55 protein-coding genes (2 of these 55 running past the window's edge) are annotated in these 55,546 nt (G+C 73.8%); 30 read left to right on the plus strand and 25 right to left on the minus strand.

Going from position 1 to position 55,546, the window contains the following annotated elements:
* On the plus strand, positions 1-218 hold the end of the coding sequence (locus ACFPGP_RS10040) for a DEAD/DEAH box helicase (RefSeq protein ID WP_378590116.1). It extends 2,521 nt beyond the left edge of the window; the window shows 218 of its 2,739 coding nt (coding positions 2,522-2,739); its start codon lies off the left edge, out of view; its stop codon occupies positions 216-218.
* Positions 219-331: 113 nt separating this feature from the next.
* Here ACFPGP_RS10040 and ACFPGP_RS10045 read toward each other — a convergent pair whose 3' ends face one another.
* Complete coding sequence (locus ACFPGP_RS10045) at positions 332-997, minus strand: SDR family oxidoreductase (protein WP_378589720.1); 666 nt, start codon at positions 995-997, stop codon at positions 332-334.
* 24 nt (positions 998-1,021) lie between these two features.
* Positions 1,022-1,939: a 5'-3' exonuclease gene (locus ACFPGP_RS10050; RefSeq protein ID WP_378590118.1), complete on the minus strand. Its 918-nt coding sequence runs from the start codon at positions 1,937-1,939 to the stop codon at positions 1,022-1,024.
* Between the two features lie 89 nt (positions 1,940-2,028).
* On the opposite strand from ACFPGP_RS10050, the gene ACFPGP_RS10055 reads away from it, so the two are divergent.
* Positions 2,029-2,487, plus strand: a complete 459-nt coding sequence (locus ACFPGP_RS10055) for an Lrp/AsnC family transcriptional regulator (protein ID WP_465263258.1) — start codon at positions 2,029-2,031, stop codon at positions 2,485-2,487.
* Here ACFPGP_RS10055 and ACFPGP_RS10060 read toward each other — a convergent pair.
* The 6 genes from ACFPGP_RS10060 to ACFPGP_RS10085 all read right to left on the minus strand — a co-directional run bounded on the left by ACFPGP_RS10060 (position 2,474) and on the right by ACFPGP_RS10085 (position 7,653).
* Positions 2,474-2,782, minus strand: coding sequence for a hypothetical protein (locus tag ACFPGP_RS10060; RefSeq protein ID WP_378589722.1), 309 nt, complete (start codon positions 2,780-2,782; stop codon positions 2,474-2,476). The two genes, ACFPGP_RS10055 and ACFPGP_RS10060, sit on opposite strands and share 14 nt — an antisense overlap.
* A complete protein-coding gene (locus ACFPGP_RS10065; RefSeq protein ID WP_378589724.1) occupies positions 2,742-2,951 on the minus strand; it encodes a hypothetical protein in 210 nt (69 codons plus the stop codon). Before ACFPGP_RS10065 ends, ACFPGP_RS10060 begins: the two co-directional genes overlap by 41 nt.
* A complete protein-coding gene (locus tag ACFPGP_RS10070; RefSeq protein ID WP_378589726.1) occupies positions 2,948-3,118 on the minus strand; it encodes a hypothetical protein in 171 nt (56 codons plus the stop codon). The genes ACFPGP_RS10065 and ACFPGP_RS10070 overlap by 4 nt, the downstream gene beginning before the upstream one ends.
* A gap of 14 nt (positions 3,119-3,132) precedes the next feature.
* Positions 3,133-4,020: a coiled-coil domain-containing protein gene (locus tag ACFPGP_RS10075; protein ID WP_378589727.1), complete on the minus strand. Its 888-nt coding sequence runs from the start codon at positions 4,018-4,020 to the stop codon at positions 3,133-3,135.
* A gap of 126 nt (positions 4,021-4,146) precedes the next feature.
* The gene (locus tag ACFPGP_RS10080; RefSeq protein ID WP_378589729.1) at positions 4,147-6,093 is read right to left on the minus strand and encodes an LTA synthase family protein; all 1,947 of its coding nucleotides are present in this window, start codon (positions 6,091-6,093) and stop codon (positions 4,147-4,149) included.
* Between the two features lie 81 nt (positions 6,094-6,174).
* A complete protein-coding gene (locus ACFPGP_RS10085; protein WP_378589730.1) occupies positions 6,175-7,653 on the minus strand; it encodes a KamA family radical SAM protein in 1,479 nt (492 codons plus the stop codon).
* A gap of 169 nt (positions 7,654-7,822) precedes the next feature.
* Here ACFPGP_RS10085 and kdd point away from each other — a divergent pair, with 169 nt between their 5' ends.
* The 8 genes from kdd (at position 7,823) to ACFPGP_RS10125 (ending at position 16,400) form a co-directional block, all read left to right on the plus strand.
* Positions 7,823-8,869 carry an L-erythro-3,5-diaminohexanoate dehydrogenase gene (kdd, locus tag ACFPGP_RS10090; protein ID WP_378589731.1) on the plus strand — a complete coding sequence of 349 codons (1,047 nt, stop codon included), beginning with the start codon at positions 7,823-7,825 and terminating at the stop codon, positions 8,867-8,869.
* Entirely contained in the window at positions 8,869-10,431 is a 1,563-nt protein-coding gene (locus ACFPGP_RS10095) for an amidohydrolase (protein ID WP_378589733.1), read from the plus strand. Before kdd ends, ACFPGP_RS10095 begins: the two co-directional genes overlap by 1 nt.
* Positions 10,428-12,047, plus strand: coding sequence for a lysine 5,6-aminomutase subunit alpha (gene kamD, locus ACFPGP_RS10100; RefSeq protein WP_378589735.1), 1,620 nt, complete (start codon positions 10,428-10,430; stop codon positions 12,045-12,047). The genes ACFPGP_RS10095 and kamD overlap by 4 nt, the downstream gene beginning before the upstream one ends.
* A complete protein-coding gene (kamE, locus tag ACFPGP_RS10105; protein WP_378589736.1) occupies positions 12,044-12,829 on the plus strand; it encodes a lysine 5,6-aminomutase subunit beta in 786 nt (261 codons plus the stop codon). Before kamD ends, kamE begins: the two co-directional genes overlap by 4 nt.
* Positions 12,829-13,239, plus strand: coding sequence for a 3-aminobutyryl-CoA ammonia lyase (gene kal, locus ACFPGP_RS10110; RefSeq protein ID WP_378589738.1), 411 nt, complete (start codon positions 12,829-12,831; stop codon positions 13,237-13,239). The genes kamE and kal overlap by 1 nt, the downstream gene beginning before the upstream one ends.
* 428 nt (positions 13,240-13,667) lie before the next feature.
* Positions 13,668-15,161, plus strand: a complete 1,494-nt coding sequence (gene lnt / locus ACFPGP_RS10115) for an apolipoprotein N-acyltransferase (RefSeq protein ID WP_378589739.1) — start codon at positions 13,668-13,670, stop codon at positions 15,159-15,161.
* A 37-nt stretch (positions 15,162-15,198) separates the two neighbouring features.
* On the plus strand, positions 15,199-15,921 hold the full coding sequence (locus ACFPGP_RS10120; protein ID WP_378590121.1) for a polyprenol monophosphomannose synthase: 723 nt from the start codon (positions 15,199-15,201) through the stop codon (positions 15,919-15,921).
* On the plus strand, positions 15,918-16,400 hold the full coding sequence (locus ACFPGP_RS10125; RefSeq protein ID WP_378589741.1) for an FxsA family protein: 483 nt from the start codon (positions 15,918-15,920) through the stop codon (positions 16,398-16,400). Before ACFPGP_RS10120 ends, ACFPGP_RS10125 begins: the two co-directional genes overlap by 4 nt.
* A 22-nt stretch (positions 16,401-16,422) precedes the next feature.
* Here ACFPGP_RS10125 and ACFPGP_RS10130 read toward each other — a convergent pair whose 3' ends face one another.
* From ACFPGP_RS10130 to ACFPGP_RS10140, 3 genes are all read right to left on the minus strand, one after another.
* Complete coding sequence (locus tag ACFPGP_RS10130; RefSeq protein ID WP_378589743.1) at positions 16,423-16,809, minus strand: RNA polymerase-binding protein RbpA; 387 nt, start codon at positions 16,807-16,809, stop codon at positions 16,423-16,425.
* A 196-nt stretch (positions 16,810-17,005) separates the two neighbouring features.
* Positions 17,006-18,379 (minus strand): MFS transporter, encoded by a 1,374-nt coding sequence (locus ACFPGP_RS10135; RefSeq protein ID WP_378589745.1) that lies wholly within the window; start codon positions 18,377-18,379, stop codon positions 17,006-17,008.
* Entirely contained in the window at positions 18,376-19,188 is an 813-nt protein-coding gene (locus tag ACFPGP_RS10140; protein ID WP_378589746.1) for a glycerophosphodiester phosphodiesterase family protein, read from the minus strand. Before ACFPGP_RS10140 ends, ACFPGP_RS10135 begins: the two co-directional genes overlap by 4 nt.
* Positions 19,189-19,245: 57 nt before the next feature.
* On the opposite strand from ACFPGP_RS10140, the gene ACFPGP_RS10145 reads away from it, so the two are divergent.
* Entirely contained in the window at positions 19,246-19,506 is a 261-nt protein-coding gene (locus ACFPGP_RS10145) for a TFIIB-type zinc ribbon-containing protein (protein ID WP_378589748.1), read from the plus strand.
* 22 nt (positions 19,507-19,528) lie between these two features.
* Here the strand turns inward: ACFPGP_RS10145 and ACFPGP_RS10150 are convergent, their stop codons facing one another.
* Positions 19,529-21,058, minus strand: a complete 1,530-nt coding sequence (locus ACFPGP_RS10150; protein WP_378589750.1) for a helix-turn-helix domain-containing protein — start codon at positions 21,056-21,058, stop codon at positions 19,529-19,531.
* A 123-nt stretch (positions 21,059-21,181) separates the two neighbouring features.
* Here ACFPGP_RS10150 and ACFPGP_RS10155 point away from each other — a divergent pair, with 123 nt between their 5' ends.
* Positions 21,182-22,198 carry a zinc-dependent alcohol dehydrogenase family protein gene (locus tag ACFPGP_RS10155; RefSeq protein WP_378589752.1) on the plus strand — a complete coding sequence of 339 codons (1,017 nt, stop codon included), beginning with the start codon at positions 21,182-21,184 and terminating at the stop codon, positions 22,196-22,198.
* 120 nt (positions 22,199-22,318) lie between these two features.
* On the opposite strand, the gene ACFPGP_RS10160 is transcribed toward ACFPGP_RS10155, so the two are convergent.
* Positions 22,319-22,474 carry a hypothetical protein gene (locus ACFPGP_RS10160; protein WP_378589754.1) on the minus strand — a complete coding sequence of 52 codons (156 nt, stop codon included), beginning with the start codon at positions 22,472-22,474 and terminating at the stop codon, positions 22,319-22,321.
* Positions 22,475-22,728: 254 nt separating this feature from the next.
* On the opposite strand from ACFPGP_RS10160, the gene ACFPGP_RS10165 reads away from it, so the two are divergent.
* The 4 genes from ACFPGP_RS10165 to ACFPGP_RS10180 are packed head-to-tail and all read left to right on the plus strand — an operon-like array spanning position 22,729 to position 26,743.
* Positions 22,729-23,220, plus strand: coding sequence for a helix-turn-helix transcriptional regulator (locus ACFPGP_RS10165; protein WP_378589755.1), 492 nt, complete (start codon positions 22,729-22,731; stop codon positions 23,218-23,220).
* Positions 23,221-23,229: 9 nt separating this feature from the next.
* Positions 23,230-23,640: a VOC family protein gene (locus tag ACFPGP_RS10170; protein WP_378589757.1), complete on the plus strand. Its 411-nt coding sequence runs from the start codon at positions 23,230-23,232 to the stop codon at positions 23,638-23,640.
* Between the two features lie 41 nt (positions 23,641-23,681).
* Positions 23,682-26,039 (plus strand): ATP-binding cassette domain-containing protein, encoded by a 2,358-nt coding sequence (locus tag ACFPGP_RS10175; RefSeq protein WP_378589759.1) that lies wholly within the window; start codon positions 23,682-23,684, stop codon positions 26,037-26,039.
* On the plus strand, positions 26,036-26,743 hold the full coding sequence (locus ACFPGP_RS10180; protein ID WP_378589761.1) for a hypothetical protein: 708 nt from the start codon (positions 26,036-26,038) through the stop codon (positions 26,741-26,743). The genes ACFPGP_RS10175 and ACFPGP_RS10180 overlap by 4 nt, the downstream gene beginning before the upstream one ends.
* Before the next feature lie 170 nt (positions 26,744-26,913).
* Here the strand turns inward: ACFPGP_RS10180 and ACFPGP_RS10185 are convergent, their stop codons facing one another.
* From ACFPGP_RS10185 to ACFPGP_RS10200, 4 genes are all read right to left on the minus strand, one after another.
* On the minus strand, positions 26,914-27,360 hold the full coding sequence (locus tag ACFPGP_RS10185) for an SRPBCC family protein (protein WP_378589763.1): 447 nt from the start codon (positions 27,358-27,360) through the stop codon (positions 26,914-26,916).
* Between the two features lie 27 nt (positions 27,361-27,387).
* Positions 27,388-27,714 carry an ArsR/SmtB family transcription factor gene (locus tag ACFPGP_RS10190; RefSeq protein WP_378589765.1) on the minus strand — a complete coding sequence of 109 codons (327 nt, stop codon included), beginning with the start codon at positions 27,712-27,714 and terminating at the stop codon, positions 27,388-27,390.
* A gap of 17 nt (positions 27,715-27,731) precedes the next feature.
* Entirely contained in the window at positions 27,732-28,199 is a 468-nt protein-coding gene (locus ACFPGP_RS10195; protein ID WP_378589767.1) for an SRPBCC family protein, read from the minus strand.
* A gap of 165 nt (positions 28,200-28,364) precedes the next feature.
* Positions 28,365-29,192 carry a hypothetical protein gene (locus ACFPGP_RS10200; RefSeq protein WP_378589768.1) on the minus strand — a complete coding sequence of 276 codons (828 nt, stop codon included), beginning with the start codon at positions 29,190-29,192 and terminating at the stop codon, positions 28,365-28,367.
* Positions 29,193-29,349: 157 nt separating this feature from the next.
* Between ACFPGP_RS10200 and ACFPGP_RS10205 the strand changes: the two genes are divergently transcribed.
* Genes ACFPGP_RS10205 through ACFPGP_RS10225 form a run of 5 tightly spaced genes read left to right on the plus strand, consistent with a single transcriptional unit; the run spans position 29,350 to position 34,010 of the window.
* A complete protein-coding gene (locus ACFPGP_RS10205) occupies positions 29,350-31,437 on the plus strand; it encodes a PAS domain-containing sensor histidine kinase (protein WP_378589769.1) in 2,088 nt (695 codons plus the stop codon).
* Positions 31,434-31,670: a hypothetical protein gene (locus tag ACFPGP_RS10210; RefSeq protein WP_378589771.1), complete on the plus strand. Its 237-nt coding sequence runs from the start codon at positions 31,434-31,436 to the stop codon at positions 31,668-31,670. The genes ACFPGP_RS10205 and ACFPGP_RS10210 overlap by 4 nt, the downstream gene beginning before the upstream one ends.
* A 7-nt stretch (positions 31,671-31,677) precedes the next feature.
* Entirely contained in the window at positions 31,678-32,130 is a 453-nt protein-coding gene (locus tag ACFPGP_RS10215; RefSeq protein ID WP_378589772.1) for a hypothetical protein, read from the plus strand.
* 21 nt (positions 32,131-32,151) lie between these two features.
* Positions 32,152-33,225, plus strand: coding sequence for an alanine racemase (locus ACFPGP_RS10220; protein WP_378589777.1), 1,074 nt, complete (start codon positions 32,152-32,154; stop codon positions 33,223-33,225).
* A 56-nt stretch (positions 33,226-33,281) separates the two neighbouring features.
* Positions 33,282-34,010 carry a peptidylprolyl isomerase gene (locus ACFPGP_RS10225; RefSeq protein WP_378589778.1) on the plus strand — a complete coding sequence of 243 codons (729 nt, stop codon included), beginning with the start codon at positions 33,282-33,284 and terminating at the stop codon, positions 34,008-34,010.
* Positions 34,011-34,036: 26 nt separating this feature from the next.
* Here ACFPGP_RS10225 and ACFPGP_RS10230 read toward each other — a convergent pair whose 3' ends face one another.
* The 3 genes from ACFPGP_RS10230 to ACFPGP_RS10240 all read right to left on the minus strand — a co-directional run bounded on the left by ACFPGP_RS10230 (position 34,037) and on the right by ACFPGP_RS10240 (position 37,213).
* On the minus strand, positions 34,037-34,942 hold the full coding sequence (locus tag ACFPGP_RS10230; protein ID WP_378589780.1) for an SDR family NAD(P)-dependent oxidoreductase: 906 nt from the start codon (positions 34,940-34,942) through the stop codon (positions 34,037-34,039).
* Positions 34,942-35,361 carry an OsmC family protein gene (locus ACFPGP_RS10235; RefSeq protein WP_378589782.1) on the minus strand — a complete coding sequence of 140 codons (420 nt, stop codon included), beginning with the start codon at positions 35,359-35,361 and terminating at the stop codon, positions 34,942-34,944. Before ACFPGP_RS10235 ends, ACFPGP_RS10230 begins: the two co-directional genes overlap by 1 nt.
* A 94-nt stretch (positions 35,362-35,455) precedes the next feature.
* Positions 35,456-37,213, minus strand: coding sequence for a hypothetical protein (locus ACFPGP_RS10240; protein WP_378589784.1), 1,758 nt, complete (start codon positions 37,211-37,213; stop codon positions 35,456-35,458).
* Between the two features lie 172 nt (positions 37,214-37,385).
* Here ACFPGP_RS10240 and ACFPGP_RS10245 point away from each other — a divergent pair, with 172 nt between their 5' ends.
* The 7 genes from ACFPGP_RS10245 to ACFPGP_RS10275 all read left to right on the plus strand — a co-directional run bounded on the left by ACFPGP_RS10245 (position 37,386) and on the right by ACFPGP_RS10275 (position 47,810).
* Positions 37,386-38,960 carry a gamma-glutamyltransferase gene (locus ACFPGP_RS10245; RefSeq protein WP_378589786.1) on the plus strand — a complete coding sequence of 525 codons (1,575 nt, stop codon included), beginning with the start codon at positions 37,386-37,388 and terminating at the stop codon, positions 38,958-38,960.
* A 39-nt stretch (positions 38,961-38,999) separates the two neighbouring features.
* On the plus strand, positions 39,000-41,465 hold the full coding sequence (gene pepN / locus ACFPGP_RS10250) for an aminopeptidase N (RefSeq protein ID WP_378589787.1): 2,466 nt from the start codon (positions 39,000-39,002) through the stop codon (positions 41,463-41,465).
* On the plus strand, positions 41,462-42,313 hold the full coding sequence (locus ACFPGP_RS10255; protein WP_378589789.1) for a formate dehydrogenase accessory sulfurtransferase FdhD: 852 nt from the start codon (positions 41,462-41,464) through the stop codon (positions 42,311-42,313). The genes pepN and ACFPGP_RS10255 overlap by 4 nt, the downstream gene beginning before the upstream one ends.
* A gap of 58 nt (positions 42,314-42,371) precedes the next feature.
* On the plus strand, positions 42,372-42,656 hold the full coding sequence (locus tag ACFPGP_RS10260) for a Fe-S cluster assembly protein HesB (RefSeq protein WP_378589791.1): 285 nt from the start codon (positions 42,372-42,374) through the stop codon (positions 42,654-42,656).
* Positions 42,657-42,828: 172 nt separating this feature from the next.
* A complete protein-coding gene (locus tag ACFPGP_RS10265; RefSeq protein WP_378589793.1) occupies positions 42,829-44,010 on the plus strand; it encodes an exonuclease SbcCD subunit D in 1,182 nt (393 codons plus the stop codon).
* The gene (locus tag ACFPGP_RS10270; protein WP_378589795.1) at positions 44,007-47,003 is read left to right on the plus strand and encodes an AAA family ATPase; all 2,997 of its coding nucleotides are present in this window, start codon (positions 44,007-44,009) and stop codon (positions 47,001-47,003) included. The genes ACFPGP_RS10265 and ACFPGP_RS10270 overlap by 4 nt, the downstream gene beginning before the upstream one ends.
* Positions 47,004-47,045: 42 nt before the next feature.
* On the plus strand, positions 47,046-47,810 hold the full coding sequence (locus ACFPGP_RS10275; protein WP_378589796.1) for a class I SAM-dependent methyltransferase: 765 nt from the start codon (positions 47,046-47,048) through the stop codon (positions 47,808-47,810).
* Positions 47,811-47,890: 80 nt separating this feature from the next.
* On the opposite strand, the gene ACFPGP_RS10280 is transcribed toward ACFPGP_RS10275, so the two are convergent.
* On the minus strand, positions 47,891-48,394 hold the full coding sequence (locus tag ACFPGP_RS10280) for a hypothetical protein (RefSeq protein WP_378589798.1): 504 nt from the start codon (positions 48,392-48,394) through the stop codon (positions 47,891-47,893).
* 253 nt (positions 48,395-48,647) lie between these two features.
* Here ACFPGP_RS10280 and ACFPGP_RS10285 point away from each other — a divergent pair, with 253 nt between their 5' ends.
* Complete coding sequence (locus tag ACFPGP_RS10285; protein ID WP_378589799.1) at positions 48,648-50,174, plus strand: TldD/PmbA family protein; 1,527 nt, start codon at positions 48,648-48,650, stop codon at positions 50,172-50,174.
* On the plus strand, positions 50,174-51,565 hold the full coding sequence (locus tag ACFPGP_RS10290; RefSeq protein ID WP_378589801.1) for a metallopeptidase TldD-related protein: 1,392 nt from the start codon (positions 50,174-50,176) through the stop codon (positions 51,563-51,565). Before ACFPGP_RS10285 ends, ACFPGP_RS10290 begins: the two co-directional genes overlap by 1 nt.
* A gap of 281 nt (positions 51,566-51,846) precedes the next feature.
* Here the strand turns inward: ACFPGP_RS10290 and ACFPGP_RS10295 are convergent, their stop codons facing one another.
* From ACFPGP_RS10295 to gcvP, 4 genes are all read right to left on the minus strand, one after another.
* Entirely contained in the window at positions 51,847-52,206 is a 360-nt protein-coding gene (locus tag ACFPGP_RS10295) for a hypothetical protein (protein ID WP_378589802.1), read from the minus strand.
* 77 nt (positions 52,207-52,283) lie between these two features.
* On the minus strand, positions 52,284-53,183 hold the full coding sequence (locus ACFPGP_RS10300) for a CHAD domain-containing protein (RefSeq protein WP_378589803.1): 900 nt from the start codon (positions 53,181-53,183) through the stop codon (positions 52,284-52,286).
* Positions 53,180-54,469 (minus strand): serine hydrolase domain-containing protein, encoded by a 1,290-nt coding sequence (locus tag ACFPGP_RS10305; protein ID WP_378589804.1) that lies wholly within the window; start codon positions 54,467-54,469, stop codon positions 53,180-53,182. Before ACFPGP_RS10305 ends, ACFPGP_RS10300 begins: the two co-directional genes overlap by 4 nt.
* Before the next feature lie 10 nt (positions 54,470-54,479).
* Positions 54,480-55,546, minus strand: partial view of an aminomethyl-transferring glycine dehydrogenase gene (gcvP, locus tag ACFPGP_RS10310; RefSeq protein WP_378589806.1) — the 3' end only. It continues 1,807 nt past the right edge of the window; only the last 1,067 of its 2,874 coding nucleotides appear in the window; its start codon lies off the right edge, out of view — the gene reads right to left on this strand; the stop codon is at positions 54,480-54,482.

Here is a 55,546-nt window from a genome sequence, read left to right on the forward strand (position 1 = left end):
GGGCGGCGTACCGCTGGGCCGAGGGCGACGACCTCGACACCGTCCTCAACGTCACCGACCTCGCGGCCGGGGACTTCGTGCGCTGGACCAAGCAGCTGCTCGACCTGACCGGCCAGGTCGCCGACGCGGCCGGCCCCGGTCCGCTTCGCGAGACCGCGCGTGAGGCCGTACGGCGCCTGAAGCGGGGCGTCGTGGCGTACTCCGGCCTGGCGGAGTGAGGGAGCCGGAGAATTGCGGTTGGTGACCAAACCGCAGGACCGGGCGCAGGCACCCTGCGGTTGGTGACCAAACGGCAGCGACCGGAGCCGCCCCGACGAGCGGCGACCCGGGCTCAGGCGGTGCCGGCCGCCTGGCGGACGGCGAGCACGACGGGGACGTCGCCGGTGACGAGGTCCCACTGGTGGCCGGCGGAGGTGGGGTCGTCGAGGACGGCGGCGACGGCCGCGGCGACGTCGGCGCGGGGGATCTCGGCGCGGGCGACGTCGGGCCCGAGCGCCACCCGGCCCGTGCCCGGGTCGTCGGTGAGGCGTCCGGGGCGCAGGATCGTCCAGTCGAGCCCGCTCTCCCGCAGGGCGGCGTCGGCATCGCGCTTGGCCTCGACGTAGGCCCGCCACACGGGGGAGGCGTCGTCGGCGGGCGGGTCGTCGACGCCGATGGCGGAGATCTGCACGAAGCGGGTGATCCCGGCGGCGCGGGCGCCGGCGACCGACTTCAGCGAGCCCTCGAGGTCGACCGTGCGCTTGCGCTCGATGTTGCCGTCCGGCCCGCCTCCGGCGGCGAAGACGACGGCATCGCAGCCATCGAGGGCGGCGGCGACGTCACCCTCGTCGGCGGCCTCGATGTCGAGGAGCCGTACCTCGGCCCCCGCCGACTCGAGGACGGCACGGTGCGTGTCGCTCCGGACCAGTGCCACCGGGACGTGCCCGGCGTCGCGCAGCAACGGGTGCAGGAGACGGGCCACCTGTCCGTGGCCCCCGACGACAGCGACGGTGCTCATCCCACCACCGTACGGGCGGCCCGGTCACGGCTCGCGAGGCGCCGCGAGGGCCTCGCGCAGACGCCCGACCGAGCTCGTCAGCGAGTACCGCTCGGCCAGGGCGTCGAGGGCCTCGTCGTCCCGCGGCGCGGCGGGGAGCGTCAGGTCGGGGGAGCCGAGGTCGAGGTCGCGCACGACCGCGACGACCTGCGGCGCCACGGCGAGGTAGTCGGCCGCCGCCTTGATCTTGCCGCGCGGCCCGGGGCCGAGCTCGGCCTCGGGGTCGTGGGCGGCGGCGACGATGCCCTCCATGTCGCCGAAGCGGTTGAGCAGGGTGGCGGCCGTCTTCTCCCCGACCCCGGCCACCCCGGGGAGGCCGTCGGAGGTGTCGCCGCGCAGCGTGGCGAAGTCGGCGTACTGCCGGGCGTCGATGTCGTACTTCGCCCGCACCCAGTCGTTGGTCACGCGCTCGTGGTTGCCGACACCGCGGGCGATGTAGAGCACCCGCACGTCGGCGTCGTCGTCGACGAGCTGGAAGAGATCGCGGTCACCGGTGACGACGTCGACCGGCATCCCCGCCCCGGTGGCCAGGGTGCCGATCACGTCGTCGGCCTCGTAGCCGTCGGCGCCCACGACGCAGATGCCGGCGGCGGCGAGCACCTCGAGGATGATCGGCACCTGCACCTCGAGGGGGTGGGGCACCTCCTCGACGTCCGGCGCCGGGCCCGGCACCTCGGCCTCGACCCGGTGCGCCTTGTACGACGGGATCAGGTCCACGCGCCACTGCGGGCGCCAGTCGTTGTCCCAGCAGCAGGCGAGGCGGGTGGGGCGGTAGTCGGTCACCAGCCGCGAGATGAAGTCGAGCAACCCGCGCACGGCGTTGACGGGGGTCCCGTCGTCCGCGGTGATCTCGGGGACGCCGTAGAACGCACGGAAGTACATCGAGGCGGTGTCCAGCAGCATCAGGCGCTCGCTCACCCGGCGATCCTGCCAGACGCCCCGCGCCGCGTCGTGCACCCCGAGCGGGGCGTCCGGGCAGTTACCCTGAGCGCGTGACGACGTCCGACGTGGAAGCCACCGACCGCCAGATCCTGTCGCTGCTCGCGGTCGACGGCCGCATGTCCTTCACCGACCTCGGGCGCGCCACGGGCCTGTCCACCTCGGCTGTGCACCAGCGCGTCAAGCGTCTCGAGCAGCGGGGGCTGATCACGGGGTACGGCGCCACGATCAACCACGCGGAGGTCGGCCTGCCGCTCACGGCGTTCATCTCGATCCGCCCGATCGACGCCTCCGAGCCCGACGACTCGCCCGAGCGGCTGCGCGAGATCCCCGAGATCGAGTCGTGCTGGTCGGTGGCGGGGGAGGAGTCCTACATCCTCAAGGTACGGGTCTCCACGCCCATCGACCTCGAGGACCTGCTCGCCCGCATCCGTGCGGCCGCCAACGTCGCCACGCGCACCACGATCGTGCTCTCGACGCCCTACGAGGGGCGCCCGGTCACTCCGCGCTGAGGCGCACGTCGAGCCCGCGCAGCAGCGTCGCCGCCCGGGCCAGCTCGCATCCGGGCACCGTGGGCGGCGACCGGTCGCCCCGCACCGCAGTCGGACCGGACTCCACCCCGCCGTCGACGACCGCCCCGGCGGGTACGCCGAGCGTCGCGTGCCGCTCGGCGACCTGGGCCGGGGAGAGGTGCACGACGCCGTCGACCCGCAGCACCCGCACGCCCAGCAGGCGGGCGACCAGCCGGGTCTCGACGACGACGCCGTCAGTCAGCCGGGCCGCGGCGTCGGGCCTGAGCTCGCGCATCGGCACCTGCACCGGCGAGCCGGTGGGCCAGGGAACCGCCCTCGCCGTACGACTCGAGCTGCTTCGCCGCCTGCTGCGCCGCCTCACGGATCTGCTCATAGCGTTCCTTCCCGGCCCGCGACCCCAGGACGTACCCGACGCCGAGGGCGGCCAGGCTGGTCAGCCTCACGAGCCCTCGACCCGTCGGCGGATCGCGGAGGTGGCGGCACTGGCGACGGTCAGGGCCAGCACCGTCGCCCCGGCCGACAGGCCCGAACGGGCCAGGCTGCGGGGTTCGACGGACGAGACGCGGCGGGACACCTTGTCCCAGGCAGTCTCCTTGCGGAACGGGAACATGTCATCCTCCTCGGTCAGCGGGCGCGGTTGAGCGCGTCGACGAGCTGCTTCTTGGTGGTGGACGAGCCGTGGTCGATGCCCGCCGCGGTCGCGAGCTCGAGCAGCTCGGACTTGGTCAGGTCGCCGAGCTTGCGCTGGTCGCCCCGGATGGCGCGCGTCACCTCGACGGCGCCCTGGCGGGCCCCGTCCCGCAGCTCCTCGGCGCGCGCCACGGCGGCGTCGGCGCCCTCCGCCTCCCGGCGCGCCTCGGCTGCCACCTGGTCGGCCTCGGCCCGGGCGCGCTGCGCCGCCTCCTCCGCGGCCTCGGCCGCCTCGTCGGCCAGCTCGCGGGCGCGGGCTAGGTCCTCGGTCGCCTGCCGGAACTGCTTCTCGGCGTCGGCCTTGGCCTTCTCGGCCTGGCTGCGTGCCTGCTGCTCGCGCTTGGCCGCGGCGTCCTGCTCGCGCTCGAGGACGTGCGCCGCGTCCTGCTCGGCGTCCGACTGCTCGCGGGCCACGAGCTCGTCCGCCCGGCGCCGGGCCTCGGCGACCCGCGCGTCGACCTCCCGCTGCTTCTCCTCGCGCAGCTCCGCCATGCGGCGCTGCTCGCGTTCGCCCACCTCGTCGGCCTGGTCGGCCAACGCCCTCGCGCGCTCGGCCGCCTCGAGCGCCTGCTGCTCGGCCTCCGACGCGCGCTCGGCGGCCAGCCGCGCCTGCTGCAGCCGTGCCTCCACCGAGTCCTGCCCGGGCAGCGCGGCGCGAACGGCCCACCCGGCGTGCTTGACGCCGTTGGTGCCCGGTGCGGCTCCGTTGGTCGCCGGCACTCCGCCCGCGGCCCTCGCGATCAGCCACGAGGCGTTGCGCGGCATCTCCTTCACACCTCGGGCCAGCGAAGCCGCCAGCCGGGTCGATGCGTGCGTGTCCATGTGTGGTGCCCTCCCCAGTGCTCCGGTCCCACGCCCCATCGCGGGCGACGTGCGATGCACGTCACACCAGTGCGTACCCCGCTGGTCCGGCCTCATGTGGCGCACCGCCAGGACCCCGGGGGTGGCTCAGCCCTGCGGCCACATGGCGTCGAGGGCGTACCGGTGGCCGAGCGAGAAGTCGTACTGCACCAGCCGCAGGTCGTCCAGCAGCCCCTGCACGCGCGGGGACAACGAGGCCTCGTCGGCCACCTCGGTGCCGTCGGCGGTCACGAGGTAGCGCCTGGTCACGGCCGGCAGGTGACGGCGCAGCCGCTCGAGCAGCGCGTAGTACGGCGGCACCGGCTCGCCCACGACGTCGTAGAGCAGGGGGAGCAGGTTCCCCGCACTCGTGAGCGGCTGGGGTCGCGCGAGGTTGCCCCGGCTGTCCCAGACGAAGAACGGCGTCTCCCAACGCGTGCGGGCGGGGTCGGAGGGGAGCACGTCGTCGTAGAGACCGGGCAGGTGGTCGCCGTAGAAGAGCACGACCGTCCGCTCGGGGGAGCGCCGCAGCGCACGGAGGAAGTCCGCCAGCGCCGCGTCGGAGTAGCTCAGGCCCCGCAGGTAGGTCCCGACCTCCGCGCGCACGTCCGGGTCGTCGGGTCCGGCGACCGGCACCGGGTCGTCGTACCAGTCAGCCCAGGGCATGTGGTTCTGCATCGTGACCACGTGGGCCAGCAGCGGCTCCGGGCTGGCCGCCTCGCGCGCCAGCACCTCGTCGTACGCCGTGCTGTCGCTGAGGTACGGCGAGCGTTCGAGGCGCGTCTGCTCCGCCATCGTCGTGTCGTGCACGAACTGGTCGAACCCGAAGGCCCGGTAGACCTCCTCGCGCCGGTACATCTGGGTCTGGTACGGGTGGATGGCGATCGTGCGGTGACCGTCCGCCGCGAGGGCTCCGACGGCGGAGGGGAAGGACGGGAGGTCGGGGACGACCATCTGGTACGGCGAGGTGACCTGCGGCTCGAAGTTGCGCAGCGGCAGGCCGGTCAGCACCTCGAACTCCATCGTCGCGGTACCGCCGCCGTACCCCTCGGAGAGCAGCGAACCGGAGGCGGTGGTCGCCATGGTGGCGCGGGTCCGCGCGATCGGGTCCGTGGCCACGCTCATGCCGGAGAGCCGGAGGGGGTCGCTGAAGCTCTCGCCGAGCACGAGCACCACGTTGACGTCGGCCAGCGTCCCGGGGGTCCTGCCCCTGTTGATGCGATCGGCGGCGCGTTGGTAGCGCCGGGCGACCTCCTCCATGGCCTCCGGGCCGTAGCCCGGTGGTGGCTCCATGGCGGTCACGTGCGTGTTGTAGAGGAACCCGGCGACGAAGCCGTTGAACAGGTAGTTCTCCGTCTGCGACCACGACCGCCAGACGACGCCGGAGCGGTCGTACGCGCCGCGCCACGGGTTGCCGGGCTCGTTGAACTGCGTCGCGGGCTGCAGCAGCAGCAGGCAGGAGCCCAGGACCACGCCCCGCGTCAGCACGTGCCGGCGCCACCCCTGCGGGTCGACACGGCGATGCGGACGTGGGTGGCGGCGTGCCAGCACCCGGCCCACCAGGAAGCACACCGCCACGGGGACGACGACCAGGAGCCCGAGCAGGGCCAGCCGGCCGGGGCCGACCATCGAGCCGAGGAAACCGGGCTGGGACAGGAAGCCGACGTCGCTGGGGTACACCGGCTCGCCGCGCAGCACGAGCTTGGTGTGGTTCACCGCCGCGAGCGGGAGGGCCACCGCGAGGACCGTCGCCAGCGCGGCCCAGACGCGGCCGAGGAGGGCGGTGAGGGCGACCAGCACGAGGAGCACCAGCGCGATGCCCACCAGCTGGCCGCCCCAGGTGACGAGCACCGGCCACGCGGGCAGGCCCATGGTCCGGGCGCCCCCGGTCCAGGTCGAGAGGGTCAGCACGAAGTCGCACACGACCGCCCCGGCCAGCAGCGCGCCCGCCGCCGGCAGCACGACCCGTCGCCGCGGCGACGCGGCGACGTCCTGCTGTTCCTCCGGCCGGACCGCCTGCAGCAGTCCGGACCGGCTCCCTCCTGAGCCCCCCACGCGAACCTCCCCCGTCCGGGAGGCAGGCTAGACCAGTGGAGGGCCGGTCTGGACCAGAACGCGAGAAGTGCTACCTCGCGCTCAGTGAGCCTGGAGCGCCGCCATCCGCCGGGAGGCCTCCGCGACCTCCGCGGCCTTGAGCGCCGACTCGTCGAGCTGGCCGTGCTCGGCCCACCACGCCTGCCCGGCCTCGGGCAGGGTGTGGATCGGGTCGTAGTACTCGTAGGTGCGGTCGAGGGCGTCCTCGGCGGTCGCCTCGATCGAGGTGCGGTAGTTCTTGGTCCAGTAGGAGATGCCGCGCTCGCGGTCGTACTCGGCGAGCTGGTGCACCCAGCGCTTCCCGACGAACGGGACGTCGCAGACGATGCGCGGCGTCGCGAACCCCGGCAGGTAGCCCATGACCTGGTGCTGCAGCCACTGGGCCTCGGCCACCGAGACCCGCCAGTGCTCCGAGTACGGGATCATGTCGCACATGTAGAAGTAGTAGGGCATGATCTGCGCGCCGTCGAGGAGCCGGAAGCACAGGTCGAGCAGCGTGTGCGGGTCGGCGTTCACGCCGTTCATCAGGACGCCCTGGTTGCGCACGTCGCGGATGCCGGTGTCGAGCATCGCCCGGGTCGCGCGGGCGACCATCGGGGTCACCGAGTTGGCGTGGTTGACGTGGGTGTGGATCGCGATCGAGACGCCACGCTCGCGGGCCAGGCCGGCGACGCGGCCCATGCCGTCGACGACGTCGGACTGCAGCCAGTGCTGGGGCAGGCCCATCAGCGCCTTGGTGGCCAGCCGGATGTCACGGATGTTCTCGACCTCGAGCAGGGAGACCAGGAAGGCCTCGAGCCGCGGCCACGGCATGTTGGCCACGTCGCCGCCGGAGACCACGACGTCCCGCACGGACGGCGTACGGCGCAGGTAGTCGAGCATGTCGCCGAGCCGGTCGTTGGGCTTGCCCGCGAACTTGAGCTTGTCGATCACCGGCGTCGAGTTGCCGACGAGGTCCATGCGCGTGCAGTGGCCGCAGTACTGCGGGCAGGTCGGCAGCAGCTCGGCCAGCACCTTGGTGGGGTAGCGGTGGGTGAGGCCCTCGGCCACCCACATGTCGTGCTCGTGCAGCGAGTCGCGGGTGGCGTGGGGGTGCGAGGCCCAGTCGGTGCGGCGGTCGGAGAAGACCGGGATCATGTAGCGGCGCACCGGGTCGTCGTAGAAGGCCTCGGTCAGGGAGCCGGCGCCGGCCGGCTCCACCTGCGGCGCCATCGTGTTCATCATCTGCGGCGGCACCAGCATCGACATGGTGGCCCGCTCGGCCTGGTCCCTCTCGAGGTCGGCGTAGAACCGCTCGTCGACGAGGTCGCCCATCAGCTCGCGCAGCTGCTTGACGTTCTTGATGCAGTGGGCGCGCTGCCACTGCACCGACTCCCACTCGGCGGGCGTGACGTCGCGCCAGCCCGGGAAGCGGGTCCAGTCGGGCTCGACGAGCTCCACGCGCTGGTAGGGGTAGGGCTGGCCCGCAGCCCCGGTCGAGGCGGCGGTGCGACCGGCGTCGACGGCGGTCTGGATGCTCATGGGTGCTCCCGGATAGGACAGGCCCCGCGGGGCGGGCGGCGTACGCGGGCGCGCCAGTTGTGACCAACGCGACTCCTCTGACAGAGTACGAGGAGAACGTGCGGCTAGTCCAATGCTGCGCCGCAGATCTTGTTGCCGAGAGTGCACCGAAGCGGGAGGAAACCCGGCCATGACGCAGTCCGTGAGCGATCCGACCGGTCTGCACCGGGTCCTGGACCGGCCCCTGGTGCTGCCGCAGGCCGCCCAGCGGCTCGACACCCGTCGCGAGCTCTGGCCCGACGAGGTGCGGATCCGGGTGGAGAAGCTCAACCTCGACGCGGCGTCGTACCGGCAGCTCGAGCGCACCCACACCACCGAGGCGGGCGAGGTCGACGGGGACGCGGTCCGCGCCGCCGTGCTCGACATCGTCGCCGCCCGCGGCAAGATGCAGAACCCCGAGACCGGCTCGGGCGGGATGCTCGTGGGCACCGTCGAGGAGGTGGGGGAGCGCTCTCCGCTCGGCCTCCGGGTGGGCGACCGGGTCGCCACCCTGGTCTCGCTCACCCTGACCCCGCTGGTCGTCGAGGACGGCCTCGAGCGCTGGGACGGTCGCGGCGAGCAGGTGCCCTGCGACGGGTACGCCGTGCTGTTCGGCCGCTCGATCGCCGCGGTCATCCCCGACGACCTCGACCCCGACCTCTCCCTGTCGGTGATGGACGTCTGCGGCGCCCCCGCGCTGACCACGCGCGTGGTGGGCCGCTACCAGGGCGCGACCGTCGCGGTGGTCGGGGCGGCCGGCAAGTCGGGGTCGCTGAGCCTGGTCGCGGCCAAGGAGGCCGGCGCGGCCCGCACCATCGGGGTCGTCCCGCACCAGGGCGAGGCCGACCTGCTCACCGGGGCCGGCATCGCCGACGAGGTCGTGATCGCCGACGCGCGCGACCCGGTGGCCCTGCGCGACGCCGTGGTCAGGGCTGGGGGACCGGCCGACGTGACCGTGGTCTGCGTCGACGTCCCCGGCTGCGAGGGCGGCGCGATCCTGGCCACCTCCGACGGCGGCACGGTGATCTTCTTCTCCATGGCGACGTCGTTCTCGGCCGCGGCCCTGGGCGCCGAGGGGCTGGCCGCCGACGTCACCATGCTCGTCGGCAACGGCTACACGCCGGGCCACGCCGACCTGGCGCTCCGCCTGCTTCGCGGCAACGAAGGGGTGCGCCGGCTCTTCGAGCGGCGGCTCTGATGACGGCTCGCCGGCGCGTCCTCTACCGCAACGCGCGGGTTCTCGGCGGCGGCAGCTGCGTGGCCACCGAGGACGACCGCATCGTCCTCGTGGGTGACGAGGACGGCGCCGAGGGCTGGCTGGGCGCAGGAGACGGTGCCCCCGACGTGGTCGACCTCGACGGCGCGCTGGTGACCCCCGGGTTCGTCGACGCGCACGTGCACACGGTCCGCACGGGGTTCGCCCTGACCGGGCTCGACCTCGCCGGCACGGCGAGCGTGACCGCGACCCTGGACGCCCTGACCCGCCACGCCGCCGCCAGCCCCGGCGACGGCGTGCTGGTCGGGCAGGGCTGGGACGAGACCGGGTGGCCCGAGCAGCGACCGCCCACCGGTGATGAGCTCGAGCGCGCGGCGCCGGGGCGCCGGACCTACCTGACCCGGGTCGACGGGCACTCCTCGGTCGTCTCGCCGGCGCTGGCCGCGCTCGTCCCCGGCCTGGCCTCCCTCGACGGATGGACCTCCGACGGGCGCGTCGAGCGCGACGCCCACCACGCCGTACGGGCCGTGCTCGAAGGTCTGATCGGCCCCGACGACCGGCTCGCCGCGGCACGCGCGGCCTGTGCCGCCTTCGCCGCGCACGGCATCACCTCCTTCCACGAGAACGCCGCCCCCCACATCGGCCCCGAGCACGAGCTCGCGACCGTGCGGCAGGCCGCCGCCGAGGCGGGCCTGCACGCCGTGGCCTACTGGGGCGAGCTGATGGCCGTCGACACCGCCCGCCGGCTCGGCGTGCGCGGCCTGGCCGGCGACCTGATCGCCGACGGCGCGTTCGGCTCCCGCACCGCGGCGCTGGCCACGCCGTACGACGACCGGCCGGGCACCTGCGGCCACGCCTACGTCTCCGCGGCACAGGTCCGCGACCACGTCGTCGCCTGCACGGAGGCCGGTCTGCAGGCGGGCTTCCACTGCATCGGCGACGCGGCGCTGGAGGCGATCGGCGCGGGCTTCGCCGAGGCCGCCGACCGGCTGGGCGACGACGCCGTCCGCCGCGCCCGCCACCGGCTCGAGCACGTCGAGATGCCGGCACCTCCGGTGCGCGCCACGCTCGCGCGCCTCGGTGTCGTGGCCAGCGTGCAGCCCGTGTTCGACGCCCTCTGGGGCGGCCCCTCGGGGATGTACGCCGCGCGGCTGGGCGAGCGCTGGCAGGTCACCAACCCCTTCCGCGACCTCGCCGACGCCGGGGTGACCCTCGCGTTCGGCTCGGACTCCCCGGTCACGCCGGCCGGGCCGTGGGCGGCCGTGCGCGCGGCGACGACCCACCACCACCCCGACCAGCGCCTGGGCGTGGCCGCGGCGATCACCGCCCACACCCGCGGCGGCGCGCTGGCCGGCCACGACGACGACGCAAGCCTGCTGGCACCCGGCCACCGGGCCGACCTGGCCGTCTGGGAAACCCCGGGCGGCACCACCGACGACGGCCTGCCCGACCTCGGACCCGACCGCCCCCTGCCCCGCCTGCTGCGCACCGTCGCGGCCGGCCACACCATCCACACCTCACCGAGCACCGAGGACGCCGCATGACTCCCAGACCAGCCGCACCGGCCACCACCGCCCCCCGACGGGGCAAGCTCGAGCTCGACCCCGCGACCGTGCGGCAGGCCCGCTCGCTGGCCCGCAAGGCCGGGCGCCCGATCGTCACCATGGCCAAGCGCCACACCACCGTGTCGGTCGAGCGCGCCACGCTGCGCCTGGCCGGGCTCTCCGGCGCCGATCCCGACGGCACCCCGTGGGTCAACCGCCTCGCCGACGCCGTCCGCGCCGACGTCGGGCTCGAGCACGGCCTGGCCCTCCCCGTGTGGGACGCCCTGCTGCGCGGCGAGGCCGACGACCTCGACACGCTCGCCCAGAAGGCGTCGGCCGGCTCGGTGCGGTTCCGGCTGCCCGAGGGCCGCGACGCGACCCGCGCCCGCTCGGCGTCCCGCAAGGCGGTCGGGGGCGGCATCCGCCGCATCGACCAGCGCCGCCGCGAGCGGGAGCGGATGATCGCCCGGGTCGGCGACGCGCCGGCCACGCCGTGGATCTACCTCATCGTCGCCACCGGCGACATCCACGAGGACATCCCCCAGGCCCAGGCAGCGGCCCGCGAGGGTGCGGACGTGATCGCGGTGATCCGCTCGACCGGGCAGTCGCTGCTCGACTTCGTGCCCGAGGGCGCCACCCGCGAGGGCTTCGCCGGCACCTACGCCACGCAGGAGAACTTCCGGCTCATGCGCGCGGCGCTCGACGAGACCAGCCGCGAGCTCGGCCGCTACGTGCGCCTGACCAACTACGCCTCCGGCCTGTGCATGCCCGAGATCGCGGCGCTCGCCGGCCTCGAGCGGCTCGACATGATGCTCAACGACTCGATGTACGGGATCCTCTTCCGCGACATCAACCCCGTGCGCACCTTCGTCGACCAGCGCTTCAGCCGGCAGGTGCACGCCCGCGCCGGCATCATCATCAACACCGGCGAGGACAACTACCTCACCACCGCCGACGCCGTCGAGGCGGCGCACACGGTCACCACCAGCCAGCTGCTCAACGAGTACTTCGCCAAGGAGGCCGGGCTCGAGGACTGGCAGCTCGGGCTGGGCCACGCCTTCGAGATCGACCCCGACGTCCCCGACTCGTTCCGCCTCGAGCTCGCGCACGCGATGCTGGCCCGCGACCTCTTCCCGAAGGCGCCCCTGAAGTGGATGCCGCCCACCCGGCACATGACCGGCGACGTCTTCCGCGGCTACCTGCTCGACGGGTTCTTCAACCTGGTCGGGGCGCTGACGGGGCAGGGCATCCTGCTCGTCGGGATGATGACCGAGGCCGTGGTCACGCCCTGGCTGTCCGACCGCGACCTGGCGCTGCAGAACGTGCGCTACGTGATGAACGCCGCCGGCAACCTGCACGAGGACTTCGTGCCCAGGCACGACGGCTTCATCGAGCGCCGGGCCCGCCAGGTGCTGGGCGAGACCATCGACCTGCTCGACCGGATCGTGTCCGACACCGACGCCGCCGGGGACCCGCCGCTGCTGGCCGCGATCGCCGACGGCACGTTCGGCCTGATGAAGCGCCCGGCCGACGGCGGGCGCGGCCTCGAGGGCGTCGCGCGCAAGTCCGCGGCGTACTACAACCCGGCCACCGAGATCCTGGAGGACAAGTCATGACCGGCCAGAAGGCGAGCCACCAGAGCGGTCACATCGTCCGCCCGTACGGCGACACCACGGGCGACGGGATGGTGCAGCTGAGCTTCACGCTGCCGATCCCGCACTCCAAGGTCGCCGAGGGCGCTGCCGCGCAGCTGGCGAACAAGATGGGCATGGACCCCGCGCTGGTGGTCCACAGCAAGCCGATGGGCCCCGACTTCACCTTCTTCGTGGTCTACGGCCGGGTGCACCACCTCGTCGACACCAGCAAGGTGGAGGTCGTCGAGCGCGACTTCCCGCTGCTCTCGCCCAAGGAGGCGAACGCCGCGATCAAGCGCTCGCTGCGCCGCCGGCTGACCGTCGTGGGTGCCTGCATCGGCACCGACGCGCACACGGTGGGCATCGACGCGATCCTCAACATCAAGGGCTTCGCGGGGGAGAAGGGCCTGGAGTACTACCGCGAGATCAAGGTCGTGAACCTCGGCGCCCAGGTCTCCGTGCCCCAGCTCGTCGACCGGGCGATCGCCGAGAAGGCCGACGCGGTGCTGGTCTCGCAGGTCGTCACCCAGCGCGACGCCCACCTGCTCAACACCCGCGAGATGTCCGCGGCGTTCCGCGAGGCCTACCCGGCCGACAAGCGCCCGCTGCTCATCGTGGGCGGTCCGCGCTTCGACGAGACCATGGCCGACGAGCTCGGCGTCGACCGGGTCTTCGCGCGCGGCACCACCCCCGCCGACGTGGCCAGCTTCCTGGTCCACCGCCTCGCTCCGCTCCCCACCCGTCCCTCGGCGAAGGCGTCCTGATGACCGACCTCCCCACCCCGACCGTCGGCACCCGTGTCGTGCACCGGCGCTACGTGCCCTACTCCGACGCGCACTACGCCGGCAACCTCGTCGACGGCGCCTACAGCCTCAAGCTCTTCGGCGACGTGGCCACCGAGATGTGCATCGTCACCGACGGCGACGAGGGCCTGTTCGCGTCCTACTCCGAGGTGCAGTTCCTGGCGCCGGTGCGGGCCGGCGACGTCCTCGAGATCAGTGCCGAACTGGTCCGCGTCGGCACCCGCTCGCGCGGTCTCGAGCTCGCCGTCACGGTGGTCGCCCGGGGCGAGCCGACGGCCGAGGCGCCCGGCGCTGCGCGGGTCCTCGACGAGCCGATCACGGCCACCACCGCGTCGGGCACCGTCGTGGTGCCACCGCGGCCCGAGGCCTGAACGACGGTTCACGTCCAGACCCCTCCTGCGACGCCGCGGCGTGTCGCGCCGCGACACGCCGACGAGGTGAAATTGGGGTAAACCCGCCGCGTCCGGCGGACCCCGCGCTGACCTGCGGTTCTGCGTATCAGTGCAGGTCAAGAGACGCTTGACGAACGGGCTGGTGGAGGCTCAAGGTAGCGCCGTCCGCCCGTGCAGATCGTGGCCGGCGGACCGACGTCCGAGTGGCTGTGTCGGGGGATGGGGCGCCACCATCGTCTCGACATCGTCCGCGGAGGTCGGTCAGCCCCGCGAGGGCGGATACGGGAGGGTCCCTCGTTCCCTAGACAACGGGGCGGGGTCGGCAGCCGGTCGTCCACGCCTCGGACCGAAGGACCTGGGCCCCTCCCGTCGCGCTGCCGCTCCTCGGCGCTCGGTACCGTGATCGTGTGCTCCGCCGCCTCGCCCTCGCGCTGGTCGGCGGCCTCTCGCTGGTGCTGGCCTTCGAGCCCGTCGGTGCGTCGTACGTCGTGCCGGTCTCGGTGGCGGCCTTCGTGCTCGCCACCGTGGGGCTGCCTGCCAGCCGCGCCTGGCTGCCCGGGCTCGTCTTCGGCATCGCCTTCTGCTACCCGCTGATGTTCTGGATGCGCGTCGTCGGGTACGACGCGTGGGCGGCGATGTCGGGCGTCGAGGCGCTGTTCCTGGGGCTGCTCGGGGCGGTGGTGGCTCTCCTGCACCGTCTGCCCGCGTGGCCGGTCTGGGTGGCGACCGCGTGGGTGGCGGTCGAGCAGGTGCGCACCAGCGGGCCGCTCGGCGGCATGCCGTGGGGGCGGTTGTCCTACGCGACCGCCGACACGCCCTGGGCCTCGGCGCTGCCCTACGTCGGGCAGGCGGGCCTCGGCTTCCTGCTCGCCCTGGCCGGCAGCTCCCTGGCCTGGCTGGTGCTCGGTCCGGGCCGGCGGCAGCGGTTCGTCGCCGGCGCCACCGCCGGGGGCGCGCTGGCGCTGGCCACGCTGCCCGCGCTGGCGCCGTGGACCCCCGACACCACCGGGCACCGCACCGTGGCGGTCGTGCAGGGCAACGTGCCGGGGGAGGGCGACGACATCCTGCTCGACCCCCGCCAGGTCACCCAGAACCACGTGCAGGCCACCATCGACCTCGGCGCCAACATCGACGCCGGTCGCGAGCCCCGTCCCGACTTCGTGCTGTGGCCCGAGAATTCCACGGCGTCCGACCCGTTCCTCGACGAAGGCCTCAACCTCGGCATCGAGACCGCGGTCGACGCCGTCGGCGTTCCCGTGCTCGTCGGCGCGATGGTCGACTCCGGACCCGACCACGTGCTCAACCAGGGCATCGTGTGGACCCCGGGCGTCGGGGCGGGGGACCGCTACACCAAGTGGCACCCGGTGCCGTTCGGGGAGTACATCCCGTGGCGCAGCTTCTTCAGCGGCAACATCGGTCGGCTCGCACTGATCCCGCGCGACATGCTGAGCGGCACGCGCACCGAGCCGCTGACCGTCGACGGCACCCGCGTGGCCGACGCGATCTGCTTCGACGTCGCCTACGACGACGGCATCCACGCGCAGCTTCGCAACGGCGCCGACCTCCTCGTCGTGCAGACCTCCAACGCCACCTTCATCAAGACCGACCAGATCGAGCAGCAGTTCGAGATCACCCGGCTGCGGGCGATCGAGACCGGCCGCTACGTCGCGGTCGCCTCGACCAACGGGGTGTCCGGGATCATCGCGCCCGACGGCACGGTGGTCGACCGTGCCGAGCCGCGGACCACGGCCGTGCTCGTCGACCAGGTCGGCCTGAGCGACCAGGTCACCCCCGCGGTCCGCATCGGCCAGTGGTTCGGACGTGCCTGCGTGGCGGTGACCGTGGTGGGCCTCCTGCTGGCGCTGGTCGCGTATCGTCGTCCCCGTGGAGAGCAAGCCTGACGGGGGTCCCGCGGACGGCGGCCTGGGGCGGGTCGTCATGGTCATCCCGACCTACAACGAGGCCGAGAACATCACCGCCATCCTGCGGCGGCTGCGCGCCGCCGTGCCCGAGGTGCACGCCCTCGTCGTCGACGACGGGTCGCCCGACGGCACCGGCCAGATCGCCGAGACCCTGGCCGCCGCCGACGACCACGTGCGCGTAGTCCACCGCAAGGAGAAGGCGGGGCTGGGCGCGGCGTACGTGCACGGCTTCCGGGTCGCGCTCGACGCCGGCTTCGACGTGATCGGGGAGATGGACGCGGACGGCTCCCACCAGCCCGAGCAGCTGCCGCTGCTGCTCGACGCCCTGGCGTCCGCCGACCTCGTCATCGGCTCCCGGTGGGTGCCCGGCGGCTCGATCGTGAACTGGCCGAAGAGCCGTGAGTGGCTCTCGCGCGGGGGCAACCTCTACGTCCGGCTGCTGCTCGGCATCGACGTACGTGACGCGACCGCCGGCTACCGACTGTTCCGCCGGGCGACGCTGGAGAAGATCGACCTCGACTCGGTGCGCTCCACCGGCTACGTCTTCCAGACCGACATGGCGACCCGCGTGCTCCGGCTGGGCCTCACCGTGCGCGAGGTCCCGATCGAGTTCGTGGAGCGGGAGCGGGGCGACTCCAAGATGAGCGGCGCAGTCGCCTCCGAGTCGCTGCGCCGGATCACGGCGTGGGGCCTGAAGGAGCGCGGCCGGCAGCTGAAGCGGATGGTCACCCGCACGTGACGCTGCCCCCGGCCGGTGCCCCGCGCCGCCGCTCCCGCTGGCTGCGGCCGCTCCTGGTCCTGCTCTTCATCGGCGTGCCGCTGCTGGAGATCTACGTGATCATCCAGGTCGGCCAGACGATCGGCCCCTGGTGGACGATCCTGCTGCTCGTGCTCGACAGCCTGCTCGGCGCGTGGCTGATCCGTCGCGAGGGCGGTCGCGCCTGGACGGCTTTCAGCTCGGCGCTCTCCTCGGGACGGATGCCCGCACGCGAGATCGCCGACGGCGCGCTGATCCTCGTGGGCGGCACGCTGATGCTCACGCCTGGCTTCGTGACCGACCTGGTGGCGTTGTTCCTGATCCTGCCGTTCACCCGGCCCGTGGCCCGCGGGGTGCTGACCCGGTGGGTCACCCGGCGGCTGGTCGTGGTCACCGACGTACGACGCCCCGGACCCGGGCCCGGTGGGCCCGTGGTCCGAGGCGAGGTCGTCGACGACTGACGCGGTCCGCCGCAGCGGACGGTCAGCCGGCGCGCTTCTTGCCGCGCGTGGCAGCCCGGTGCAGGTGCGCCGGGCCGATCTCACCGCCGCGGAGCAGCTCGAGCCGCTCCTTGAGGATCTCCTCGAGCTCCTTCTCCGAGCGACGCTCGAGCAGCATGTCCCAGTGTGTGCGGGCCGGCTTCTCGACCTTCGCCTCGGGCTGGATCCCGCTGACGCTGAGAGCCTCGCTGCCGCACTTCTGGCACTCCCACGTGGCCGGCACGTCCGCCTCGACCGACATGGTGATCTCGAACTCGTGACCGCGCGGGCAGCGGTACCCGACCTGCTGCCGTGCGGCGAATTCGATGCCGCGCTCGTCCTCGAAGCTCTGGCCGCCGAGTCGTGCTCCACGCAACGTTCGCTCCGCCATGAGCCACCTCCCTGTGTTCCCCCGTTGGTCCCCGTGTGATCGGGATGCTCGCACCGGCACCGCGTGCTGCGGGTACCCCCGGGCGTCGCATCCAATCTCTTCAACGGTAGTGGGTGGTGCAAGATTCCACGAATCTCACGGCCGGGAGGCCGGCGAGAGCCGGGTCACGCCGCCGGGCGGGCGGCCTCGCGGGGGCTCAGACCACCGCCGGGACGGCGTTGCCCGCCTCCTCGATGCCGCGCCGGGTGTCGACCCGCGCCAGCAGCACCAGCCCGAGCAGGAACAGCACGACGAGCGCGAGCAGCGCGGGACGGTAGGAGTCGGTCCACTGGTGCACGAGCCCGAAGACCAGCGTGCCGACCCAGCTGGTCCCGCGCTCCGCGGCCTGGTAGAGCGAGAAGTACTCGGCCTCCCGGCCGCGGGGGATGAGCTGGCTGTAGAACGACCGCGAGAGCGCCTGCGTGCCGCCGAGCACGAGTCCGATCGCCGCGGCGAGCAGCAGGAAGAGCGGGAAGTTGCCGTCGGGGGCGAAGTACGCCGCGACGACGACGCCCACCCAGATCACCAGGCCGACGAGGATGGTGCCGCGGGTGCCGCGGCGCTGGGCGATCCGGCCGAAGAGCAGGGCGCCGCCGATGCCGACGAACTGCACCACGAGGAACGCGGAGAGGACGGTGGCCTTCTCGAAGCCGAGCTGCTTCTCGCCGAAGATCGAGGCCGCGTAGATCACGGTCTGGATGCCGTCGTTGTAGAAGAGGTAGGCGACCAGGAAGGTCAGCGTCACGGGGTAGTGCTGCAGGTCGCCCAGCGTGGTCCAGAGCTGCCCGAAGCTCTGCTTGAGCAGGCCCCCCTGCTCGGGCACCACGTTGGCCGGCGGACGGTTGCGGACCCCGCGGAACGGGATGATCGTGAACGCCGCCCACCAGATGCCGGCGCTGAGCAGGCAGATCCGGACCGCGAGCTCGGTGTGGTCGTCCATCACGGTGAGCAGGCCGAAGTTCGCGGCCAGCAGCAGCCCGCCGCCGAGGTAGCCCATCGCCCAGCCCCGCGAGGAGACGCGGTCGCGCTCGTCGGGCTCGGCGATCTCGCAGAGGATCGCGTCGTACACCACGAGGCTGGCGCCGAGGCAGAGCGTGGCCCCGACCAGCAGCAGGGCGCCGAGCTGCCAGTCGGACCCGGCGACGAGGAACATGCTCATCGCCAGCAGGCTCCCGGCCCAGGCGAAGCCCGCCATCAGCGTGGTCTTGCGGGCGGAGCGGTCGGCGATGGCGCCCACGACCGGCAGCACGAGCGCGGAGATGATCGTCGAGAGCGTGACGAGGTAGAAGACCAGGGAGCCCGCGGAGACCTGCACGCCGAGGATGCTGAGGTCGACGCTGCAGGTGAACCCGTCGTCGGTGGGCTTGCCGCACGCCGAGCGCTCGGCCACCGACGTCAGGTACGGCGCGAACAGCACGGCCGCGGTGGTGGTGACGTAGGCGCTGTTGGCCCAGTCGTACCAGTACCAGGCCCGCTGCTCGCGTGCCCGGTTGAGCGGGGTCAGCTCGGCGATGCCGCCGGTCCGGGTCATCGGCCGCCCTCCGTCGCGGGCGGCCAGGCGCCCCGTCGTACCAGCACGTCCTTGAGTATGTCGGTGCGATCGGTCATCAGGCCGTCGACACCCAGGTCGAGGAGCAGCTCCATCTCGTCCGGGTCGTCGACGGTCCAGACGTGGACGTGCGCGCCCCCGGCGTGGGCGCGCCGGACCAGCCCGGGCGTGACCACGCGGAACTGCTTGCGGTGGTGGGGCACCTGGAGCGCCGCCACCCGGCCCCGGGTGACCAGCCGGGCGAGCCGGCCGCCGGGAAGCACCTTGAACGCGACCACCTCGAGCGGGTGCGCGGAGGTGGCGACCCGTCCGCCCGTCAGCCGCCGGAAGGCGGCGAGGCGCCGGGGTGAGAACGACCCGACCAGCACCCGGTCGGCCATCGCCTCGGTCGACACGAGCTCGGCCAGGAGCGGCACGGCGGCGTCCGCCTTGAGGTCGATGTTGAAGCGCGCGGCGGGGAACTCCTCCAGCAGGCTGCGCAGCGTCGGGACCCGCTCGCGGCCGCCGACCAGGGCCTCGGCCACCTCGGCGGCCGTGAGCTGGGCAATCGGTCCGGCACGGTCGGTGACCCGGTCGAGCGCGGCGTCGTGGAAGGCGAGCAGCACGCCGTCGCGGGTCGCGTGGACGTCCGTCTCGAGGTAGCGGTAGCCCAGCGCGACGGCGTGGCGGAACGCGTGCGCGGTGTTCTCCAGGCCCTCGAGCTCGGGGTGGTAGGCACCGCCCCGGTGGGCGAAGGCGAGGACCGGGCCGCCGTCGTCGAGGTAGCGGTGGCCGGTCCGGGGCGGGGTCACCCGAGCATTCAACACCGGGTGCCGGAACGGCGGACCGCCAGGGAGTAGCGTCGGACCATGGAGTCCCTGAACTGCCCCCGCTGCGGTACCGAGATGGTGAGCAAGCCCCTGGCCGACGGTCAGGTCAGCCAGTGCCCCGACGGGCACGGCGTCTTCCTCGCGCGGGTCGACCTCGGCAGCCTCATCGAGTCCGAGACCGACTGGCACCGCAACGCCAGCCAGCACACCGCGCCTCTGCCCCGGATCACCGCCGACATGACCGCCCCGCCCGCCGGCAAGGCCCCCGCGCGCGCCTGGGTCGAGACGCTCTTCGGCTGAGCCGCTCGCCCGGCCCGCCCGGTCAGATGTCGCGGAAGGTCTCGATGTTGGCGCCGAGCTGGTTGAGCCGCTCGGCGAGGTCCTCGTAGCCGCGGTGGATGACGTACGTCGAGCGCAGCACCGAGGTGCCCTTCGACGCCAGCATCGCCAGCAGGATCACCACGGCCGGGCGCAGCGCAGGGGGGCAGACGATCTCGGTGCCGGACCAGTGCGTGGGGCCCTCGATCATCACCCGGTGCGGGTCGAGGAGCTTGACCGAGGCGCCGAGCTTGGTGAGCTCGGTGAGGTAGATCGCGCGGTTCTCGTAGACCCAGTCGTGCAGCAGGGTCTGGCCCTCGGCGACCGCGGCGATCACCGCGAAGAACGGCAGGTTGTCGATGTTGAGGCCCGGGAAGGGCATCGGGTGGATCTTGTCGAGCGGCGCGTGCAGCTGGCTGGGCCGGGTGGTGATGTCGACCAGCCGGGTCTCGCCGTTGCGGGCGACGTACTCGTCGGAGCGTGAGTACTGGAAGCCCATCTCCTCGAGGATCGCCAGCTCCAGCTCGAGGAACTCGATCGGCACCCGCTGGATCGTGATCGAGGACTCCGTGACGATCGCGGCTGCGAGCAGCGACATCGCCTCGATGGGGTCCTCGCTGGGGGCGTAGTCGACGTCGACGTCGATCGACGACCTCCCGGTGATCCGCAGGGTGGTGGTCCCGACGCCCTCGATGTCCACGCCGAGCTTCTGGAGGTAGAAGCACAGGTCCTGGACCATGTAGTTGGACGACGCGTTGCGGATCACCGTGGTGCCGGGGTGCAGCGCGGCCGCCATGAGGGCGTTCTCCGTGACCGAGTCGCCCCGCTCGGTGAGCACGATCGGGCGTGCCGGCTCGATCGCCCGGTTGACGCTGGCGTGGTAGGAGCCGTCGGTCGCCTTGACCTCGAGGCCGAAGGGGCGCAGCGCCGACATGTGCGGCTCGACGGTGCGGGTGCCGAGGTTGCAGCCGCCGGCGTAGGGCAGCTCGAAGACGTCCGCGCGGTGGAGGAGCGGGCCGAGGAACATGATCACCGAGCGGGTGCGGCGCGCGGCGTCCTCGTCGATGTGGTCGAGGTCGAGCTCGGCCGGCGGCACGATCTCGAGGTCGTTGTCGTCGTTGAGCCAGCGGGTCTGCACCCCCAGGCTGCCGAGCACCTCGAGCAGCCGGTTGACCTCCTCGATCCGCGCCACCTTGCGCAGCGTGGTCCGACCCCGGTTGAGGAGGGAGGCGCACAGCAGCGCGACCCCGGCGTTCTTGGACGTCTTGACGTCGATGCTGCCCGCGAGGGTGGTGGGGCCGGTGACCCGGAGGTGGGTGGGCCCGGCGCCCAGCGCCACGATCTCGGAGTCGAGGGCGGCGCCGATCCGCGCCAGCATCTCCAGCGAGAGGTTCTGGTGGCCCCGCTCGATCCGGTTGATCGCGCTCTGGCTCGTCGCCAGCAGCTCGGCGAGCTGCTGCTGCGTGAGGCCGCGGTGCTTGCGCGCGTCGCGGATGAGGTGGCCGATCCGGCCCTTGTAGTCGTCCCCGCTCATGCGCGCCACGCTATCTCAGATATGAGATAAAGCAACACTCCCGCGCCGGACCAGACCAGCGGGGGGGCGCGGCCACGGTGGCGCCGCGGCCGTGCCCGACCACGCCCCTGCAAGGATCGGGGGATGCGCGCCACCACCATCCACGCCCCCCGTGACATCCGCCTCGAGGACGTTCCCGACCCGGCGATCGAGGCACCGACCGACGCGATCGTCCGGGTCGTCGCCGGCTGCATCTGCGGCTCCGACCTGTGGCCCTACCGCGGCGAGAACCCGATCGACGCCGGCTCGACGATCGGCCACGAGTGCGTCGGTGTGGTGGAGGAGATCGGCAGCGAGGTCCGCGACGTCCGGCGCGGCGACTTCGTCGTCGTCCCGTTCTGCCAGTGCGACAACACCTGCGTGAACTGCCGGGCGGGGATCACCTCGGCCTGCGAGAACCAGGGCTGGACCTCCACCGGGCAGGGCGAGTACGCCCGCGTGGTGCATGCCGACGGCAGCCTCGTGGCCACCGACGGCATGCCCGACGACGACCTGCTGCCCTCGCTGCTCACGCTCTCCGACGTGATGGCCACCGGCTGGCACGCGGCCGTGGCGGCCGGCGTACGTCCGGGCGGGACCGCGGTGGTCGTCGGCGACGGCGCCGTCGGGCTGTGCGGCGTGCTCGCGGCCTCGGTCATGGGCGCCGAGCGGGTGGTCGCCCTGTCGCGCCACGAGCCGCGCCAGGAGATCGCGCGCCGCTTCGGCGCCACGGACGTCGTCGCCGGTCGCGGCGAGGAGGCGGAGGAGGCGGTCCGCGAGATCACCGGCGGCGTCGGGGCCGACGCGGTGCTCGAGTGCGTCGGCACCGGTCAGTCGATGGACACGGCGTTCGGCGTGGCCCGACCCGGCGCCACCGTCGGTTTCGTCGGGGTCCCGCACGGCGTCGAGCTGCCCCTGCGGCGGATGTTCGGCCGCAACATCGGCCTGGCCGGCGGCGTGGCTCCGGTGCGCCGCTACCTGCCGGAGCTGCTCGACCTCGTGACCAGCGGCCGGATCGAGCCGGGGCTGGTCTTCGACAGCACGCTGCCCCTCGAGGACGTGGCCGAGGGCTACCGGGCCATGGACGAGCGTCGGGCGATCAAGGTGCTGCTCCGACCCTGACCGAGGTACTGGACGAGCCCTGAGCCGGGCCCAGGTCTGGCTCAGGAGCCCGCCCAGTGGTCGGTGGTGTGGCCACGACGGCCGGTGGTGTGTCGTCGGTGGTGCGTCGTCGGTGGAGCGTCAGGCGGCGCCGGGCAGCAGTCGGGCCCCGCAGTCGCAGCCCTCACCGCAGGCCAGGAAGGTGTGCAGCGCGTGCCCGCACCGCTGGCACGGCATGTCGTGCGACAGGTGCTCGTCCGCTCCGTGCCGGTGCGTCTCCGCGACGGTGTCCCACATGGCTGCGCCTCCCTCTACCACCCAACCCACGACGCTGGGCTTCCTTGCTGGCCCCCCGGCCGGTGATCCGGACGTCCCTTGGTGTTCGCTGCATCGTCAAGATCACCTCAAGCGTGGAGCAATTGCTGGGGGAGCGTCGAGCGAAACCGGGGAAGATGACCACCGGTGACCACGTCGGCATAGCCCGCGCGGGCCGGAACACCCGGCGAACGGCCCATCGGGCGGCTGTCGGCCCGGGACACTAGGCTCGGGCCATGGGTCCGGACGGGGGAGTGGAGGCAGTGCCGGCGCCACCGGTCGACCCCCAGCGGCTGCGCGACCTGCGGCTGCTGCGACGGGTGCGCGACCGGATGGACCGCGACTACGCCGAGCCGCTCGACGTCGAGGCGCTCGCGCGCGGGGTGGGCATGTCGGCCGGCCACCTGAGCCGTGAGTTCAAGCGCGCCTACGGCGAGTCGCCGTACTCCTACCTGATGACCCGCCGCATCGAGCGGGCGATGGCGCTGCTGCGGCGCGGCGACCTCAGCGTGACCGAGGTGTGCTTCGAGGTCGGCTGCTCCTCCCTGGGCACCTTCAGCACCCGCTTCACCGAGCTGGTCGGGATGCCGCCGAGCCGCTACCGGCGCGAGGCTCGCGCGGCGGCGGAGGCGGCCGGCGGTGTCGTCGCGGAGGTGCCGTCGTGCGAGTGGAAGAAGGTCAGCCGGCCGGTCAGGAATCGAGAAGCACCCGCCGCGGCGCGGCCCTAGGTTGGGCCCATGGACATCACCATCCACTCCAGCTTCCTGCCGCACGACGACCCCGAGGCCGCACTTGCGTTCTACCGCGACGTGCTCGGCTTCGAGCTCCGCCTCGACGTCGGCCAGGGCGGTCTGCGCTGGCTGACGGTCGGGCCTCCCGGACAGCCGGGCACCTCGATCGTGCTGCACCCGCCGGGCGTCGACCCGGGCATCACCGACAACGAGCGGCGGGTGATCGCCGAGATGATGGCCAAGGGCACGTACGGCAGCATCCTGCTCGCCACGCACGACCTCGACGGTGCCTTCGAGAAGATCCAGGCCGGCGACGTCGACATCGTGCAGGAGCCGACCGAGCAGCCGTACGGCGTGCGCGACTGCGCCGTCCGCGACCCTGCGGGCAACATGGTCCGCATCCAGCAGATCCGCTGACAACCACCGCCGCGACGGCGGCCGCCAGACCCGGGAGGACCATGAGCACGGCGCCCGCCGACGGCCACGACCTGATCCGCGTGCAGGGCGCGCGGGTCAACAACCTCAAGGACGTCAGCGTCGAGATCCCCAAGCGCCGGCTCACGGCGTTCACGGGGATCTCCGGGTCGGGCAAGAGCTCGCTGGTCTTCAGCACGATCGCGGCCGAGTCGCAGCGCCTGATCAACGAGACCTACAGCGCGTTCGTGCAGGGCTTCATGCCCTCGCTGGCCCGCCCGGAGGTCGACGTGCTCGAGGGGCTGACCACCGCGATCATCGTCGACCAGGAGCGGATGGGCGCCAACCCGCGCTCGACCGTCGGCACCGCCACCGACGCGAACGCGATGCTGCGGATCCTCTTCAGCCGGGTGGGCACGCCGCACATCGGGCCGCCCACGGCGTTCGCCTTCAACGTCCCCACCCGCACGGCCAGCGGGGTGATGAAGACCGAGAAGGGCGGGCGGGAGGAGAAGGCGGTCGTGCGCAACGCCGTCTACCAGGGCGGCATGTGCCCCCGGTGCGAGGGCATGGGCAACGTCAGCGACTTCGACCTGACCGCCCTGTACGACGACTCGAAGTCGCTGCAGGAGGGTGCGCTGACCGTGCCCGGCTACAGCATGGACGGCTGGTACGGCCGGATCTTCAGCGGCGCCGGGCTGCCGATGGACAAGCCGATCGCCCGGTACTCGGCGAAGGAGCTCGACAAGCTCCTGTACGCCCCGCCGACCAAGATCAAGGTCGAGGGGGTCAACCTCACCTACGAGGGCCTGGTCCCGAAGATCCAGAAGTCGATCCTCTCCAAGGACGTCGACTCCCTCCAGCCCCACGTGCGGCGGTTCGTGGAGCGGGCGATCACGTTCACGACGTGCCCCGACTGCGAGGGCACCCGGCTGACGCAGGAGGCGCTGTCGTCGAGGATCGCCGGCAAGAACATCGCCGAGCTGTGCCGGATGCAGATCAGCGACCTCGCGGTGTGGATGCGCGAGCTCGACGAACCGGGCGTGGCGCCGCTGGTCGCCGGTCTCCGGCACCTGCTCGACTCCTTCGACGAGATCGGCCTGGGCTACCTCTCGCTCGACCGCCCCGCCGGCACCCTCTCGGGCGGCGAGGCGCAGCGCACCAAGATGATCCGGCACCTCGGCTCGTCGCTGACCGACGTCACCTACGTCTTCGACGAGCCGACGATCGGTCTGCACCCGCACGACATCCAGCGGATGAACAACCTGCTGCTGCAGCTGCGCGACAAGGGCAACACCGTCCTGGTCGTCGAGCACAAGCCGGAGACGATCGCGATCGCCGACCACGTCGTCGACCTCGGGCCGGGTGCCGGCACCGCGGGCGGCACGATCTGCTTCGAGGGCACCGTCGAGGCCCTGCGGGGCAGCGACACCGTGACCGGTCGCCACCTCGACGACCGGGCGCGGCTCAAGGACGAGGTCCGTACGCCGTCCGGGGCGCTCGAGGTGCGCGGCGCGTCCCTGAACAACCTGCAGGACGTCGACGTGGACCTGCCGCTGGGCGTCCTCTGCGTGCTCACCGGGGTCGCGGGATCGGGCAAGAGCTCGCTGGTCACCGGGTCGGTGGCCGGCCGCGACGGGGTGGTCGTGATCGACCAGGGCGCCATCCGCGGCTCGCGGCGCAGCAACCCGGCGACGTACACGGGGCTGCTCGAGCCGGTCCGCAAGGCCTTCGCCAAGGCGAACGGCGTGAAGCCGGCGCTCTTCAGCTCCAACTCCGAGGGCGCCTGCCCGGCCTGCAAGGGTGCCGGCGTCATCTTCACCGAGCTCGGCGTGATGGCGACGGTCGAGTCGCCCTGCGAGGAGTGCGAGGGCCGGCGCTTCCAGGCCGCGGTGCTCGGGTACACCCTCGGCGGCCGCAACATCGCCGAGGTGCTCGCGATGCCGGTGAGCGAGGCGGCGGAGTTCTTCGCCGACGGCGAGGCGCGCACGCCGGCCGCGCTGAAGGTCCTGGAGCGGCTGGCCGACGTCGGACTCGGTTATGTCAGTCTGGGCCAGCCCCTCACCACGCTCTCGGGCGGCGAGCGGCAGCGCCTCAAGCTGGCCGCGCAGATGGGGGAGAAGGGCGACGTCTACGTCCTCGACGAGCCGACCACCGGGCTGCACCTCGCCGACGTCGCGCAGCTGCTGGCGCTGCTCGACCGGCTGGTCGACGCGGGGAAGTCGGTCATGGTGATCGAGCACCACCAGGCCGTGATGGCCCACGCCGACTGGATCATCGACCTCGGCCCGGGCGCCGGGCACGACGGCGGCCGGGTGGTCTTCGAGGGTCCGCCCGCCGAGCTCGTCGGGGCCCGCTCGACGCTGACCGGTGAGCACCTCGCGGCGTACGTCGCCCGGTGACGACGTCGACAGCGCGACCCCTGGTCGACGACGACCTGGACTGGGTCGTGGCGGCGCTGGGCCGTCGACGCGCCGCACTGGTGCCGCACGCGCCGGTCTTCTGGCGGCCGGCCCCCGACGCGGCGGCCCGGCACCGGGAGCACCTGACGCACCTGCTCGGTGACGGAGGCGCGCTCGGGTGGCGTACCGACGACGCCGTGCTGGTCGCGGCGCGGCTCGGTGACGGCTGGCTGGTCGACGACGCGGCCGCGCCGGACGACCGGTGGGACGACGAGGGCGCGCTTCTGTGGGAGGCGTTCTCAGGCGAGTGCCGCGGATCGTCGGTGCGCTTCGTGTGTCCGACCTACGAGACGGGACGCGCCGCCTTCGCCCGCGGCGTCGGCCTGGCGGTGTCCGAGTCGTGGTGGCTGCGCGAGCTCGACGGTCCGGGCGGTGGCGGGCCCGGCGTGCGGGTCGCGTTGCCGGGGGCCGCGGCGCGCACCGTGGCAGCACCTCCCGTGTACGCCCCGCCGGGACCGGTGCTGTTCCTGCCGGGCCCGGTGGGCGACGGCCGGGCCGTGAGCGCGGCGCTGGGGGAGGCACCGGGTCTGGGCTGCTCGGCGGTCGTCGTCAACCAGCCGGCCGGAGGACCCGGGCTCCTGGACGTCCTGCGTCGGGCGGGGTTCCGACGCCACTGCGACTACCTGACCGGCACGGTCGCGTGAGGTCCCGGGAATGACGCCGGTGTCGTGCCGGAGCGGGGCGCGGTAGAACCTGTTCCCGCCCCTCGCTCCGCGCCCGGCGATACCGCCGATAACTGACATTATGTCAGGTCTTGTGGAGCCGGACCGGGAACGGGGTGCGTTCCCCCCGCCCCCGGCGGCCCCTCTCGACGTCAGTGCCAGTCGCTGATCCGGGTGTCGCGCGGCGCGGGGCTGCCCGTCCCGGTCTCCACCAGCGACTTCAGGCTGAGCAGGAACGTCGCCCACTTGGTGCTGCAGTGGTGCATGAACTCGACCGGCTCGCGCCAACCCCGATGGGCGAAGTTCACGATCGTCCAGTCGCCGTCCTGGCGCAGGTCCCAGTCGATCGTCGTGCCGACCCACTCCTCGGGGCCGTCCACGACTCGCCACGAGACCCGCTCGTCGGCACGCGTGTCGACGACCTCCATGTCGAAGCCGCCGACCGGCGGGAAGCGGAACTCCAGGACTCCCCCGGGCTCGCCACTCCCCTGCGTGTCGTCGGTCCACCACCGCGCGAGTCCCTCGGTCGTCGTCAGCGCGTCGTACACCTCGCGGGGCGAGGCGTCCTCGACCCCGACCCGGTGCAGGATGTCCACCATCGTCGTTCCCCTCTCCGTGTTGTCTCGTCAGTCGTCGCCGGAACGCTGGATGCTCTCGGCGATGCGTTTGATCCGCTGCAGGCGGGCGTCCCACGCGCGCCCCACGTCGTCGAGCTGGGCGACGGCCCGCTCGAGCTGGGCCCCGTCGACGCGGTAGCGCTTCTCGCGTCCCTCGGTCGACGCGTGCACCAGGCCGACGCGGTCGAGCACCGTCAGGTGCTTGGCCACCGCCTGGCGCGTGACGGGCAGGTGCTCGCTCAGCGACGTGGCCGTGCCGGTGCCGTCCGCGAGCAGGAGGTCGAGCATCCGGCGGCGCGTGGGGTCGCCCACCGCCGACCAGAGGTCGTCGTCCACGGGGCGCGCCGGGACGGTCACGACCGCGTGGCCAGCCGGGCGACGTACGGCGCGATCCGCGGCAGGAAGTGGTCCCACCCGGCGCCGTGCTCGCGGTACTGCTGCTCGAGCACCGCCGCCTCCCAGCCCATCTCGCGGAAACCCGTCTCGGTCATCCGCAGCAACGTGCCACCGTCGGTCGGTACCAGCTCGAAGGTGACGAGCAGCGAGTTGCCGCGACGCGCCTCCTCGCCGGCCGGGTGCGTCCACCGGAACGAGAAGGTGCGCGGTCGCTCGACCTCGACCACGGTGAACGAGGCCACCCCTCCCCCGGCACCCGGGTCACCGAAGACGATCTCCCCCGTCGCGCCCGGCGCCACGTCGTACCTCGCCTCGTCGGGCCACCACTCCCGGACGTGCTCGGGGTCGCTCACGACCTCGAACACCACCTCCGGCGCGGCCTCGACGAAGATCTCCCGCTCGATCGTCCCGAGCTCCTGGTCCACGATTCCTCCTGCAACGTTTGGTTGCAGATACCGTAGCGGCTTGTCGGGGTGTTGCGCAACTGGTGGTTGCGCATCTTCGTGCGGATTGGTCACCAACCGCACGGAAAGGGCGGTGGGAACCGTCGTTTGGTCACCAACCGCAATTGACCGGCCGACCGACGGCGGTCAGCCGAGGATGGCGACGGCGGCGTGGGTGACGCGGAGGTCGTCGGGCGGGCGGACGGTGAGGAAGGCGCTGCCGACGCGGTTGCCGTCGGCGTCGCGCACCCGGACCGAGCACTTGTAGAAGGAGCCCTCGACGAGCTTGTCGCAGCCCTCGAAGATGCCGCCGTAGACGTAGCCCTGCTCCTGCCAGGTCTGCAACGACGCGATGGCGTCGGGACCGGCCCAGTTCAGGGCGTCGTCCCAGCGCGCGGCGTTCACCTCCGCGGTGAGGCGCCGGACCACGGCCCTGGGCCGGGTGTGCAGCAGCGGCGGGTCGTAGGGGGCGGTCTTCAGGCGGCCGTCGAGGCAGGTGGCGCCTCCGATCGTCCCGGGCACGTCGTGCGCGGCGAGCTCGCCGCAGGCGAAGTCCTCCCCCACGCCCGTGACCAGGATCCGCCGCCAGGCGCCGGACCAGTCGGCGTAGATCGCGCGGTGGCTGGTGCGCGTGCAGCGCGCCGGGTCGCCCCCGTGCGCCGTCATCCCCTCGCGCGAGACCAGGATGTACCCCCGGGCCGCGTAGCGCCGGACGACCACCGTCGCGGAGTGCTCGCACGCCGTGCGGCTGCCCGCGGCGGTCCAGATCTCGTCGAGCCGGGTCCGCAGGTAGGTGCGGGGCGCCTTCGGCAGGCCGGCGAGGTCGTCGAGGCGCCCGCTGTGCCGCCACACCTCGTAGCCGGGAGCGTCCCACGAGAGGTCGACCTCGGTGCGCGCGGTCGCCGTCGGTGCTCCTGCCAGGGACCCGCCCACGAGCAGGGCGAGCGCGGCTGCGCGCACGACGAAGGACCTCACGCCGGAAGCCTAGGCGACCCTGGCCGCCCTCCGTGGACGCTCGCCGGAATGCGCCGCGACCCGTCCGGACGCGGACCGGCTGGACCGGGTGTGCAGATGCGGTGCAGACCGGGCGGATCCGTCGCCCGGCGGGGCCCGGGCTCCCTATCCTGAGCGCGTGGGAGCCACGTTGCCCCGTCTGTCCGCGACGCTCGCGGGCCTGACCGCGCTGGGGGCGGGGCTGGTCGTGGCCGGCTGGGCCGCCGGCAACGTCCTGCTCACCACGGGCTCCTCCGCCGGTACGGCCGCCAAGCTCAACACGGCCCTCGCGCTGATCGCGCTCGCGGCCGGCCTGATGGTCCACCGGCGCGCCGTCCGCGCCACGCTGGCCGGGGCCGTGGTGGTGCTGGTCGTGCTGACGCTGGCGCAGTACCTCCTCGACCTCGACCTCGGCATCGACGAGCTGCTGGTGACCGACACCAGCGGCGGTCCCCTGCCGCCCGGGCGGATGGCCGTCACCACGGGCGTCGGGCTGCTGTCCCTCGCCGCGTCGCAGCTGCTGCTCGGCGTACGGCGGTGGCGCGCGGCCGAGGTGGCGGCGGTCCCGGCCCTGCTCGTCGGCGCCGTGGCGCTCCTCGGTCACCTGCTCGCGGCGGGCCAGTCGTACGACGTGCCGACGTGGTCGCAGACCGCGGTGCCGTCCGCGGCCCTGCTCACCGCCCTCGCCCTGGCCCACCTGTGCCTGGTCCCGGGCGGCGTGGTGCCCTGGACGGTCACCGACCCGGGGCCCGGCGCCCAGCTGATGCGCCGCTACGCCGTCTTCACGCTGCTCGTCCTGCCCGCGCTCGGCTGGCTCCGGATCTCGCTGGTCGAGGCGGACCTGGTCGACGAGCGCTCGGGCATCGCCCTGGTGCTGTCCGGCTTCGCCGCGCTGGTCCTCGCCGCGACCTACCGCTTCGGCAAGCGGCTCGACGAGGAGAGCCGGGCTACCGGGGCGGCGCGCGACGACCTGCAGCGACTCAACGACGGCCTGGTGGAGGGCCGCGACGAGGCCTGGGCCCGCGCCGAGTCGCTGAGCCGCAGCCTCGAGGAGGAGCAGGCCCGGTTCGAGCGTGCGATCGGCCAGGTGCACGACCTGTTCTGGACCGTCGAGGTGCTCCCCGGCGGGCGCGTGGCCGTGCAGTACGCGACGGCGAACGCCCGTCTGCTCGTCGGCGGCGAGCTGCCGTCCGGCACCGACCCCGTCGCGGCGCTCGCGGACTTCGTGCACCCCGACGACCGGGAGGCGCGTGAACGCTTCGAGGCCAGCGTGGTGCGGGGCGAGGCGGCGGAGGTGGAGCTGCGCCTGATCGGCCTGGACGGGGTGACCCGCTGGGTGTGGGCGCGCGGCGTGCCCCGGCGTGAGGGCGACCGGCTGTTCTTCGACGGTCTCACCACCGACGTCTCCGAGCGCCGGGCGCTGGCCGACCAGCGCGAGGCGCTGCTCACCCTCGAGCGCGAGAAGGTCGAGGAGCTGCAGGACGTGGCCCGGATGCGCGACGAGTTCATCTCCGTGGCGGGCCACGAGCTCCGCACGCCGCTCACCTCGGTGCTGGGGTACGCGCGACACCTGCTGAGGTCTCCCGACCTCACTCCCGACCAGGAGCGGGCGCTGCGCGTGATCGAGACCCGGGCGACGCAGGTCACCGACCTGATCGAGGAGCTCTTCGAGGTCGCCGAGCTCAACGCCGGCATGACCCGGACCGACCTCGAACCGCTCGACCTGGGGAGCCTCGCTCACGAGGCCGCGCGTCACCACCAGGACGCGGCCGACACGGCCCGCGTCCGCCTCGTGGTCGACGTCCTCCCCTGCCCCGTGCTCGCGGACGCGGCCGCGCTCGGGCGGGCGCTGGACAGATTGGTGTCGGCCGTCGTGGCGTGGTCGCCCGCGGACGGGCAGGTCCGGGTGATCACCCGTCACGACGGTCGACGCGCCAGCGTCTCGGTGGTCGGGCACGGCCTGAGCCTCTCCCCCGACCAGGCGGCCCTGGCGTTCGAGCACTTCTTCTCCGGTGCCGGGCCGCTGGAGCGCGGCGCTGACGGCAGTCGCGTCGGCCTGGGCATCGTGAGGGCCGTCGTCGAGTCGCACGGTGGCGCCGTCGACGTCCTTACCGGCGAGGGCGACGCGACCGAGCTGCGCCTCGACCTCCCGCTCCTCGAGCAGGAGCCCGACGTGACCCAGCCCCCCGGCGTGCGCACACCGTCCGCGGGTACCTCCCCGGCATGAGCGACACCACCGACGACCAGCAGAGCCACGACGACCGCCTCACCACCCTCCAGGCCGTGGTGGACCGCGTCGGCGCCTGGCAGGGCGGCGCCCCCGAGGGCACTGTCGCCGCCGAGCTCCGCGCCGGCATCGCCGAGGCCGGGCTGACCGTCTCCGACGACGAGGTGGCGCGGCTCGCCGACGCCATCCAGGACGAGCACGGACGCGTCAGCGTGGCCGAGGCCCTGGGCTGAGGTGCCGATGAGCGACCGGCCCACCGACGACCGGCCCGATCCCGACCACCGCCGCCCCGCGGGTGTCGACGACGCCACCGTGGAGGCCCTCGGGTCCTTCTCCGAGGCCCTCGAGGCCATCGAGGTGGCGCGCGGCCACCTCTACACCTTCCACCGGCTCAGCGGCACCGCCGACCTCACCCTGGGCAAGGCCGTCGACCAGCTGCGCGAGGCCGGCCACACCGAGCTGGCCGACCTCGTCGACCGCGAGCTCGTGGGACGCAACGTGCTGCAGGGCCGCTGGACCTTCCAGGTCGTCGAGGAGTACGACGACGGCTACTACGCGACCTTCCGGCGCCTCGAGGCCGAGGCCCGCGAACGCCTGGTCGACGGCCGGCGGCACCTCTACGAGGCCGAGATGAAGGAGGACCGCCGCACCCGCGGCGTGCCCGGTCACGAGGCGACGCCCCCGGACGTCTGACGCCGGTCGTACGGTGTGGGCGTGCCCGCCACCCCCGAGCCCGCCACGCCGTACCACCGGGTCGACGTCGCCCGCCTGCAGCGCAACGTACGACGCGTCGCGGAGCAGGCGCGTGCGGCCGGCGTCGCGCTCCGGCCGCACGCGAAGACCCACAAGAGCGCCGAGGTCGCCCGGATGCAGCTGGCGGCCGGGGCCACCGGCATCACCGTGGCCACGGTCGCCGAGGCCGAGGCGTTCGTGGCCGCCGGCGTCGACGACGTGTTCGTCGCCTACCCGCTCTGGACGGATGCCACCACGGGTGCGCGGCTGCGCGCGCTGCTCGACCGCGCGCGGGTGGTCGTCGGCGCCGACTCCGTCGAGGGTGCGGCGGCCCTGGCCCGGCACTGCGGCAGCGACGTCGACGTGCTGGTCGAGGTCGACAGCGGTCACCACCGCACCGGGGTGACCCCCGAGGCCGCCGGCGCCCTCGCCGCCGCAGCGGTGGGGTGCGGCCTGGGCGTCCGCGGTGTCTTCACCTTCCCGGGTCACTCCTACGGCCCCGGGCTCGGCCCCGCCCCCGCCCGCGACGAGGCCACGGCCCTGGCCACGGCGGCGAGGTCGTTGGCCGCGGCCGGCATCGAGTCCGGGGTGGTCAGCGGCGGGTCGACGCCCTCCCTCGCCGACTCCCTGGCCGACCCCGGCCCGCTGACCGAGCTGCGGCCGGGTGTCTACGTCTTCGGCGACGCCCAGCAGTGGGAGCTCGACGCCCACCGGCCCGACGACGTCGCCCTCACCTGCCGCGGCACGGTGGTCAGCCTGGCCGGTGGCCGCGTCGTCCTCGACGCCGGCAGCAAGGCGCTCGGCGCCGACCGGCCGCCGTGGACGACCGGCTGGGGCCGCGTCGCCGGCCGGCCCGACGCCCGGGTGGTGCTGCTCTCGGAGCACCATGCCGTCCTCGACTGGGGCGCGGACGACCTGCCGCCACCGGGGTCGCGGGTCGACGTCGTGCCCAACCACGTCTGCGCGGCGGTCAACCTCGTCGACCGGGTGTGGGCCGACCACGGCGACGGCGAGCTCGAGCCCTGGCCGGTGCTGGCACGCGGGCCCGGGGGCTGAACGCAGCCTGAGACCCTGCAAGGAGGTGCTCAGGAACGGCCCCTACCCTGTGGCGCATGTCGACCCGCCCCCACTACCGCGCCCTCTCGCGCGCCGTGACGACCACCGCGCTCCTGCTCGGCCTCGGACTGCTCGCCGGATGCTCCGGCGACGGAGACTCCGGGGTCGCCACCGAGGCGTCCACCGACGGGGGCTCCGCGGCCTCGTCCGCGTCGAGCCAGGGCTCCGGCGGCGCCAGCTGCAGCTACCCGAACGACCCCGCCGGGGCCGCCAAGGAGGTCTCGCCCCCGCCCGCGCAGGCCACGGTCTCGGGTGACGTCACCGTCACCATGTCCACCAGCGTCGGGGACATCACCGCCGACCTCGACGCCGACAGCACCCCGTGCACGGTCGGTTCGTTCGTCTCCCTGGCCGAGCAGGGCTACTTCGACGACACGTCGTGCCACCGGCTCACCACCCAGGGCATCTACGTGCTGCAGTGCGGAGACCCGACCGGCACCGGCATGGGAGGCCCGGGCTACTCCTTCCCCGACGAGCTGAGCGGCTCCGAGAAGTACCCGGCCGGCACCCTCGCCATGGCCAACGCCGGGCCCGACACCAACGGGTCGCAGTTCTTCATCGTCTACGACGACACCGAGCTGCCGCCGTCGTACGCCGTGTTCGGCAAGGTCGACCCCGCCTCGCTGAAGACCGTCCAGGAGGTCGCGAAGCAGGGGACGCAGTCGGGCGGCCCCGACGGCCCGCCGAAGGAGAAGGTCGAGATCCAGTCGGTCACGGTCGGCTGACCCGACGGACACCCGGGCCGGTCGCGTCAGAGCGGCCAGGTCACGCCGGTCAGCTCCTCGGAGCACGCCCACAGGGCCTTGGCCAGGTCGGGGTCGCCGGCGGCCGCGCTGCGGCCGACCGGCACCGGCCAGCCGTGCATGCCGAGCAGCCGCCCGGAGGGTCCGAGGTAGGTGTTGCCCGGCAGGTCGAGGACGGCGGCGTGCACCGTGGTCAGCGCCCCGCGCCACGGCGGCATGCCGGTCAGACGGTGCCCGAGCGCGCCGACCCGGGTCAGCACGCCGCTGCCGGTGTGTCCGGTGATGCCCGTGGCCGTCGAGCCGGGGTGGGCGCCCGTCGCCCGCAGCCGCGAGCCCGCGACCGTGAGCCGGCGCTGGAGCTCGGCGAGGAAGAGCAGGTTGGCCAGCTTGGACGTCGCGTAGGCCGCCGTGGGGCGGTAGCCGCGCCGCTGCCAGTCCAGGTCGTCGAGGTCGAGCCGTGCCCGCCGGTGCGCGGACGACGACACCACGACCACGCGGTCGCCGAGCCGGGGCAGCAGGAGGAGGGCCAGGGCGAAGTGACCGAGGTGGTTGGTCGCCAGCTGCAGCTCGTGGCCGTCGACCGACCGCGCGAACGGCACCGCCATCACCCCGGCGTTGGCGACGAGCACGTCCACCGCCCCGGTGGCGGCAGCGAACGCGCGCACGGACGAGAGGTCGGCGACGTCGAGCCTGCGGACCTCCGTGGTGCCGCGCAGCCCCGGCCGGAAGCCCCGCACCGCCGCCTGGCCGCGGGCCGGGTCGCGGACGGCCAGGACGACGTGCGCACCGAGCGCGACCAGCAGCTCCGCCGTGGCCAGTCCCAGGCCGCCCGACGCCCCGGTCACCACGACGACGCGGCCGTCCTGCCGCGGCAGGCGCGCCCAGGCCGGCGGCTCCGGGGTCGCGGCGACCATCAGGCCTCGACGAACTCGATCGGGGTCCCGAGCTGGACGGTGCGGCTCACGGTGCAGACCTGCTCGTGGGTCCGGCGGATGGCCTGCGGCAGCCGCTCGCGCGCCCGGTCGCCGTCCTCCCCCTCGGGGAACTCGGCGACGAGCTCGAGCAGCAGGTCGACGAGCCGCTGGCCCTGGTCGTCGCGGACCTTGCGGCCGCTCATCTCCATCTCGAAGCGGGTCGGCACCGCGTGGCGCGCGGTGATCGCGTCCACCGTCACCGCGCTGCAGCCCGCGATCGCGACCAGCAGCAGCTCGACCGGGGAGAACTCGTCACGGTCGCCGGTCCCGAGGGTCAGCGTCCCTCCCCGCACGTTGGTGGCGCGGAAGCCGCCGCCCGGGAGCCGCTCGAGCTCGATGCTGCGCCTGTCGTCGCCCATGGTCCGAAGACTGCCAGACAGCCCGACGGCCCGGGAGCGGGTGCTCCCGGGCCGTCGGGTCCTGCTGATCACCGGTGCCGGGCACCGGGGGGTGTCACTTGATCTTCACCTCCGCCCGGGCGCGGCCCTGGACGACCAGGCCGGTCGGCTCCGAGGTCGCCCGGGTGTGCGTCGAGCTGCGACGGCTGTAGGTGCTCAGCGTGCCGACGACCTCGTCGTTCGCCACGGACTTGGCGAGCACCTTCTGCAGCTGGTCGAGGTTGTCCGCGCGCCAGACCGGGGTGTAGTCCCAGTCGCCGCCCTCGACGTAGAGGTAGCCGTGGCGGCGGGCCTTCTCCGGGACGGCGAAGGACAGCGGCGTGGAGCTGAGGTCGCCCGTCACCGAGTCCTTCAGCATCGCGACGACCCTGAGCGTGCCGCCGTTCTGCACCACGGCCGGGTGGCGGCGGTTGATGTCGACGAGCTCGCCGCCGACCTTCTGCTGGAGCCCCACGACCCGCAGCGTGTCGAGGTTGTCGTTGACGGCCGAGTCGGCGGTCACGTCCTCGATGGTCACGCCGGGGAAGTCGCTGAGGACCCAGACCAGGTCGGCCAGCTCCCACACGGACTCGTAGGCGATGTCGTAGGTGGAGGTGTAGACGTCGGACGAGGAGATCTCGAACGGCGTGCCGTTGTTGTCACCCGTCACGGTCCACGAGACGTCCGAGGAGCCCTCGACGATCGCGTCGAGCACGCTGTCGTGGTTCGCCAGCTGCTCGTAGAAGGTCACCGACGCGTTCGCGTCGGGGATCGAGACCTCGCTGCTGCCCGTGCGCTCACGGCCCTGGTAGGACACGTGCGAGCTGACCGTCGCGTAGTCGGGCAGCGCGCCGAAGGAGCCGCTGATGCCGGCGAGGTGGTCACCGTCGATGGTGCCGGCCGGGTCGCCGAGGTTGGCCACCTTGAACGGCGAGCCCAGCGACTCGGGCTGGATGTAGAGCGCGTCGGCGGGGTGGAGGGTCAGCGTGGTGTCGCCCAGGAAGTCGAACGGGTGGCCGAAGGCGACGACGCCGTTGTTGCAGACGCTGGTCGCGGTGCCGACGCCGCCGAAGGTGATGTCGCCGAACGACGCCGTCGCGGCCAGGTTGCCACCGGCGATGATGTCCTCCGGGGCCGAGTCGGCCGCTGCGATGCCGCCGCCGGAGCTCGACAGCTTCTTCACCAGGTACTTGTTCTCCTGGAACTTCGTGTAGGCGGCGCCGTGCTTCAGCGAGGCGATCCGCTGCTGGGAGAGGCCGACCATGCTGCGCGGGATGCGCAGCTGCTTGAACGTCATGGCCTTGTCGGCACTGGTGCCGGCGGCAGCCGCGACGGTCTTGGCCTGCGCGGCGCTGAGCTCGACCTTGCGGGCGAACCCGCTGGCCGGCAGGTAGTCGTCCATCTTCTCGAACGGCGTGATGCCGGCGACGGACGACGGCCCCCACGAGAGGCCGTAGGCGACGGCGCCGATCAGGTCACCGTTCTCGTCGTACACCGGCGATCCGGACATGCCGGCCCAGATGCCGCCGGCGTCCTGGATGGCGGGCGAGTCGAGGTCGGCCATCACCATGTCGAGGCCGGGTGCGATGCCGTCCTTGATGACGCCCAGGATCTCGCCGCTGAACGGGGCGGGGTCGACCCCCGAGGAGACGGTGAGGCCGTTGACGAGGTCGCCCTTGGCGATCCCGGAGACGGGGGCTGCGGGGATGCAGTCCTCCGCGGGTGCGGCGGACACCGCGGGTGGTGCGGTGACGGTCGCGGCGGTGCCGACGAGCGCCGCTGAGGCGACGAGCGCGGCCGCGATGCGGCCCCGCCGTCGGGCGTTGTTGTACATGGTCACTCCCTCTCCGAGACGGGCGTGACACCGTGTACACGCCCCCGTTGCTGCTCCTAGGACGTCGACGGGGACCAGATGGTTGCCTTGGTCACATCGGCTGCCCGGGGCAGCCGCACACTAGTGTCGATCACGTCCACGCGAGACCAACACGGCCAAAGGACCTCAGATCGTGTCTTCAGGAGCCGTCCCCACGGGTCGGGTGGCTGTCGCGGCCACCGGCAGGCAGGCGCTCGAGGCCGGGCTCGCGGTGGCGGCGGAGGGCGGCAACGCCGTCGACGCGGCGCTCGCCGCCGGCTTCGTCGCCCTGGCCACCGAGCCGGGGATGGTCAGCCTCGGCGGCGGCTGCTTCGTCTCCGTCTGGCCGGCGGGCGGCGCGCCCGAGGTGGTCGACGGGAACGTGGAGATGCCGGGTCGGGGGCTTCCCGCGGAGCGGTTCGGGCACGGGGTGCGCGAGGTCGCCACGTCGTACGGCGGCGGGGTGATCATGCACGCCGGCCACGGCTCGGTGGCCACGCCCGGCATCGTCCCTGCGCTCGGCGAGGCCCACGAGCGGTGGGCCCGGTTGCCGTGGGAGCGTCTGGTGGCCCCGGCCGTGCACGCCGCCCGCGACGGCTACCCGATGAGTGGAGCGGCCGCGCGCTTCCTGGCCATCGTCGCCGACTCCCTGATGGCCGGGGACCCCGAGACCCACGCGCTGATCACCCACCCCGACGGCCGCCTGGCCGCCGGGGGCGAGGTCGTGCGCAACCCGGCGCTGGCCGACGTGCTCGACCAGCTCGGCCGCGAGGGGCCGTCGCTGTTCACGACCGGGGCCGTCGGCCGCGCGCTCGCGGCCCAGATGGCGGCCGGCGGCGGCCTGGTCACCGGGGACGACCTCGCGGCGTACCGGGCCGTCGTGCGCCCCGCGCACCGTACCCACGTCGGCGACTGGGAGGTGGCCAGCAACCCGCCGCCCGCGGTCGGCGGACCGCTGCTGGCGGTCATGCTCGGCGAGCTGGCCCGCCGCGGGAACTGGACGTGGGGCGACGCGCTCGAGGTGCAGCGGGTCGTGCTCGCCTACCGCGCCGACGTGCACGACCTCTCCCACGACCTCGAGGCCGACGGCCAGGCGCTGCTCGACGCCGTCGACGCCCGCGGGCTGGCGGCCCTGACGGGGTCCCCCTCGACGGCACACGTCTCCGCGGTCGACGACGACGGCAACGCCTGCGCGCTCACCATGAGCAGCGGGTACGGCGCCGGGCTGTGCATCCCGGACACCGGCATCCTGCTCAACAACTGCCTCGGCGAGGTCGAGCTCAACCGGCACGGCCTGCACGCGCTCCCGCCCGGCACGCGGCTGGCCTCCAACATGGCGCCCACCACCGCACGCGCCACCGACGGCCGGGCGCTGGCCGTCGGCTCCCCCGGCGCCGACCGGATCACCACCGCGCTGATGCTGGTGCTCGGCCAGGGCTGCCTCCACGGCGCCGACCTCCAGCAGGCGATCGACCGGCCACGGCTGCACGTGCGCCGGGTGCCGGCCGACGTCGGGCACGCCGGCGACGCGGCGGCGACCTACCTCGTCGAGCACGAGCGCGACCCCGACCTCGCGGCGGCTGTCGTCGCGAGCGGGCTGCCCGGCCACGAGTACCCGGAGCCCCACATGTACTTCGGCGGCGTCGGTGCCGCGCTCCGCCGCGCCGACGGCTCGCTGCAGGCCGCCGGCGACGCCCGGCGCGAGGCGGCGGTCGGCGTCAGCGGGTGACCCTCCCCGCCGTCGCCTTCGTGGTCCTAGTGTTGGCGCGTGACGAATCCCTCCCGGAGCCTGCAGCAGACCGAGGCCATCGCCCGCCACGACCTCCTCACGGTCGAGCGGTACGACGTGGACCTCGACCTCGCCTCGGACGACCAGACCTTCCGCTCGGTCACCACGATCACCTTCGAGTCGCGCGGCGGCGACACCTTCCTCGACCTCAAGCCGCGCCAGGTGCACGAGGTCCGGCTCGACGACCGGGTCCTCGACGCCGACACCCTCGACCGCGGGCGGCTGCCGCTCTCGACGACGCCCGGGCGGCACGTGCTGGTCGTCGACGCGACGATGGCGTTCCGCAACGACGGGGAGGGCCTGCACCGCAGCGTCGACCCGGCCGACGGGGAGCACTACGTCTACGGCATGAGCTTCATGGACGCCGCGCCCAGCATCTTCGCCTGCTTCGACCAGCCCGACCTCAAGGCGCCGTACACCCTCCACGTCCGCGCGCCGCGCGACTGGGTGGTGATCGGCAACGCCCCCGGGCGCCAGGTCGAGCCGGGGGTCTGGGAGCTCGACGAGACGCCGCCGCTCTCGACCTACTTCGTCACCCTGGTCGCCGGGCCCTACCACGTGGTCCGCGACGAGCACGACGGCATCCCGCTCGGGCTCTCGGCGCGCCGGAGCATCGCCGGGGACCTCGACGCCGACGCCGACGAGCTGTTCACGATGACGCGGCAGTGCTTCGACGAGTTCCACCGGCTGTTCGGCATCCGCTACCCGTTCGGGAACTACCACCAGGCGTTCGTGCCGGAGTTCAACGCGGGCGCGATGGAGAACCCCGGCTGCGTCACGTTCCGCGACCCGCTGGTCTTCTCGAGCAAGGTGACCCGCGGCGTGCGGATCCAGCGCGCGACGACGGTGGCCCACGAGATGGCGCACCAGTGGTTCGGCAACATCGTGACCCCGCGGTGGTGGGACGACCTGTGGCTCAACGAGTCGTTCGCCGAGTACATGGGCAACCGGGTCACCGCCGACGTCACCGAGTTCGGCGACGCCTGGACCCACAACGCCTACGCCCGCCGGCAGTGGGGGCTGATCGCCGACCAGCGCCCCAGCACCCACCCGGTCGCCGGCAACGGCGCCGCCGACGCCAGCAGCGCGCTGCAGGACTTCGACGGCATCTCCTACGCCAAGGGGTCGAGCGTCCTCAAGCAGCTCAACGCGACGCTCGGCGACGAGGTCTTCTTCGCCGGCGCCATCGACCACTTCACGCGGCACCGCTTCGGCAACGCCACCATGCACGACCTGTTCGCGAGCTGGGAGCAGGCCGGCGCGGGCGACCTGTCGTCGTTCACGAGCAGCTGGTTGCGCACCGCCGGGCCCGACGCGGTCGTGCTCGACCGCGGGGCAGGCGTCGTGCGGCGCACCCCGCCGGCCGACCACCCCGCCGACCGCTCGCACGCCATCCGGGTCGCCTCGGCGCGGCCGGGTGGCGACGGCTGGACGGTGGACCGGCTGACCGTCAGCGGCCCCGAGACTCCGTACGCCGTGGACGCGGGCACCGCGGTGGTGCTCGACCCCTACGAGGACTCCTGGGCGCTGGTCCAGCCCGACGAGGAGACCGTGCGGCTGCTCCCCCGCCTGCTGCCCGACACCCACGACACCCTGCTGCGCGCGGGGGTGTGGAACAACGTCCGCAGCGCCTTCCACAACGCCGCGATCGCCCCGGAGGCCGTGCTCGACGTGCTCGAGGCGGCGCTGCCGGTGGAGGACTCCGACGACGCGCTCTTCTTCACGCTCCCCTGGCTGACCGGCAAGGTCGCCGCGCTCAGCGTCGACCCGGTCGGCTCGCTCCACCGCGTGCACCGGGCCACCGTGGCCAAGTTGGAGGGCTGCGAGCCGGGCAGCACGCTCCAGCTCGCCGCCTACCAGGGCGCCGTCAGCTCCTGCACCGACGCTGCCCTGCTGCGGTCGTGGCTCGAGGGCCGTGACCTCCCCGACGGGATCGAGCTCGACGTCGACCTGCGGTGGCGGGTCCTCGTGCAGCTCGCCGTGCTCGGCGAGACCGACGAGGCGGAGCTCGACGCCGCCCTCGCCGCCGACCCCAACGCGCGCTCGAGCGTCGAGCACGCCCGCGCCCGCGCCTCGCTGCCCGACGCGGCGGCCAAGGCCTGGGCGTGGCAGCGGTTCACCGGCGAGGTCGACGTGCCCAACTACGAGCTCGAGGCCTGCGGGCTCGGCATGTGGCGGGTCGGCCAGGACGACGTGCTCGCGCCGTACGTCGACCGCTACTTCGCCGACCTGCCCGGCACCGTCGAGGTCCGGTCTGGCTGGGTGCTGGCCGACGCGGCGGGCGACTTCTTCCCGCTCACGTCGGTCACGCCTGCGACCGTCGAGCGCGCCCGGGCCCTGGCGGGCGACGAGGGCCTCGAGCGCTCGATCCGGCGCCGGCTGGTCGACCAGGCCGACGAGCTCGAGCGGCGGCTGGCCGTCAAGCGCGCCTTCGGGGGGTCGTGAGCACCCGCCCGCGCCGTCCCGGGCCGACGGTCCGGGTGCGCGTCGACGAGCTGCGCGCCGACGTCGACGACCGGCACCACGAGGACCGGCTGGCGACCGAGGAGCCGCTGGAGGTGCGGCTGGCGTGGCCGGGCGTCCCCGCGCGGCGTGTGTGGGTCACCATGCGCACCCCCGGGCACGACTTCGAGCTCGCCGCCGGCTGGGTCGTGCACGAGGGGCTCGCCGCCCCGGAGGACCTCCACACCGTCGTCTACTGCACCGACCGCGACCTGACGCCCGAGCAGGAGTTCAACGTCGTCACCGTCACGCTCGACAAGCCACCCGCGCGCGACCCCGGCCACCGGCACACCGCGCAGTCGGCCGGCAGCTCGGCCTGCGGGGTCTGCGGCAAGGACAGCCTCGACGAGGCGCTGGCCGTCGTGGCTGCGGCGCGCTGGACCGGCGCGCTGCCCGCGCCGGACGTCGTACGACGGCTGCCCGACACGCTGCGCGAGCGGCAGCCGGTCTTCGACCGCACCGGCGGCGTGCACGCGGCCGGCCTGTTCACCGCGGACGGCGAGGTGCTCGTCGTCCGCGAGGACGTGGGGCGGCACAACGCCGTCGACAAGGTCACCGGGGCCCGCGTGCTCGCTGGCGACTCCCCCGCGGCCGCCTGCCTGGTGGTGAGCGGACGCGCCGGCTTCGAGCTCGTGCAGAAGGCGGCGGCCGCCGGGGTCGGCGCCCTGGTCGCCGTGGGCGCGCCGACCAGCCTGTCGGCCGACCTGGCCCGCCGCAGCGGCCTCGCGCTCTACGGCTTCACCGGGCCCGGACGCACCGTCCGCTACGCCTCCGGGGGCGACGCGACTTGAGTCTGCGGCCCCGACTTGTCACGGTGGAGGGGTCCTGACCGCGATCGGAAGCGAGCCCATGCTCACCCTGACCGACAACGCCAGCACGCTCATCAGCGACATCGCCCAGCAGATCCCGCAGGCCTCCGGGCTGCGGATCGCCACCGGGGAGGTGGACGGGCAGCCCGCCTTCGAGGTCACGCCCGTGGCCGACCCCGAGCCCGGCGACCAGGTGCTCGAGCAGGGCGGCGCGACCGTCTACCTCGACCAGGCCGCCGCCCTCGAGCTCGACGACAAGGTGCTCGACGCCACCGTCGACCAGGGCAGCGGCTCGGTGCAGTTCGGCCTGGCCCCCCGGGGCTGAGCCAGCCCACCCGGCGGCCGGCCCGGCAGCCGGACTGACAGCACCCGACGCCCCGCGGACCGCCTTCCACGCCCGGTCCGCGGGGCGTCGGCTTTCGTCAAGATTCCGGCACTTCGCCACCCGTGCGGCGTGGTGGTCGGAGGGTGTCGGCGCGGGCTCGTACCGTCGTGCCGTGCGGCTCCTCCACACCTCCGACTGGCACCTGGGCCGGTCCTTCCACCGGGAGGGCATGCTCGGGCACCAGGCCGACCACCTCGACCACCTGCTCGCGGTGGTCGAGAGCGAGCGGGTCGACCTCGTCGTGGTCTCCGGCGACGTCTACGACCGTGCCCTGCCGCCGGTCGACGCGGTCCAGCTCGCCGACGAGACCTTCGCCCGGCTCGCCGCCTCACGGGCCCGCGTCGTGGTCACGAGCGGCAACCACGACTCCGCCCAGCGCCTCGGCTTCGGCTCGCGGCTGATCGACGCGGCCGGGATCCACTTCCGCACCGACGCGGCCGGGGTCGGCACGCCGGTGCTGCTCGACGACGAGCACGGCGCCGTGGCGGTCTACGGCATCCCCTACCTCGACCCCGACCACCTGCGCGAGCCGTGGTCGCTCCCGGCCCGCTCCCACGAGGCCGCCCTGCGCGAGGCGATGGCCCGCATCCACTTCGACATCGCCCGCCGCCGCACCCGCTCGCTGCGCAAGGTGGTGCTGGCGCACGCCTTCGTCGGCGGGGCCCCGACGAGCGACTCCGAGCGCGACATCCGCGTCGGCGGCGTCTCGATGGTGCCCACCGTGGTGTTCGAGGGCGTCGACTACGCCGCGCTCGGTCACCTGCACGGGCGGCACACCCTGACCGAGCGCGTCCGCTACAGCGGGTCGCCGATCGCCTACTCCTTCTCCGAGGCCGACCAGGTGAAGGGGTCGTGGCTGGTCGAGCTCGACGCCGGCGGCTTCGCCCGGGCCGAGTTCGTCGAGGCCCCGGTGCCGCGGCCGCTGGCCCGCCTGCGCGGCGACCTCGACACCCTCCTGCGCGACCCCGGTCTCGCCGTCCACGAGCAGTCGTGGGTGCAGGCGACCCTCACCGACGACGCCCGCCCACTCCAGGCGATGGAGCGGCTGCGGCGCCGGTTCCCCCACGCCCTGGTGCTCGCCTTCGAGCCCGCCCGTCCGCCGGGCCCCGCCATCCCGGCCGTCCGCGACCGCGCCCGCGACGACCACACGATCGCCCGCGACTTCGTCGCCGACCTGCGGGGCACGCCGGCCACCCCGGCCGAGTCGCGGTTGCTGCGTGACGCGGTCGAGGCGTGCTGCGACGACCGCGACGTCGACACCCTCCTGTCGTCGGTGCAGGAGGGCGGGCCGTGAGGCTGCACGAGCTCGAGGCGACCGCGTTCGGCCCGTTCGGTGGCACCGTGCGGGTGGACTTCGACGCCCTGTCCGAGGGCGGGCTCTTCCTGCTCACGGGTGCCACGGGCGCCGGCAAGACCAGCGTGCTCGACGCCGTGTGCTTCGCGCTGTACGGCGAGGTCCCCGGCGACCGGCAGGTCGCGAAGCGGCTGCGCTCCGACCACGCCGCGCCGGGCGTGCGCCCCGAGGTGCGCCTCGAGCTCACGGTGGCCGGACGCCGCTTCCGCATCGTCCGCTCCCCCGCCTGGGAGCGTCCGAAGAAGCGCGGTGACGGCACCACCACCGACCAGGCCGCGGTGACGCTCGCCGAGCGGCGCGCCGGCACCTGGTCGTTGCTGTCGACGCGGCTCGACGAGACCGGCCACCTCGTCTCCGGCCTGCTCGGCATGAACCTCGCGCAGTTCTGCCAGGTGGCGCTGTTGCCGCAGGGGCGCTTCCAGGCCTTCCTGCGCGCCCGCTCAGAGGAGCGGCACAAGCTCCTCGAGCAGCTCTTCCGGACCCGTCGCTTCGCCGACGTCGAGCGCTGGCTGCGCGACCACCGCACCGAGCTGCGGCGCCGGTCGGAGGACGCCCAGCGGGGCGTCGCCGACCTCGTCAGCCGGGTCAGCGAGTGCACCGAGGAGCCGTTGCCCGCGTCGTGGGACGTCCGCGACCTCACCGCCCCGGCCGACGACGGCACGCTGGCGGCCTGGGCCACCGGTCGCGCGCGGGGGTCGGCCGCCGAGGCGTCCCGTGCCGAGACCACCGTCGCGTCGGCCGTCGCGGCCGAGCAGGCGGCGCGCACGGCGCTCGACGACGGCCGCACCGCGCTCGAGCGCCGCCGGCGCCTCGACGCCGCGCTGCGCGAGCAGTTCGCGCTGCTGGTCGAGGCGCCCGGGCACGCCGCCGACCTGGCCGTGCTCGAGGCCGCCCGGCGGGCGGCGGGCCTGGCTCCCCTGCACCGCGCGAGCGACCTCGCCGACCAGCGGGCGCAGCGGGCGGCCGAGGAGGCGCGGGACGCGTCCGACCGGGCGTGCGCGCTGCTCGTCGTACCCGACGGGGAGGGGCTCGACGACGCCGTCGCCGCCGCGTCGGCCGCGGCCGACGCGGTCCGTGAGGCACTGCCCCACGAGGCGCGGTTGCACCGCGTGCGCACCCAGGTCGCCGATCACGAGGCGCGGCTCGACGACCTCGCCGGCCGCACGACCGAGACGGTGCGGGCACACGCGGCGCTGCCGGCGCTGCTGACGCGGGTGCACGAGGCGCTCGCCACCGCGGACGCCGCGGCCGCCCGGCTGGGCGCCCAGTCGGCCCTGGTCGACGACCTGCGCACCCGCCTGGGGGCGGCCCGCGAGGTCCCCGCGCTGACCGTGGCCCTGGAGGCGGCCCGGGTCGAGCTCGCCGCGGCCGTGGTCGAGTCCCAGGCCCGCCGCGAGCACTGGCTCGACCTGCGCGAGGCGCGGATCGACGGCATGGCCGCCGAGCTCGCGGGGGCGCTGGCCGTCGGCGCCTGCTGCCCCGTGTGCGGCTCGGCCGAGCACCCCCACAAGGCGGAGTCCCGCACCGGCGCCCCGACGTCGACCGACGAGTCCGCGGCCCTCAAGGCGCTCGACGACGCCAAGGCCGCCGAGCACGCCCACGAGCAGCGGGTGCGCGAGCTCACCGGCTCGTTGGCCCTGCTCGGCGAGCGCTCGGGCAACCTGCCGGTCGACGACCTCGAGGCACAGCTGCTGGCGGCCTCCGGCGAGCTCGACCGGCTCGCCGCGCTCGCCGACGAGGGCGAGCGCATCCGCGACCAGGTCACCGAGGCGGAGGCACGGCGCCGCCACCTGGCCGCCGCGCTGGTCGAGCAGCGCGCGCAGCGAGCCGAGCTGACGGCCGCCCTGCGCGGCCTGCGGTGCCAGGAGGCCACGCTCGCCGCGGTGGTCGACGCGGCGCTCGCCGACAGCGACGCTCCCGACCTCGCCACGCTGCTGGAGCAGCACCTCGCGCGGGTCGCGGCCGGACGCGACGCTGCACGTGCCCGGCGCGAGGCGGCGGTGGCCGCCGACGAGGCCGAGCTCGCACGCCGGGCCTGGACCGTGGCCGCGGAGGAGGCCGGGTTCGTCGACGCCGGCGCAGCGGCAGCCGCCCAGCGCGGGGCCGCCGAGGTCGAGGCGCTGGCGCGCCGCACGGCCGAGCACGAACGACGCAGCGACGCGCTGGCCACGGTGGTCGACGACGGCGACCTCCCGACGCTCCTCGCCGCGCCGCTCCCCGACGTCGCGGTCCTCGTGGCGGCGCACGAGCAGGCGCTCGACGCCGTCGCCGACGCCGGCGCGCAGGCGGCCGTCTGGTCGGCCCGCGCCCGTCGGCTGAGCGGTCTGGTCACCGAGCTCCACGAGGCCCTGGCCGCGTGGGCGCCGCTGCGCGACGACCTGGCCGTTGCCACGGGCCTCGCGTCGTTCGCGGAGGGCAAGTCTCCCGACAACCGGCTGCAGATGCGGCTGTCGGCCTACGTGCTCGCCCACCGCCTGGGACAGGTCGTCGCCGCCGCCAACGAGCGGCTGGCCGGGATGAGCGACCAGCGCTACCGGCTCGAGCACTCGGGCCGACGCGGTGCCGGCGAGACCAGAGGTGGCCTGAGCCTGCTGGTCCGCGACGACTGGACCGGCGAGGCCCGCGACCCCGCGACGCTGTCGGGCGGCGAGACGTTCGTGGTCTCGCTCGCGCTGGCCCTCGGCCTGGCCGACGTGGTGGCCCACGAGGCGGGGGGCACCGAGCTGGACACCCTGTTCGTCGACGAGGGGTTCGGCGCCCTCGACGCGGAGACCCTGGACGACGTGCTCGACACCCTCGACAGCCTGCGCGACGGTGGGCGCGTCGTCGGCGTGGTCAGCCACGTGGCCGACATGCGCGACCGGATCCCGACCCAGCTCCACGTCGGCAAGAGGCGCGACGGGTCCACCGTCCGGCTCGTGCGCTCCGGCTGAGCGCCCGTCGCGCTGCCCGTCATCGGCGTAGGCTCACCCGACGTGAGCTTCGACGTCCCGGCGGAGTCCTACCGGAAGTTCATGGGGCGCTTCTCCGAGCCCTTGGCCGACCTGTTCCTGGCCTCCGTCGACCTGCAACCGCCGCAGCGGGTGCTGGACGTCGGGTGCGGAACGGGCGCGCTGACCAGCCGTCTCGTCGACCGCCTCGGCGCGGGGCATGTGGTCGCGGTCGACCCGTCACCGCCGTTCGTCGCCGCCGTGCGCCATCGGCTGCCGTCGGTGGAGGTGCACGAGGCTCCGGCCGAGGACCTGCCCCTGGGTGACGACACGGTCGACGCGGCGCTGGCGCAGCTCGTCGTCCACTTCATGGCCGACCCGGTGCGGGGTCTCTCCGAGATGCTGCGCGTGACCCGGCCGGGCGGCGTCGTCGCCGCGTGCGTCTGGGACCACGCCGGCGGGCAGGGGCCGCTCAGCCTCTTCTGGGACGCCGTGCACGAGCTCGACCCCGACGCCCCGGGCGAGTCGGAGCTGGCCGGCACCCGCGACGGCCACCTCGGCGAGCTGCTGGTCGCGGCGGGTGCGGACGACGTCGGCACGGGCTGGCTCGTGGTGACCGTGCCCTTCCGCGACCTCGACGAGTGGTGGGAGCCGTTCACCCTCGGCGTCGGACCAGCGGGCGTCCACGTCGCGGGGCTCGACGACGCCGGCCGCACGGCGCTGCGCGACGCGTGCGCCCGACGGCTGCCGGAGGGGCCCTTCGAGCTCGCCGCCACCGCCTGGACCGCGACCGGCCGCGCCCGGACGTGAAGGTGCCCGTCCCGACTGCTGGGATCGGGACGGGCACCGGGGGTCGCCCGACCGGCGGGCGACCGGCTCGGGGGCGCTGGTCAGTTCAGCGGGCAGCCGAGGTTGTTGTCGTTGTCGAGCCAGGTCGCCAGGGCGATCATGTCCTCACGCGTGCCGGTGTTGAGCGTGTGTCGCACGGTCGGCACCAGCGGCGGCCGGCCGTCGAGGCCCTCGCTCGCACGACGCCACGGGTAGCCGAGGCCCTCCGTCGCGGCGTTGAGGTAGGCGGCGGTGGCCGCGCGCGAAAGGATCTGCTCGGCGCCCGCCAGGTCGGCTCCGCCCTTGGCCTGCAGCGTCTGCAGGAAGGTCTTGCCCGCCAGCCAGCCGCTCTGGCCGGTGGCGGGACCCTCGTCCGCGCTGCCGAACTTGTTGGAGAACAGTGAGGCCGTCGTGGCCTCCTGCCAGCTGTCCGTGTGGTTCTTCCAGTACCCGGGGGTGCACCCCTGGTAGCCGATCTCGTTGGCGTTGGCGGCCGGGGCCGCCACGGCCCCGAGCGTGGCCACCATCCCGAGGACCAGTGCTGCTGCGACTCGCTTCATCGTCATCTCTCCCACGGTTTCGAACGGCGTGACTCGCCCTGCACGCCGAACGTAGGAGCGCGCATCGCAGCCCGGTCGGTGGGACGTCCTGACTTCCCCCAAATGGTGGAGAATGCTTTACCTGGCGACGTCGAGGCGAGCGTGCTGGCCATCGTCGGTCTCCCTGCATCGGGTCCCCCGGCACCGCGTTCGCGGTCGGGAGCCCCGGACCGGCGTCGCGCCGGGAAACTCGGTGGCCCGCTCGGATAGGTTCGTCGCCATGAGCGGACCGCCCCTCGACGCGACCTTCACCGACCTCCCCTACCGGGCCCTGGGCGACACCGCGCTTCAGCGCGCCCAGGAGCTCGGCGCCACGCACGCCGACTTCCGCTTCGAGCGGGTGCGCTACCAGCACCTCGGGGTGCGCGACGGCGCGCTGCAGGGCGCGAGCGACGCCGAGGACCTCGGGTTCGCAGTCCGCGTGATCCACCAGGGTGCCTGGGGCTTCGCGTCCGGGGTGGTGCTCACGTCGGAGGAGGCGGTCCGGGTCGCGGAGCAGGCGGTGGCGGTCGCGCTGGTCGCGGCCGAGATGACGCCCGTCCCGGTCGAGATCGCTCCCGAGCCGGTGCACGCCGACGTCACCTGGGTCTCGTCGTACGACGTGAACCCGCTCGAGGTCCCCACCGCCGAGAAGGCGGCCCTCCTCATCGACTGGACCAACCGGCTGCGTGAGGGGGCCGCGGTCGACCACGCCACGGCGTTCCTGCAGCAGGTCCAGGAGAACAAGTACTACGCCGACCTCACCGGCACCCGCACCACCCAGCAGCGGGTCCGCCTGCAGCCGGGGTTCGAGGCGATGGGCACCGGCGCCGACACCTTCGACTCGATGGCGTCGATCGCGCCGCCGGTCGGCCGCGGCTGGGAGTACCTCACCCGACCGGCATCCGAGGGCGGCTGGGACTGGGACGAGGAGATCGCCGAGGTCCCCGAGCTGCTCGCGGAAAAGCTCAAGGCGCCCAGCGTCGAGGCCGGCACCTACGACCTGGTCATCGATCCCTCCAACCTCTGGCTGACCATCCACGAGTCGATCGGGCACGCGACCGAGCTCGACCGCGCGCTGGGCTACGAGGCCAACTACGCCGGCACCTCGTTCGCCACCTACGACAAGCTGGGCTCCCTGCAGTACGGCTCCGGGGTCATGAACGTGACCGGCGACCGCACCGTCGAGCACGGCCTCTCCACGATCGGGTACGACGACGAGGGCGTGGCCACCCAGAGCTGGGACATCGTGCGCGACGGCGTGCTCGTCGGCTACCAGCTCGACCGGGCCATGGGCCTGATGAAGCCGGAGCTCAACGACGGCCGCTCCAACGGCTGCGCCTACGCCGACTCCCCCGGCCACATCCCCATCCAGCGGATGGCCAACGTCTCCCTGCAGCCGGCCCCCGACGGGCCCTCCACCGAGGAGCTGATCGGCCGCGTCGAGCGCGGGATCTACGTCGTCGGCGACAAGTCGTGGTCGATCGACATGCAGCGGTTCAACTTCCAGTTCACCGGGCAGCGCTTCTACCGGATCCAGGACGGCGAGCTGGTCGGCCAGCTCCGCGACGTCGCCTACCAGGCCACCACCACGGAGTTCTGGGGATCGATGGAGGCCGTCGGCGGCCCCGACACCTGGGTGCTCGGCGGCGCGTTCAACTGCGGCAAGGCCCAGCCCGGGCAGGTCGCGGCCGTGAGCCACGGCTGCCCGACCTCACTGTTCCGCGGCGTCCGCATCCTCAACACCACCTCCGAGGCAGGCCAGTGATGACCACCACCCCGCAGTCGCTGGTCGAGCACGCGCTCGCCTCCTCGACCGCCGACGACTGCATCGCGATCGTCCGCGACGAGACCAGCGCCAACCTCCGGTGGGCCAACAACACGCTCACCACCAACGGGCTCATGCACAAGCGCTGGGTCACGGTCGTCTCGTTCGTGCGCGGCGCCGGGGGCATGGCCGCCGGCTCCGTGACGGGCAGCGCCACGACGGCCGAGCAGGTCGCCGAGCTGGTCCGCAACGCCGACGCGGCGGCCCGTGCGGGCTCCCCCGCCGAGGACGCCAACGAGCTCGTGCGCGACGCGACGTCCCCCGACTGGGACGACGCGCCCGTGCCCACCGACATCCACGTCTACGACGCCTTCGCCCCCGCCCTCGGCGAGGCGTTCGGCCGCGCGCACGACGGGGGCCGTCTCCTCTACGGGTTCGTCAACCACGAGCTGACCACCACCTACCTCGGCTCGACCACCGGCCTGCGCCTGCGCCACGTGCAGCCGACCGGGCACTACGGCTGCACCGGCAAGACCGCCGACCTCACGAGCAGCGCCTGGGTCGGTGGCGCGACCCGCGACTTCACCGACGTCGACGCCCTCGCCATGGAGGCCGAGCTCGCCACCCGCCTCGGTTGGGCGGGCCGGCGGGTCGACCTGCCGGCCGGACGCTACGACACGATCCTGCCGCCGAGCGCCGTGGCGGACCTGATGATCGACGCCTACTGGTACGCCGGGGCGCGCACCGCCCACGAGGGCCAGTCGGTCTACAGCCAGCGCGGGATCGGCGGCACGCGGATCGGCGAGGAGATCGTCAAGCCCGGCGTCCACCTCTGGTCCGATCCCGCCGCCGACGGCCTGGCGTGCGCGCCGTTCGTGGTGGCCGCGTCGTCCGACAACGAGTCGTCGGTCTTCGACAACGGCCTCCCGCTCGAGCGCACCGACTGGATCCGCGACGGTCGGCTCACTGCCCTGCTGCAGACCCGGCACACGGCCGAGATGACGGGGCAGCCGGTCACCCCGGCCATCGGCAACCTCGCGCTGACGGTCGACGCCGCCACCGGCGACATCGATGACCTCGTCGCCGGGACCGAGCGGGGCCTGCTGCTCACCTGCCTGTGGTACATCCGCGAGGTCGACCCGCAGACGCTGCTGCTCACCGGCCTGACCCGTGACGGCGTCTACCTCGTCGAGGGCGGCGAGATCACCGGAGCGGTCAACAACTTCCGGTGGAACGAGAGCCCGGTCGACCTGCTGCGCCGCTTCACCCACGCCTCGCAGACCGTGCCGAGCTTCAGCCGCGAGTGGGGTGACGACTACTTCAGCCGGACGGCGACTCCGGCCCTGCGGGTGCCCGACTTCAACATGTCGAGCGTGTCGCAGGCGCTGTAGGCGCCAGGTCCGTCCGACGTCTCTGCCCACCGGGGCACCAGACGGAAGCGCGGGCGCGGATGAGCTGGGCGCTGTCGGCCAGCCATGTCCCGGGAACGTGCCACGAGTCGGGAACGGCAGGGCATCCCCCGTCGCAGCGGCTGGTCACGTCACGCTGGCCCGACGAATCTCGCCCGGTTCGTGAAGCTCGGCATGTGGGACGACGGCAAGATCGAGGTTGCTCGCGCACCGCTCGGGCAGGCGGACGGACCGCATCGGGTACGTCGGGGCGTGCCGGCTCGTCAGTCCACGAGCAAGGTCAGTGCCAGGGATGCCAGGTTCTGCAGCAGGAAGATCCCGGCGACGAACGAGCCGATCCACACGGGCATCCAGGCGTCACGCCGACCGGCCCGCGCCGCGTGCCGGGACAGCGGCACGGTCACGAGCAGCGGCAGCGCGAAGACGAGGCAGGCGGGCATGCCTGCCGCGGCGTAGACCCAGACGGGCACGTCCTCACCGCTCTCGTAGCCGAAGGCGGACATCAGGCCCTCACCGACCACGAACGCGAGGACGAACGACGGCACGTAGAGCGCCAGCGACCACCACGCCCGGCGTACGTCGCGACCGGGGTCGGTGGGCAGCGGCTTCTGAAGGGTCTCCATGACGGCCTCCTCTGCCTGCTTCCAGCCTCCCGCGCCGGGATGCGCCGGAACAGGGTCGAAGTGCCCCGCCCCCGTCCTCAGCCCCACCAGCCACGGAGGGCCGGGTCGCAGGCCGCCTCCCAGGCCACGGCGAACGCGTCGTCGAGCCGGGCGGCCTCCGCCCGCTCGGCGTCGGCCAGCCAGGCGTACGTCGTGACCGGCTCGCCCGCCGCGGCGGCCGCCGCGGCGACCCGGGCGAGGAAGTCGCGGGCCACGACGGTGTCCTGGCGCAGGCCGAGGACGGCCGTCAGCTCCTTGACGCGCTCGCGCAACGCCGTGGCCGTGGTTCCCCCGAGCTGCTCGACGGGCTCGAGCGCGTAGCGCATCCGCTTGGCCGCCTTCCGTGCCTCGTGCACCGCGAGGTCGTGGTCCGCCGCGGTGCGCCCGGCCTCCTCCGCGGCCAGCACCCGGCGCTCGAGGCGTCGCCACTCCCGGCGCAGCACGGGGGGCAGCGCCTCACCGGCCGGAGCTGCGGCGCCCGGCCCGGGGGCCGGGGTGGTCGTCAGCCCGGCCAGCTCCCGCATCAGCGCGTGCTGCCGCTCCGAGGCCAGCACCGCCGCCACCACGACGCTCTCCTGGTCGGTCGCGGCACGGCGTACGGCCTCGATCCGCTCGCTGACCGGTCCCGCGACGACACCGGGGGGCGCCGTGCCCAGCAGGCCGAGCACCCGCGGCACCACGACCTCGAGGTCGCGCGCGGGGCTCAGCGTGCCCGCGAACCACCGCAGCTCCGCCCCCACCGGATCGGTGCGCGGGCGGTCGAGCAGCGAGCGGTAGACCGTCAGCGTGGTGCGCAGCCGGCGCGAGGACACCCGCGCCTGGTGGATCCCGGTGGGCTCGCCGCGACGCAGGTCGTCGACCCGGCGTGCGACCTCCGCGACCTGGTCGCCGATCCAGCCGGCGAGCAGCTCACCGGCGGACTGCTCCGCACCGGTCACCGCGGGTGTCCGCCGGGGATCTCGACCTCGGGGTCGTAGGGCACGCGGGTGTAGACGAACGTCGCGCAGGTCAGGTGGCCCACCGTGCCGTCGGGGCGCCGGTGGACCTCGAGGCGCTCCCCGCGGTGGTAGCCCGACGTCCCCCTCCAGGCGCCGCGCTCGGGCACGAAGACCTCCTCGCGCTCGGCCAGCGCGAGGTTGTGCAGGTGCAGCGCGCCGTTGTTCCAGCGCGCCTCGAAGGCCGTGTTGCCCCAGAACCACAGGCCCAGCAGGTCGGAGGCCTCCCCCGGCAGGTCGGTGGTCGGCACCCACGGGTCCTCGGGCACGGGGTCCGGACCGGGTCCGAGGAGAGCGCGCGGAGCGCCGTCGGTGTCCAGACCGGTGGTCGCGTTGGCCAGCACCACCGAGCCGTCGCCGGTCCCGGGCTCGACGAACAGGCTGGCCAGGAAGCCCGGCATCGACCCGGTGTGCCCGACCATCGTGCGGTCGCCGAGGTCGAGCACGCGCAGCCCGAGGCCGTAGTCGGGGGCCAGGGCCGGCGTGCCCGCCTCACGCAGGCTGGCGGCGTCGAGGACGTCGGGGTGGCCACCGGCGAGGAAGCGCGCCCACCGGGCGAGGTCGGCGACCGTGCTCCACGCCTGCCCGGCGGGAGACATCGCCCCGGTGTCCTGGTGCGGCTCGGCGGTCAGCACGCCGTCGAAGTGGCCGACGCTGCGGCCCTCGGCGTGCGGCGCCTCCGGGAGGTACGACGTGCGGTGCATGCCGAGGGGCACCAGCAGCTCGGCCCGGACGACGTCCCACCACGTGCCGCCACGCAGCCGCGCGACGGCCTCGCCGAGCAGGGCGAACCCCAGGTTGCTGTAGTGGAAGAACTCCCCCGGGCCCGCCACCGCGCCCGAGCCGTCGTTGGCCGCCAGCAGCGCGTCGGTGGCGACCCCCGGCGACCGCTCCCACCACGGCCCGACCGGCTCGCTCTGCATGCCCGAGGCGTGCGTCAGCAGGTCGCGCACCGACGCCGCGGCGTACCCCGTCTCGGGCACGACCTCGCCGATCGGGTCGTCGAGGTCGAGCAGGCCGTCAGCCCGGCACCGCAGCACCGCCACCGCGACGAGGGTCTTGGTGACGGAGCCGATGCGGTACTGCACGTCGGACGGGTCGGGCCCGGGCACCGCCCCGGCACCACCCACCCACACCAGCTCCCCGCCCTGCAGCACGCCGGCCACCACGGAGGGCAGCCGGCCGTGTGCCTGCAGGTGGTCGAGGCGCGCCTGCCAGGAGCTCGTCATCGGTGCCGGGTCACGACTCGTCGAACGCCTCGGGCGGCGGGCACGCGCAGACCAGGTGGCGGTCGCCGTAGGCCTGGTCGATCCGCGCGACCGGCGGCCAGTACTTGTCGGGGTCGACGCCGGTCGGGAAGACGCCCAGCTCCCGCGGGTAGCCGCGGTCCCACTCGCCCACCAACGCGCGGGCGGTGTGGGGGGCGTGCCGCAACGGCGACTCCTCGGGCGTCCACTCCCCGGCGGCGACGCGGTCGATCTCGCGGCGGATCGCGATCATCGCGTCGCAGAACCGGTCGAGCTCGCGGAGGTCCTCGGACTCGGTGGGCTCGACCATCAGCGTGCCGGCCACCGGGAACGACATCGTCGGGGCGTGGAAGCCGTAGTCGACCAGGCGCTTGGCGACGTCGTCGACGCTCACGCCGGTGTCCTTGGTCAGCCCGCGCACGTCGAGGATGCACTCGTGCGCCACCAGCCCGTTCGGGCCGGTGTAGAGCACCGGGAAGTGGTCGCCGAGGCGCTTGGCGACGTAGTTCGCGGCCAGCACCGCGCTCGCCGTGGCCCGGGTCAGCCCCGAGGCGCCCATCAGGCGCACGTAGGCCCACGAGATCGGCAGGACGCCGGCCGAGCCGTAGGGCGCCGCGCTGACCGGCCCGATCCCCTCGCGCTGCGCGGGGTCGGGGTGCATGCCGTGCGAGGGCAGGTACGGCGCGAGGTGGGCGCGCGCCGCGACCGGGCCGACGCCCGGTCCGCCGCCGCCGTGGGGGATGCAGAAGGTCTTGTGCAGGTTGAGGTGCGAGACGTCGCCGCCGAACTCGCCCGGCTTCGCGTAGCCGAGCAGCGCGTTGAGGTTCGCGCCGTCGACGTACACCTGGCCACCCGCGCCGTGCACGATCTCGCACAGCTCGGTGATGGTCTCCTCGTAGGCCCCGTGGGTGGAGGGGTAGGTGACCATGATCGCGGCCAGCGTGTCGGCGTGCTCGGTGCACTTCGCCCGCAGGTCGTCGAGGTCGACGGTGCCGTCGTCGGCGGCCTTGACCACCACCACCCGGAGGCCGGCCATCACCGCGGACGCCGCGTTGGTGC

Origin of the sequence: Nocardioides taihuensis (genome assembly GCF_042657275.1) — a bacterium.
Taxonomy (GTDB): Bacteria; Actinomycetota; Actinomycetes; order Propionibacteriales; family Nocardioidaceae; genus Nocardioides; species Nocardioides taihuensis.

Coding starts and splice junctions, on each gene's coding strand:
- ACFPGP_RS10095 (WP_378589733.1), top strand. CDS start 8,869: ATGACGGCTCGCCGGCGCGTCCTCTACCGCAACGCGCGGGTTCTCGGC.
- ACFPGP_RS10130 (WP_378589743.1), bottom strand. CDS start 16,809: ATGGCGGAGCGAACGTTGCGTGGAGCACGACTCGGCGGCCAGAGCTTC.
- kal (WP_378589738.1), top strand. CDS start 12,829: ATGACCGACCTCCCCACCCCGACCGTCGGCACCCGTGTCGTGCACCGG.
- ACFPGP_RS10060 (WP_378589722.1), bottom strand. CDS start 2,782: ATGCGCGAGCTCAGGCCCGACGCCGCGGCCCGGCTGACTGACGGCGTC.
- ACFPGP_RS10260 (WP_378589791.1), top strand. CDS start 42,372: ATGCTCACCCTGACCGACAACGCCAGCACGCTCATCAGCGACATCGCC.
- ACFPGP_RS10210 (WP_378589771.1), top strand. CDS start 31,434: ATGAGCGACACCACCGACGACCAGCAGAGCCACGACGACCGCCTCACC.
- ACFPGP_RS10235 (WP_378589782.1), bottom strand. CDS start 35,361: ATGGGCGACGACAGGCGCAGCATCGAGCTCGAGCGGCTCCCGGGCGGC.
- ACFPGP_RS10070 (WP_378589726.1), bottom strand. CDS start 3,118: ATGTTCCCGTTCCGCAAGGAGACTGCCTGGGACAAGGTGTCCCGCCGC.
- kamE (WP_378589736.1), top strand. CDS start 12,044: ATGACCGGCCAGAAGGCGAGCCACCAGAGCGGTCACATCGTCCGCCCG.
- ACFPGP_RS10225 (WP_378589778.1), top strand. CDS start 33,282: ATGTCGACCCGCCCCCACTACCGCGCCCTCTCGCGCGCCGTGACGACC.
- ACFPGP_RS10290 (WP_378589801.1), top strand. CDS start 50,174: ATGACCACCACCCCGCAGTCGCTGGTCGAGCACGCGCTCGCCTCCTCG.
- ACFPGP_RS10050 (WP_378590118.1), bottom strand. CDS start 1,939: ATGCTGCTGGACACCGCCTCGATGTACTTCCGTGCGTTCTACGGCGTC.
- ACFPGP_RS10045 (WP_378589720.1), bottom strand. CDS start 997: ATGAGCACCGTCGCTGTCGTCGGGGGCCACGGACAGGTGGCCCGTCTC.
- ACFPGP_RS10295 (WP_378589802.1), bottom strand. CDS start 52,206: ATGGAGACCCTTCAGAAGCCGCTGCCCACCGACCCCGGTCGCGACGTA.
- ACFPGP_RS10075 (WP_378589727.1), bottom strand. CDS start 4,020: ATGGACACGCACGCATCGACCCGGCTGGCGGCTTCGCTGGCCCGAGGT.
- ACFPGP_RS10175 (WP_378589759.1), top strand. CDS start 23,682: ATGAGCACGGCGCCCGCCGACGGCCACGACCTGATCCGCGTGCAGGGC.
- ACFPGP_RS10240 (WP_378589784.1), bottom strand. CDS start 37,213: ATGTACAACAACGCCCGACGGCGGGGCCGCATCGCGGCCGCGCTCGTC.
- ACFPGP_RS10155 (WP_378589752.1), top strand. CDS start 21,182: ATGCGCGCCACCACCATCCACGCCCCCCGTGACATCCGCCTCGAGGAC.
- ACFPGP_RS10145 (WP_378589748.1), top strand. CDS start 19,246: ATGGAGTCCCTGAACTGCCCCCGCTGCGGTACCGAGATGGTGAGCAAG.
- ACFPGP_RS10160 (WP_378589754.1), bottom strand. CDS start 22,474: ATGTGGGACACCGTCGCGGAGACGCACCGGCACGGAGCGGACGAGCAC.
- ACFPGP_RS10305 (WP_378589804.1), bottom strand. CDS start 54,469: ATGACGAGCTCCTGGCAGGCGCGCCTCGACCACCTGCAGGCACACGGC.
- ACFPGP_RS10150 (WP_378589750.1), bottom strand. CDS start 21,058: ATGAGCGGGGACGACTACAAGGGCCGGATCGGCCACCTCATCCGCGAC.
- ACFPGP_RS10170 (WP_378589757.1), top strand. CDS start 23,230: ATGGACATCACCATCCACTCCAGCTTCCTGCCGCACGACGACCCCGAG.
- ACFPGP_RS10135 (WP_378589745.1), bottom strand. CDS start 18,379: ATGACCCGGACCGGCGGCATCGCCGAGCTGACCCCGCTCAACCGGGCA.
- ACFPGP_RS10285 (WP_378589799.1), top strand. CDS start 48,648: ATGAGCGGACCGCCCCTCGACGCGACCTTCACCGACCTCCCCTACCGG.
- ACFPGP_RS10185 (WP_378589763.1), bottom strand. CDS start 27,360: ATGGTGGACATCCTGCACCGGGTCGGGGTCGAGGACGCCTCGCCCCGC.
- ACFPGP_RS10165 (WP_378589755.1), top strand. CDS start 22,729: ATGGGTCCGGACGGGGGAGTGGAGGCAGTGCCGGCGCCACCGGTCGAC.
- kdd (WP_378589731.1), top strand. CDS start 7,823: ATGACGCAGTCCGTGAGCGATCCGACCGGTCTGCACCGGGTCCTGGAC.
- kamD (WP_378589735.1), top strand. CDS start 10,428: ATGACTCCCAGACCAGCCGCACCGGCCACCACCGCCCCCCGACGGGGC.
- ACFPGP_RS10230 (WP_378589780.1), bottom strand. CDS start 34,942: ATGGTCGCCGCGACCCCGGAGCCGCCGGCCTGGGCGCGCCTGCCGCGG.
- ACFPGP_RS10120 (WP_378590121.1), top strand. CDS start 15,199: ATGGTCATCCCGACCTACAACGAGGCCGAGAACATCACCGCCATCCTG.
- ACFPGP_RS10215 (WP_378589772.1), top strand. CDS start 31,678: ATGAGCGACCGGCCCACCGACGACCGGCCCGATCCCGACCACCGCCGC.
- ACFPGP_RS10085 (WP_378589730.1), bottom strand. CDS start 7,653: ATGAGCATCCAGACCGCCGTCGACGCCGGTCGCACCGCCGCCTCGACC.
- ACFPGP_RS10280 (WP_378589798.1), bottom strand. CDS start 48,394: ATGACGATGAAGCGAGTCGCAGCAGCACTGGTCCTCGGGATGGTGGCC.